We start from the raw sequence: 56,628 nt of genomic DNA on the forward strand, positions 1-56,628 counted from the left end.
CACCTTCCCGTCCCCTGCGGCCAGGTTGACCATGAGCGTGACGTACGGCTCGTCGCGTGTGGCGAGGAGGGCGTCATGGATGCGGCGGGCGGTGCCGGTCTTCCGCCAGGTCGGCCGGACGCCGATCTCCTTCAGGGCCACGGCCGGACGCTCGGTGTACTTCTCCGCCGGCGTCGGGCTGGTGCGCTGCCAGTAGCGGTCGCCGTGCTCGATGGTGTTGCCGTAGGCGTAGCCGACCGGATGCCCGTCTGCGTACGCGAGGACGGCTGTGAACCCAGGCTCGGTGCCGTGCCGGTCCAGGCGTTCGCCGAACGCGGTGACCGCATAGTTCAGCAGGTGCAGGTGCAGGTGCAGGTGCAGGTGCAGGTGCAGGTGCAGGTGCAGGAGCGGGGCGCGGGCGTCGGCGTACACGTCGAGGAGGTCGCCGCGGGCTGTGTCGAGGGTGGTGAAGGTGCGCAGTTCGATGGCGGGCGCCGTGGTCATGCGGCCATCCTCCAGGTGGCGGTGTGCTCGGTCCAGGTCTGCACGCTGGAGCAGCCCGGAGCGGTGGCGCGCAGTGCGGCCCCGAACTCCTGCAGCATGCGCGTGACCCGGGCGTGCTGGGTGGCTGCTTCGGCGGGGACCTTCATCGCGGTGGCCGTGGCGGCGTCGGGGGCGCCCTGGGCGAGCTGGGCGTGTGCGAGCCGGGTCGTGGTGATGGCCCGGGAGCGGATCATGTGGGGCCGGAGGGCGGACAGGCAGCGGTGGGCGTGGTACTCGGCGGTCGAGTGAGTGGTGTGCATCGTGAAGTCGCAGGTCGCGGGTCTGGTGTGAATGACGAGGGGGGTACTCGCGCCGGTCGGCGGCCGATGACCATGGTGTAGATCATCGGACAGGTCGGGTTCCGGCGGGATGCCGGGTTCGGCTGCGCCCGTGACCGACCCCCGCCTACGATCCGTCAGCAGGTCGGCACGCCACGAGACCGTGGGAGGCTGCGGAGATGCAGGAGCGGCAGTGGATCACCGCTCGCCGCAGCGAACTGGACGCCCTCGCCGAGCAGTTGACCAAGCAGTTGCAGGAAGTCCAGGTCGAGCGGGACGAACTGGCGATTGCGGAGCGGGTGTTGAACCGCCTGGCCGAGCAGGCCCAGGCCGACGCCGAGGCTGTCGCTCCGGTAGCGGCGCAGGTGGCCGGGCGGGCGGTCCTGCTCATCCCGCACCGCAGCGACGCGGCCGATGAGGGCGCGCTGCCCGGCGACTACCGCAAGATCCTGGCGACGCACACCAGGTCGACTGACGTGCAGTCTTCACGATGCAGCGAGCTCAGTCGTCGAGGACGACGGGGCGGCGCGACAGCAGCCGCGGCCCGTGCGTGCGCTAGGCGGCGGACACGACGATGGCTCCGGTCGCCTGTGACGTCGAACGCCATCACCGAGACGGTGACGCCGTCCAGTCGGGCCACCTGCCCCGGCTGACCGTTGACCGTGCCACGAGCGTCACGCCGGGCGCCGCACCGGGCCGGTCGGCGAAGAACCGTGCGACTTGCTCGGCGCCTTGGATCGGGTGGAGCGCGACCGTGACGAGTCCGCCGCCGTCGCCGGTCGCCGTGGCGTCGAGGGCCAGCAGGCCGATGAGGGCGTCAATGTCCTTGGCCTCCCACGCCTGCTTGAAAGCTCTGACGATGTCGGCGCGCCAGGCCGCCGAGGCCGCGTCGGGCTGCGACGCGCGAATGCGTCGGCGGGCTGAAGAGCCAAGCCGCCGGGGTCTGGCCGACGATCTCGGCCACTTCGGCGAAGGGGGCCAGGGGACACTGTCCCCTCCGCAGCCACGTACAGACCCGAACCCTCTTGGCCACCCTTCCGTCGACAGCGGCGTTTGCGGGCCGCTCGGATGGCGCTCTTGCCTCACTGGCTGCGGTGATCGCTCCTGCGTACGTCGCGGGGTGAGCAGCCGAATCGCACACGATACGCGTGGCTGAACGCGCTGGGTGAGGTGAAACCGACGGACATCGCGATGGCGGCGATCGTTTGGCCGGCGAGGTTCGGGTTGGAGAGTTTGGCGTGCGCTAGATCCAGCCGTTGGTTGCGAATCAGCTCGGTGGGTGTGGTCCCCTCACGTGCGAGCACAGCCTGGATGTAGCGAGGCGACCAGCCGATGGCCGCGGCCATCGCGGTGACGGAGAGTCGATGATCGGTCACGTGCTCGCGGACGTATCGTCTGACAGCATCGGCGACCGAGGCTGCGGCTGTGTGCTCGGGCAGTCGCTCCTCGCCGTCTACTGTGAGGCAGAGGAGGTCGACGGCCCGGTCGCAGGCAGCGTCAAACTCGGCGCCGGACAAGTGGGCACGCTCACGGAGCAGGCTGACCACGAGCTCTCGGCTGACCCGGGACAGTCCCTTGTCCCCGACGATTTTCTGTCTGCGGACGGCAGCCGGACCGAGGCGCTGCTCGACGAGTCCTGCGGGCACAAGAAGCGTGAGCGCGACCGCGCCCGTCGCGTGCGCGACATTGAACGGCAGGTCCATCGGAACGAGGGCCATGTCGCCCGGCTTGAGCCACGAAGCCTCGTCGTCCTGCCCGACCTTCATCTGACCACGCAGTGGCACGAGGAGCTCGTAGTGGCCGCGAGGATCGCGGCGGATGCCACGCGCACTGCGCTTGACGACCTCGACGTCTCCGGTCCAGGCGATGAGCTGATACGTCGGAGTGCGCTGGCGAACAAGCCGTCCGCGGTAAGGGCGGTCGTCGAACTCGAAGTCAAAGTGGCCGTGAACCTGACAGCACCAGTCGCGCCAGGCGTCCTGGGCCGCGGCACCGGCTGTGGCTTGACCACCGGTGGTCAAGCCGTCCAGTTCGTACGTAGCACTCACTTCGACCTTCTTCCACGCGGCCGGCTGGGCGCAGTCTATGGGCCGGGTTACGGCCGTCCAAGGAGCTGTCGGTCTCCCTTCCCAGGTGGGCCGCCGGTTCCTGCCTCGGCGATAGACGCGTTGACGACATAACTGTGCGCATGGAACGGCGACAAGCCCGGCTCCGACCGGCTTCACTGCGAGTCACGTCAATGGAGACAAACGCACCAGGAGGCGGTCATGGTCGACTCTGTCGCGACTGTTCGCGGCCCGATCGCAACGGATCAGCTGGGAACCACGCTGATGCACGAGCATGTCTTTGTGCTCACTCCCGACATCATGGCCAATTACGGGCACGGCTGGTGGAACGAGGACGAGCGGCTGGCCGATGCGGTGGAGAAGCTGCGTGAGCTGAAGGCCGCCGGCGTCGACACCATCGTCGACCCGACAGTCGTGGGCCTCGGCCGCTACATCCCGCGCATTCAGCAGGTCAACGCCGAGGTCGACATCAACATCGTGGTGGCGACTGGCCTCTACACGTTCGATGAGATCCCGCACTACTTTCATTACCGTGGCCCCGGAGCGCTCTTCGACGGGCCGGAGCCGATGACCGAACTGTTCGTCAAGGACATCACCGAAGGCATCGCAGACACCGGCGTCCGGGCCTCCTTCCTCAAGGGCGTTGTCGAGGAGCGCGGGCTCACCCACGACCAGGAACGCGTGCAGGCGGCGATCTGCGAGGCCCATGTCCGGACCGGCGCACCGATTACCGTGCACACCAACGCCGGTCACCAAACCGGACGGCTCGCGATCGAGTTCTACCGGCAGCGCGGTGTGGACCTGACGAAGGTCGTCATCGGCCATGCAGGCGACAGCAACGACCTGGACTACCTGAAGTGGATCATGGACACGGGTGCAACCATCGGCTGCGACCGGTTTGGTCTGGACATGTTCAATTCAACCGCCGACCGGGTCGCCACCATAGCGGCGCTGTGCGAGCAGGGGTACGCCGACCGCATCGTGCTGGCGCATGACGCTGCCTGCTATATGGACTTTTTCTCCGGCGAGGACTACCAGGCGTTGGTGAAGTCCGCGGTCCCGAACTGGAACTTCCTGCACATCTCCAAGGACGTCCTGCCCGCTTTGCGTGAGGCCGACGTCAGCGACAAGCAGATCGACGCGATGTTGATCGACAACCCGCGTCGCTACTTCACGGCCGGTGTGTGACTCATGGCTTACACCAAGCACGGTCCATTCGACACAAGCGGAATCACACGCGGCCCGGACGGCATCGCCCGGTACGACGACCTGCCGGTGTCACTCATCGAAGCGGTCCACGCCTCGGTCCAGGCGCATCCCGATGTGGAAGCGATCGTGGAGGTCGACGGCGTTCGCTTGACCTACACCGAGTTGTGGGCGCGCGCGAGCGAGGTGGCCGGCGGCCTCCGGCTGCACGGCATCGCACCTGGCGACCGCACCGCCGTCCTTCTGCCCGCCGGAGCCGACTGGGTGTGCGCGTTTCTGGGCAGTGTGCTCGCCGGCGCGATCGTCGTTCCGGTCAACACCAGGCTCGCGGAGCCCGAGGTCGACTACGTCCTCAGGGATTCCGGAGCCAAGTATGTCTTCCAGCCAGGTGAGCCGCTGCCCAGCGGACCACCGGCCGTACATGGGGACGCCCGACGCGGTGACCCGGTAGCGATCTTCTACACCAGCGGCACAACCGGCTTCCCGAAGGGGGCCGTCACCACCAACGAGAACTTCCTGTCCAACGTTGAGACCACCATCCGGGTGCTGAAACTGGACAGGAACAAAGGGCCAGCGCTACGCAGCCTGATCTCCGTGCCGCTGTTTCACGTGACGGGTTGCAACACGCAATTGCTCGTCCAACTCGCCGTCGGTGGCACAGCGGTGATTATGCCGGCCTTCGACGTCAGGCGCTTCCTGACGACGATCGCCGAGGAGCGCATCAACATCGTGATCTCGGTCCCGGCGATCTACGGCCTCGCTATCGCGCACCCGGACTTCACGTCGCTGGACACCAGCAGGGTCACCGTCGTGGCCTACGGAGGTGCTCCCACCTCTCCAACCCTGGTCGCGCGAATCAAGCACGCTTTCCCATCGGCCCGGGTCGGCAACGGCTTCGGCTTGACCGAGGTCGCCTCGATCGCGACCTTCCTGCCACACGAATGGTCGACCGACCACGCCGACTCGGTTGGCTTCGCGGCACCCGTCGTGGACCTCAAGCTCGCCGACGCGGACACCCGGAGCGGCGTGGGCGAACTCCTGGTGCGGGGGCCGAACCGCGTGCCCAGCTATTGGAACAAACCGGAGGCCACGGCGGCGACCTTCGTCGAGGGCTGGCTGCACACCGGTGACCTTGCTCGCATCGACGCCGACGGCCTCGTCCACATCGTCGACCGGGCCAAGGACATGATCAACCGCGGTGGTGAGAACGTGTACTGCGTCGAAGTCGAGAACGCTCTGGCCGGGGCGCCCGGGGTCGCCGAGGCAGCGGTCGTCGGCGTTCCCGACGAGATCATGGGTGAGAAGGTCGGGGTGGTCGTCGTCCCGACGTCCGCCGGGTCGTTCGATGCCGGGGCGATGCTGGCGCACCTGGTGGATCGGCTCGCCGACTTCAAAATCCCGCAGTACGTCGCCGTCCGCGACGCCCCGCTTCCCCGTAACCCAGGGGGAAAGGTGCTCAAGGGCGCCCTGCGTGAGGAAACCGAGTGGGGAACCCTCGTACGGGGGCGTTAGTAGCTGTTGTCTTTCCGATCTTGAGGGATGCGCTTCGAACGGGAGTCCCGATTGAGCTCGGTGCATCGTGAAGACTGCACGTCAGTCGACCTGGTGTCCGTAGGCGTCGGGAGGCTCGGGCAGGTCCGGGGCGGTAGTCCACCGACAAGGTCGTCCGTCAGCGGGCGACTTCCCGGTTCGTCAGCACGAGCAGGGCTCGCACCAGCGCGGTCGCCCACTTCGGGTCGGTGCGGACCTTGGTGAGGACACGCCAGTTCTTGAGATGGGCGAAGCCGTGCTCGACCGGGGCCCGCACCGCGGCCAGTGCCTTGTTGGACAGCTTCTGGCCTCGTGTCAGGGGCCGGTTTCGGGCGGCCTTGTAGCCGGTGATCACCGCCGGGTCGGCGTCCGGACCGGCATCGTCGAGTCCGACGAACCCCAGGTCGGCGATGGCGCCGAGACCGGCCGCCCGCAGGTGAGCGGTGAGTTTGTCGTGGCGGCAGGCGGTGATCTCCGAGGCGCGTCCGGGCCGCACCGCGGAGACCCATACCAGTCGGCCGCGGTCGTCGGTGAGAGCGATCACAAGCAGGCCGTGGCATTTGTGCTTGCCCGAATAGTTCTTCCGGTTCTCGGTCCCGGTGCGCCGCCGGGTGCGTATCAGGGAGCCGTCCAGCAGCACCACCCCGCCACCCTTTCGGGCGATCTTCCTCAGCGCGCGGTCCAGACGCGGGGCGCGGGCAGCCAGCAGACCGACGACTTCCCGCACCCAGCGGGTGACGGTGGTGCGGTGCACCCCGTTACCGCCGGCCAGATCGCCGGGGCGCTGGTCACAGCGCAGGACCGCCAGCACGATCCCCGCGATCCTTCCCGCGGGCAGGGCCCGCCACCGCGAGCCGATCTTCTTCAGGTGGCCGCGTATCAGGTCGGCGAGATAGTTCAAGGTCGCGCTCGACAGCGGCAGGCGGGCGGTGTAGACAAGTCTGTCAGGGCCCTCGGCAAGACCGTTGTTTTTCTTCACACCAAACTCAACTGCCGCCCGGGGCCCGCCAGTTACGGCCCGCCCGCGCATTCACGGACGTGCAGTGAACCGCCCGTCGCCCCGCTTGTGCAGCCAGCCGCGGTCGGCGAGCTTGGTCACCTTCGCGCGCAGCGGCTCCAGCTTGCCGCGCACCGAGGTGTTCAGGCCCAGCCGCTCTCCGACCACCCTGACCTGCACCGGGCCGTCGGCCTCCCGCACGATCGCCAGGATCTTGCGGTAGTCGCCGGGCAGCGCGCCCTCATCGGCCGCGTCGCTGCGGTGCGGGATGAGCAGGACCGCCCGCCCGGCCACCTGCGCCGCTACCGGAGCGACAGCCTCGGCGTCGGCCTGGGCCTGCTCGGCCAGGCGGTTCAACACCCGCCCCGCAATCGCCAGTTCGTCCCGCTCGACCTGGACTTCCTGCAACTGCTTGGTCAACTGCTCGGCGAGGGCGTCCAGTTCGCTGCGGCGAGCGGTGATCCACTGCCGCTCCTGCATCTCCGCAGCCTCCCACGGTCTCGTGGCGTGCCGACCTGCTGACGGATCGTAGGCGGGGGTCGGTCACGGGCGCAGCCGAAACCCGGCATCCCGCCGGAACCCGACCTGTCCGATGATCTACACCATGGTCATCGGCCGCCGACCGGCGCGAGTACCCCCCTCGTCATTCACACCAGACCCGCGACCTGCGACTTCACGATGCACACCACTCATTGAGGACCGCATAGGGCACGCGGCGTACGTACGGGCCGTGGCGGACGCCAAGCGGGCGGGGCGTACGCCGCCGGGGCGCTACCGCGTGCGCTGGTACGACCCCGACGGCAAGCCGAAGATGAAGACCTTCGCCCGCAAGGTCGACGCCGACGCGGAGCGGACGAAGATGGAGTCCCGTCTCAACGACGGCTCCTACCGCGATCCCGCAGCCGCCCGCGTGAAGTTCGCAGAGGTGGCCGAGTCCTGGCTGGCCGCGCAACTCCATCTCAAGCGTTCAACCCGGGGTCGCTATCGAGGTGTTCTCGACGTCCATGTGATCCCCAGGTGGGGCACCACTCCGCTGGACCGCATCCAGTTCGAGGACATCGCCGAGTGGCTCGCCGACCTGTTGTCCGGCGAGGCGTCCGGTGGCAGGAAGCTCAGCCCCCGGTCGGTCCGCAAGGCGTACGTCGTCCTCAGCCGCGTTCTCGGATACGCGGTCAAGGCCCGCCGTCCGGCGGCCACCCCAGCTGTCGGCGTTCCCCTGCCGAAGGCGGCGCCGGCTGACCATGTGTACCTCGACGACATGCAGGTCGACGCGCTGGCCAACGCGTCAGGGGCCTACCGCGTGTTCATCCTGCTGCTGGCCTACACCGGCCTGCGCTGGGGTGAGGCGTCCGCGTTGAAAGTGGGCCGCGTCGACATGGACGTCTGCCGAGCGCACATCGTCGAGGCGTACGCCGAGGACAACGGCAAGCTCTACCTCGATACCCCCAAGAACCACGAGCGCCTGTCGGGACCGATCCCGCGGTTCCTGGCAGCGGAGTTGAAGCCCCACGTCCAGGGGCGGGGAGATGAGGAATTGCTCTTCACGGCCCCGCAGGGCGGACCGCTGCGGGCACGCAACTTCCGTCAGCGGTTCTTCGCGCAGGCGGTCGCGAGGGCCGGGCTGGGGCACCTCAAGGTCACCCCGCACAAGCTGAGGCACACGGCGGCTTCGCTTGCCATCGCCAGCGGCGCGGACGTCAACGTCGTACAGACGATGCTGGGCCACAAGTCCGCGACGCTGACACTGGACACGTACGGGCACCTCTTCCCCGACCGCCTGGACGAGGTCTCGAAGAGGATGCACAAGCGCCGCGCCAAGCAACTGGCCAAGGCGAAGGCCAAGCTGGAGAAGGCCGAGAGGAAGGCCCCCGAGGCCGCCGAGACGGTGGCCGCTCTGGCTGACGATGCCGCGTGATGTGTGCCTGATCCGTGCCGGGAGCCGTAATCGAAGGGGCCGCCCCACCGCTTCATGCGGTGGGGCGGCCCCTTGCGTCTCCCTCGGACCAGCTTCACCCGCGCGGGCGGCGGCCTTCCTGCCAGGCCCGGTCCATCGCAGCAGCAGCCGCATCCCCGGCCAGCCGTTCGATCTCCTCGGGCACCTCCCGCTCGTCGAGCACGAAGAGCCGGCCACCGACGAGCTGGGTGGTTGCCTTCCAGCCGAGACGGTGCCCCGCCTCCCGAGCGGCACGCCGGACGTCCTTGAGCTCGCCCATCTCCGCAAGATCGTCGTCGCCCAGGATCAGCTGTCCGTAGTAGCCCCGGTACTCGGGCTTGAGGGCGGCCCGCATCAGCGACTCAAGGCGGTCGACCAACTTCTCGAACCGGCGCCGGGCCAGCTCATCCTTGACGGGCATCCTGCACAGCTCCCCACCGTCCGCGCGCATGGCACGTGTGCCATATGTGTGCTGCAAGCGCAGGAGCCCTCCCGTCCGCTGGACGGAAGGGCTCCTGACCTGGTGTTTTGCTGTGCCCCCGGCAGGATTCGAACCTGCGACACCCGCTTTAGGAGCGAGGTTGGGAGATCATGGGCGTGACCTGCGGATTCCCTACCTTGGACGTGGTACGGCCGCGCTACCCGCTTCGAACCCCGATTCCCCGTGAGTCCCCGCTCGTTCTGGCACGAGAGTGGCACGGCCGACTGTGCCATGCCGTCTGCCGATGTGAACGCGGCGGGGCGAATGAACAGTCGGATCTCAGGAGTCGAGCGGTGGATTTACGTGATAGGTGATAAAGCGTTCATCGTCGTAAGTTCCCCGTCTTTGGAAATTCCCGTCGTGTTCAACAGAAATCCTCACCCAGCGCTTCTCGCCGACGTGGGTGGCTCCGACTTCCCATACTAGTTCCGCAGGAACTCCGGTCGCCGTGGCTATTTCAATTCCATCGATGTTTCCAAATTCGAGTCGCCACGTTAGTTCCCGTCCGCGTGGATCAATTCCTATGCATTGAAATGCGATCCTGTCGCCCACGTTGAGCCTGGTTGGGCACACATGCAAGTCCGCACTGTAGGACGTGCCCCAGGAATATCCGAAGCTGTCTGTGATGGATTCGATTGAGGAGTAATATCTGTGAGGTCCGTCGTTTCGCGAAAGGAACAGTGAAACTTGGTTGCGCAATTGCCCAGATGCCCCGCTAAGCAACTCCCGTTCAAAGGGAAGCAGTTCACGACTATGGGCTACAGGATTGCGAAAATCCTCCAATATCCCAAGGAACACTTTGGTTCGAGCAAGGTCACCAAATACGGGCTTGAAGCTGTCCCAGTTCTTCTCAATGAGCCGGGTCAATGAATAAAGCTCGGTGTATGTCAGTAGATCATCGCTCACGATCGCTCCGTCGCGACGCTTGCGATCCTCCTCTTGCTTTTCTCTCAACCGCTCAAGATCCGGGGCTCCGCGCTGGGTAGTCCAGTCCGGGCCTAGGACTCTGCGGATGAGTTCACGGAGTGCAGTCTCCACCGTTTGAACGGCGAGTGTTGGTTCTGTAGGGGACACGTAGCACCTCTGATCTCTAGGCACCATGTATCGTACCGAGGCCTGGCGAGGCTCATCCGCAATTTTCGTGTTGGAGGTTGACGGTTTCTCAATGACTGAGTCGTGAGTCTCGCGGTCGCCTCTTAACCCACCACCCGCCCCAGCTCCCATCCCGTCTGCCGTCGACCCACACACCGTGGAGCGGGCGTGGTTCAGGGCGTCAAGGTGGAGCGCGCCACTGTACGAACGACCTTGACGCCCTGGGCCGCGTCTGCTCGGCTCTGCCTGGGTCGATGGCGGACGGGATGGGAGCTCCCCGCGCACGCCACTACGGACCCGCAGCCGCGAACGGCGCCCCCTCCATCCCGGTGCCGGCCGATCCCCCGCCGGAGGCATTGCCTGGACCGTGGCCCGCTCTATGCGGTGATCGACTCATGGCCACGGGCCCTATCCACATGTGGGCGCGCGTCGGCGCAGCGCGGGCGGAGCGGGCCGAAGGCAGGAGCGGCGCCCGGAGCGGAGCCGGGAAGCGCGCCCGGCGGAGCGGAGCGCAGCCGGGGCTTGAACCAGTAGAGAAAGTTGTAACTCAGTCGGTCCGGTGGGGCGGTCGGGGCTTGAAGTCGTATGCGCAGGCTGGCAGTTCCGTGCCTTGGCGGTGTGCGAGGGGCAGGAAGATCACTGGTCGGATCGTCCAGGTGATGCGGGTGGTGAAGAAGGTGACCGACACTGTGCAGGGTTCACAGCGTAGGAGGGCTCGTCGTGTCTCTATGCGGCCGTCGTACAGCCACTGCCATGCCTGTTCGGATGCTTCCGGGTCGAATGCCGGCGAGATGGTGCGGAGCGCGACGGCAACCCATCGGTCGGCCTGGGGGGCCGTGTAGGCGTCGAAGGATGCTCGGAGTACCGACTCAACCTCGTCGGTGAGGTCTTCGGTCCAGCACTCGCACCAGTAGCCCCGGCGGGCTTCGTCTTTCAGCACAGGTGGTCTCCCGGTCGGGTGCCGGTGAACAGTTCCGCGGTGACCGTGTAGCCGCCGTTGCTGCCGTGGATGACGACTCGGTGGGCGAGTGCGGTGATCATGCCCAGGCCCCGGCCGTGTTCGGCCTCGCCGTCCTGGTGCTCGGCCTTCGGTGCTGTCCCGGTTCCTCCGCCGTCCGTCACCGACAGGGCGATCACTTGCCGGGTCACCGCGAGGGCCAGGTGGAAGCTGCCGGATTCCATGCCGCTGGCGGTGTGGAGGATCGCGTTCGCGCTCAGTTCGCTCACGATCAGCTCGGCGTCGTCGGCCAGGGGAGATCCGCGCAGGATGTCGCGGGTCCAGCGGCGGGCCCGGCTGACCTCTTCCGGAAATCCTGGGCAAGTGAGTCCCCAGACCCGGGCGGTGCTCGTATACTCGTGCATACAAGTTCCTTCGTACTGGTAGGCCGCCATGTGCAGCGGGTTCGGGCTAGATGAGTTTCACGCCGTCGTGGGCGCGGATGGCCGGCGGGGATGTCGCGTCCAATGCGTCCAGGACGCGGATCGCGTATGCCTCGTCGGCAAGCTCGGCGACTTCTTCACGGGTGGCCCAGCGCAGTGCGCGGGTCTCATCTCCGGTGGTCGGGGTGCCGTCGGCCGCCTCGCAGCGGAAGACCAGCGAGACGATCAACCCGGTCATGTTCTTGTAGACGCCGGTCAGGGTCGCGGGAAGCGTGATCTTGATGCCGGTCTCTTCGAGTACTTCGCGCTGGAGGGCTTCGGGGAGGGTTTCCTCGCGTTCGAGGACTCCGCCCGGGGGTTCCCACTTGCCGTTGTCACGGCGTTTGATCAAGAGGGCCCGGCCCTGGTCGTCGACGATGACTCCGGCGACGCTCACGGAGTGCGGACGGTCGGTGCTCACGTTCCTTGGCCCTCTCGGCTGGCTAGGCTCTCCACCGTAGCAACAACAATCGCCCACTCGTCTAGATATCTAAAGGAGTACACGTGCCGTCTCTTCCTTCCGGCTTCCTCGGTGATCTCGATCCCACGAGTGATCGTGCGGTCTTTCGGCAGATCGCCGACCAGTTGCGCGAGGCCATCGACCGTGGGCGGTTCAAGGAGGGTGAAAAACTGCCCTCGGAAGCTGAGCTTGTTGACCACTACGGGGTATCCCGGATGACGGTCCGCAACTCCTTCTCCGTCCTCCAGGGCGAAGGGCTCGTGCACGCCGAGCACGGCAAGGGCGTCTTCGTCCGGCCCCGGCCGCCCGTGCGGCGCCTCGCCTCCGACCGGTTCGCCCGGCGCCACCGGGAGCAGGGCAAGGCCGCCTTCATCGTCGAAGCCAACGCCGCCGGCAGTCACCCCCAGGTCGACAGCCTTGAGGTCAAGGAAGAGAAGGCCAGCCCGGACGTATCGACACGGCTTGGGTCCGTGCGGCGGGTGCTGGCTCGTCGGCGCCGGTATCTGCTCGACGGGCGGCCGGTCGAGTTCGCCACCTCCTATCTGCCGCTCGACATCGCGCGCGGTACGCCGATCGCTGAGCCGAACCCCGGGCCCGGCGGGATCTACGCCCGGCTCGAAGAGCTGGGGCACCGCCTCGACCACTTCGAGGAGGAGATTCGCGCCCGGATGCCCTCACCGGCTGAGGTGAAGACGCTCCGGCTGGCCTCCGGTGTGCCGGTGATCCACCTGATCCGGACCGCCTTCGACGCCGAAGGGCGGGCCGTGGAGGTCTGCGACACCGTCATGGCGGCGGATGCGTACGTGCTGTCGTATCAGCTTCCGGCGACGTGATGAGGTGAATTGTGGTGGTGCGCGGGGGACGCTTCTCCGACTCGTACACCCCAACAGGCATACTCGTATAGACGAGTGGGCAAGTGGTGTGGCAGGGTGGTCCGCATGAGCCCAGAGATCGGGTTCGCAGACCGCATCATATATAGACGAGTAGATGGGTGAACTGCCTTGCGCACCATTCGTGTTGAGACCTCGGCCGCCACGATCCTGCTGACCGAGGCCCCTGAGCCCAAGGTCCGGGACCGGCAGACGGGCGAGATCGCCAAGGACGCCGTCAGCGGGGAAGCACTGATGACGATCGGCGTCGTCTACATCGAGGACGGGGAATCGTCGCTGGTCAAGGTCACCGTGCCGGAAGGCGGTGTGGCCGAAGGGCTGACCCTGGGGGCGCCGGTCTCGCTGCCGGGACTGGTCGCCCGGCCGTGGGAGAGCGTGTTCAACGGACAGCAGCGCCACGGCATCGCCTTCCGCGCCGCCGCCGTGACTCCGGCCGCCTTCCCCGCCGCCATGGGGGCCACCGCCTGATGTCCGACCTGGTGACACTTCTGGAGGTGGGTGGTCCTGTCGCCGCACTCGGCGGCGGGGCCGCCTACACCCGGGCCAAGCACCCCCGCGTGTACTGGCCCACGGTCGGCCTGCCGATATCCACCGCCCGGCTCCTCGGCTCCTACGGCTCGGTCATGGAGGCGTGCGGGCTGACCGTGGCGCCGTCCCGGCTGCGGGTCCTCGCCGTCAAGGCCACCACACGGCGGGAGGTCCGGCCGGTACCGCCTCGGCGGGGCATCATCCGGCCCACCTCGACCGGGCTGCGGCTTCGTCTCCGGCTCGCTCCCGGACAGGAACCCGCCGACGTCGCCGCCTCGGCCGAACGGCTGCGGCATGCCTGGGGCGTTCACGCCGTGTACGTCTCGACCGTCAAGCCGGGCGTGGTCGAACTGCGGCTCGTCGGCTTCGATGTGCTGCGGAACGTGCGGATGCCTCGCAAGGCCGCCGCCGAACTCCTCAAGGTGCCCGTGGCACTGCGGGAGGACGCCACCCCGTTTGTACGCGACTACCGCACCATTCCGCACCAACTCACCCTAGGCGCCACGCTGTCGGGGAAGTCCATGTACCTGCGCCACCTCATCACCGGACTCGCCCGGCAACCCGTCGCGCTCGTCGGCATCGACTGCAAGCGCGGTGTTGAGCTGGCGCCGTTCGCCTCCCGGCTCTCCGCCCTCGCCACCGACCCCGACGAAGCCGCCGAGCTGCTGCCCGTACTCATCAAGGAAATGGAGGACCGATACGACCTGATCAAGTCCAGGCAGGGCATCGCCCCCGGCACCCCCGACGAGGAGATCACCTCCGACATCTGGGGCCTGCCCGACAGCGAACGCCCGGTGCCGATCGTGCTGTTCGTCGACGAGGTGGCCGAACTCTTCCTCGTCGCCACGAAGAAGGACGAGGAACGCCGGGACGAGATGGTCACCCAGCTCATCCGCCTCGCCCAGCTCGGCCGCGCCGCCGGCATCTACCTGGAGGTCTGCGGACAGCGCTTCGGCGCCGAACTGGGCAAGGGCGCCACCATGCTCCGGGCCCAGCTGACCGGCCGGGTCTGCCACCGCGTCAACGACGAAGCCTCCGCCAAGATGGCCCTCGGCGACATCGCCCCAGAAGCGGTCTCCGCCGCCTGCGCCATCGCTCCCGAACTGCCCGGCCTGGCCGTCGCCGGCGACACCTCCGGCGGCTGGTCCCGCATCCGCACCCCGTACCTGTCCCTCGGCGCCGCCGCCGAGATCTGCCGGGAATCGGCCCACCTGGTGCCCGACCTGCCTGCGCTCAAGCCGTTCCGGCCCGACACCCCCGTACAGCCTGTCGAGTCCTCGGCCCCGGCGGTGCAGCCGCACCCGGTGACCGACTGACCTTCGCCCACCCCTCACCCGGTCGGCGTGACCGCCTCGCGCCAACTCCTTACCCCTGCCATGCCTGAATCCGGAAGGAGCCGCATCATGCGTGCCCAACTGGCCCGTGTCGACGCGGTGCTCGTCCAGGCGCTCATCGCCGCCGCGCTGTCCTTCGCCCACCTGCACGACATCGCCTCGGCCGCCGGTCAGGACGGGTGGAAAGCGTGGGCCTACCCGGTCTCGGTCGACCTGTTGCTCGTCGCCGCCTGGCGCCGACTGCGCTCGGGTGAGGCGAAAGCGGCCGGGTGGTGCTGGTTCGTCATCGCCCTCGCCGCCTCCCTCGGCGCGAACGTCGCCACCGCCGGCCTCCTCGACCTCAACGACGTCCCGGCCTGGCTACGCATCCTCGTCGCGGGCTGGCCCGCTGTCGCCTTCCTCGGCGGAACCCTCCTCGCCCACACCACCCCCGCGCCAACCGACGAAGACCACAAGGGCCCCGAGGGCACGGACGACACCGTGAACCAGGAGCACGCGTCCGAACCTGCTCCTGTGGAGCTGCCGCCGACACCACCGGCCATCGAGCCACCGCCGCCCGAGCGGCCTGCCGTACCCGTCCCGGCCGCCCTCGTCGAACACGCCCGCAAAGTCGCCGCCGAACACCACACCCGCACCGGAGCCCCGATCGACACCCCGACGCTCCGCGCTCGCCTCGGCGTCCCCGCGCCCATGGCCGAAGCCATCGCAGCCCACCTCTGAGAGGAGATCCCGTGTCAGCCAACCGCCGCTTCCGCAACGTCACCCGCATCGGCCCCGTCCAGGTCGCCACGTCCTACGACGGCCGGGGCCGTGAGAAGCACACCGCCGCCTGTACGGCTCCGCGCTGCGGCTTCTCCGCCGACTACGACAGCCGCGCCGCCGCCGAGCTGGCCGCCCGCACCCACCGCTGCCCCGTCCACTGATCCTCCGAAGGGACCCCGCACACCGTGACCGTCAGCCTGCCGCTCGTCGTCGTCCTCGGCCTCTTCGCCTGGGGCGCGGTCAAGTTCCTCGGCGTCCGCACCTGGGTCGTCGTACTGATCGCCCTCTTCGGCTTCTACCTCTCGCAGACCTTCCTCGCCCCGGCCATCGAATCCGGCACGCGCTCCGGCGTGGACGTCATAAACGGCTCACATGCCTAGACGAGTAGATGAGGAGAGTCCGACCGTGTTCCTGCCCAAGTACCCCGACAGCCCCACCCCGCCGCCCGCACACACCCACGCTCCGGCTGATCCGGCGCCCGTCCGGCGCTCACTCCCGGCGGTCTCTATCAGCCCCGGAGTCGTGGCGGCCGTGGTCGTCGGCGGTGTCGTCCTCACCGCGCTCCTGGCCGCCGTCGCTGTCTCGGCCGTCTCCGTCGCCATCGCGGCCGTGGTCCTGCGCTCCCTGATCCGCGAACAGAACCGGCGCTGAACGCGCACGACACCCGGGGCGGCGCACACGACCAAGCATCCGCCGCCCCGGGGCCATCACTCCTGACCGAGCCAGTCAGAAGGAGAATCGCCATCTTCACCCGCACCACACCGCCCCCGCTCCCGGAACTCGCGAAGCTCGCCGAGCACGGCACCCTGCCCGGTATCCTCCGTCAGCTCTCCGGACTCGGCGGCTGCACCAACCCGATCCGCCTCGACGGCCACCGCACCGAGCACGACGTCGACACCACGACCGGCGAGATCGGCCGCGTCCTCCAGCACCTCGACTCCACCGACCTCCCGGCCGGCCAACTCCTCGTCCGCTGCAACAACCGCCGCACCACCCGGTGCGCGGCCTGCTCCGAGGTCTACCGCCGCGACACCTTCCACCTGATCACCTCCGGCCTGCGCGGCGGCAAGGGCGTCCCCGAACACGTCGCCACCCACCCGCGCGTCTTCGCCACCTTCACCGCCCCGAGCTTCGGCCCGGTCCACAACCGCCCTTCCAGCGGGCGGCCCTGCCGCTGCGGAAACCGCCACGACCAGGACGACGCCGTACTCGGTACCTCGCTCGACCCGGACACGTACGACTACGAAGCGGCCGTTCTCTGGAACGCGCACGCCGGTCCGCTCTGGCGACGCTTTTCCACCTACCTGCGCCGGGAAGTCGCCAAGCGCGCGGGCCTGTCACAACGCCGCTTCCGCGACCACGCCCGCGTGTCCTTCGCCAAGGTCGCCGAGTACCAGAAGCGCGGCGCCGTCCACTTCCACGCCGTCATCCGCATCGACGGCCCCACCGGCGGCGACACCCCACCCCCGGCCTGGGCCACCGCCGAACTCCTCACCGACGCCATCGAGACAGCGGCGGCCAAGGTCCGAGTCGACGGCCCGGTCATCGACGGACGCACCCACACCTTCACCTTCGGCCGCCAACTCGACGTACGCACCATCCGCTCCGCCGACTTCAACGACGGCCAGGAGCTGACCGAGCGCGCGGTCGCCGCGTACATCGCCAAGTACGCCACCAAGGGTGCCGAAACCGCCACGGGAGCTCTCGACCGGCCGCTGAAGTTCGCCGCCGAACTCGCCCAGCTCGACATCAGCGACCACGCCCGCCGCCTCATCCGAACCGCCTGGTTCCTCGGCGCACGCAAGGATCTCGAACACCTCCGCCTCCGCGCCTGGGCTCACATGCTCGGCTTCCGCGGCCACTTCTCCACCAAGTCGCGCCGCTACTCCACCACCCTCGGCGCCCTCCGTGACGCCCGCGCCGAGTGGCGCCGCGCACAAGCCGCAACGGCCAACGGACCGGCTCCGGATACGACGTACGTCCTTGCCCACTGGGTCTTTGCAGGAACCGGGCTCTCCGACACCGAAGCCTGGCTCGCCGAATCCCTCACGCCCGCACCTGGAACGGAAGGAGAACCCACCCGTGGCTGACCGCTACCTCACTGTGGCGCAGGTGGCCGAACTCCTCGGCACGACGGAACGCTTCCCGCGCCGACTGATCGCCGAGCGACGCATTGCGTTCGTCAAGGTCGGTCGACACGTCCGCATCCCAGAGAGCGCGGTGAATGCCTTCGTCGACGCCAATACGGTGCAGCCGATCGGCCACCGGCGCGGCTCTCTCCGGAGGGTCGCCTGATGGCTAACAAGAAGGGGAGGCGTAGAAGCTTCGGGTCGGTCCGGCAGCTTCCGTCCGGGCGCTGGCAGGTCCGCTACCGCAACCCGGAGACGGGCCAGTTGCGCCCGGCCGAGAAGACCTACCCGACCAAGACCGATGCTCAGGCCGCCCTCACGCACGTCGAGTCCGACATCACGCGTGGGCAGTGGTCGGACCCGGACGCCGGGGCGGTGAACTTCGAGGGGTACGCAACCGCGTGGCTGCGAGACCGGAAACTCGCCGACCGCACCCGCGAGCGGAACGAGTCAGTGGTGCGGCTGCACATCCTGCCCACCTTCGGGGCCGGGTCGGTGGCCGACGTGACGACGACTCGGGTGCGCAGCTGGCGCAGCAGGCTGCTCGCGGCCGGCATCGGCGAGCCAACGGTCGTCAAGGCATATCAACTGCTGCGGGCCCTGATGAACACGGCCGTGGACGACGAACTGATCCGGCGCAACCCGTGCCGCATCAAGGGCGCCGACAGCTACGAGGTGCCCGAGCGGCCGGTCCTCACGGTCGCGGAGGTCTTCGCCGTCGCCGATTCCATCGCGCCGCGCTACCGGCTGCTCGTACTCTTGGCGGCCTTCACCACTCTGCGGTTCGGGGAGCTGGCGGCCCTGCGGCGCCGGGACATCGACCTGGAGGGGCTGACCGTCACCGTGCGCCGGGCGCAGGCCGAGTTGCAGGACGGCCGGCTCTTCGACAAGGCACCAAAGTCCGCGGCCGGGGTGCGCTCCGTTTCCTTCCCGGCCGAACTGCTCGACGCAGTCACTGAGCACCTGGAGTGCTTCGCCGCTCCCGGCCGCGACGGACACGTCTTCGTCGGGCCCCAGGGTGGGCAACTGCGGCGGAGCAATTTCCGGGACGACTGGGTCAGGGCGCGGAAGGCCGCAGGCGTCACGGCCGAGCTGCACTTCCACGACCTTCGGCACACGGGCAACACGCTGGCCTCCACGGCCGGGGCCAGTACGCGGGAGCTGATGACGAGGATGGGACACAGCAGCTCCCGGGCCGCGCTGATCTACCAGCACATGACCAGCGACCGGGACCGGGCCATCGCCGACCGGCTCGGGACCATGATCCGAGAGGGTGGGGGAGGGGCTTCCGGTCCAGGGGATGGGTAACGGTCTTGCTGCCATGGCCGATGCTGCCGATGCTTGGCAGATGCCAGGGCAGCGCAAAAGAAGACGTCACCAGCAGGACGAGATGCGGCGGGCTGCTGCTCGTTTCGCGCCTGAAGCGGGCCGCTGGGAGGTGCTTTTCGAAACCCAGGACGAGTCGGATTGGCACGCTCATATCCGCCGTCTCCGAGCGTCGGACGCTCAGATCGACTGGACGGCGGTGCGGGTGGACAGGCTCTGTGGGCGCCTGACACAACCGACCACCTTTCGGCTGAGCCTCTTCGTGCCGAAGGCCGTCCCCTATCCACACCAGGACTCCGCCGTGTAGTGGCACGCGTGTGGCACGACCCCGAACAAGACGAAGGGCCAGCCTGGGAGGAAACCCTCCTGAGCTGGCCCTTTTCCTGTGCCCCCGGCAGGATTCGAACCTGCGACACCCGCTTTAGGAGAGCGGTGCTCTATCCCCTGAGCTACGAAGGCGGAGGCCAGGCGTCAGTACCTGTGCCGTGGTCAGTGTAGCGGGTGGTGGATCAGGGGCGGGACGGGCCGTGTCGAAGGTCTGAGGGGGCGGTCAGAGGTGTGGCGCACGCCCCTGACCTACGCCACGCCCTCCGGCAGGAGGGCGGCGGACGTGCCGTCGAGCTGCAGCCCGGCCGGTGGCGGTCGGTTTTCCGGTGTGGTCGGTTGGGTTCAAGTGGCCCTCGACGGGGGGGTGCCCCTATCTGTTTCGTCAACCCCGGTGGGGTCGGCTTGTAGGGGGTGATCCTGGTTTTCGGGAACGTCCCGCGAAGCGGGATGTTCCCGGCGGATCGGGTGGCTGATGGGCAGCCCGGTGGCCGGCAGGGCGGGAGTGGCCGTGCCGGTGCGCGGGCGTGATGGGGCCTGGAGGGCAGGGGCGGTGGAGTCGTCAGGCGGCAAGGTCGACGTTGCCCGGGGTGCGTGTTTCGTAGAGGGCCCCGGTGCGGATCATCGCGTGGATGACGTTCACGCGCTGGCGGGCCAGGCGGAGGATCGCCTGGGTGTGGGTCTTGCCGCGTGCGCGTTGACGGTCGTAGTAGATCCGGGAGGACGGGTCGGCTTTGCAGCCGATCGCGGCGAACGCGGCCTGGAACAGGGCGCGTTTGAGGAGCCGGTTGCCGCGTTGGGGTGCGTGCTCGCCGCGGATGGAGGTGCCCGAGGACTTCGTGGCGGGCGCGAGCCCGGCGTAGGAGGCGAGGTGCCCGGCGGTGGGGAAGCCGGTGCCGTCACCGATCGCGACGATCACGGCCGCTGTGGTCCTGACGCCCAGGCCGGGCAGGGAGGTCAGGAGGTGGAAAAGAGGGAGGGCCTCCAGCAGGGCGGCGATCTCCTGCTCGGCCTGGCGGCGCTGGCTGTGGGCGGCGGCGAGCTGGGCGGCGAGTCCCGGCACGATCAGCGCGGATGCCTCGGTGCCCGGAACGACCAGGGTCTGCTCGGCGAGTGCGTCGAAGATCTCTGCGGTCAGGTGGTGGGCCTTGCGCGAACCGTGTGCCTTGAGCAGGGCCTCGCAGCGGGCCCGGCCCAGTTTCCTCAGTCTCGCCGGGGAGCCGTGTCGCTGAAGGAGGGCCTGGATGTAGGGGTAGGCCAGGCGGGGGCCGAGGACACGTTCGAGGGAGGGGTGGATCTGGGAGAGCAGGCCGCGCAGCCGGTTGGTGGTGCGGTTGACCTCGCCGGCCAGGTCGTTGTCGTAGCCGGTGAGCATGGTCAGCTCGGCCAGCACCTCGTCGTCGCGGTCCACCGCCCGCAGGGTGTGCGGCATGGTGCGGGCGGTCTCAGCGATCACGTAAGCGTCGCGGGCGTCGGTCTTGGCCTCGCCCGGGTGCAGATCGGCGGCCCGCCGCATCGACAAGCCGGGCAGGTAGGCCACCCGGCAGCCCGCCGCGCGGGCCACCGTCAGCGGCAGCGCACCGATGTTGGCGACCTGGTCCACGATCACCAGGACAGTGCCGAACTTCGCCACCAGCCTGGTGAACAGCTCCAGCAGTTTCGGCTCGGTGTTGGGCAGCCGCTTGTCGTGCACGGTTCTGCCGTCCCCCGTCCGGCCGTGGGCATGGTGGAACTCCTTGCCCAGGTCCAGGCCGAGGAAGAGATCTATCGCGGTCGTGTCGACCATGTGCGCGTGCCCCTCGCCACTCGTCTCCTCAGACTCCCGGCCGTCCCTGCGGCACCACACGCCGGCAACCACGTTACGCAGACATGCCGCCCGTGAAGCGGCCCGGCATTGCGCCGGACCAGGCGGTCGTCAGGCCCCTCATCAGCGGTCAAGCGGTGCCCCGAAGCCCGGCGGCAACACCCCCCAGGTCATCCGCACGACAGGGGGCACACAGCCATACCGGGCCCGGGGGCCAGGCGCCCCATTGCGGGCCACGAAAAAGGTAACGGGGCTTTTGGGGCGATGGTGGTGGGTAATTCCGTTTCTCCCGGGTGCCTCGTGGGCCTAGCGTGACCGCCGTCGTGCCGCATGATGTTCGACATTTCGAACATCGGGGAGGGTGGATGAGGGTGAACGGATGTGGTGCCGTTGTCTGCGGTGATCGAGGCGCGCGGACTGTCCAAGGTGTTCCGGACGACCGTACGGCGGCCGGGACTCGCGGGGCACTCAGGTCGCTCGTCAGTCCGCAGCGCGTCGCCAAGGTCGCGGTGCGGGACGTCGGGTTCAGTGTGGGCAAGGGGGAGTTGCTCGCGTTGCTCGGTCCCAACGGGGCCGGGAAGTCCACCACGATCAAGATGCTCACCGGGATCCTGACGCCCACGTCCGGCGAGGCGCTGGTCGCCGGGGTCGTGCCGCACCGGGACCGGGAGCGCCCCGCCCCGGATGACCGCCACCGCCGTACGGCTGCTCGTCCAGGTCTGCCTGGGGCGAGTTCCTGATGGGCGTCTCCGCCGGGGCGATCTGGCAGGTCTCGATCATCGTCTTCGCCTCGGTGCTGCTCACCCGGTTCCCCGGCCTCGGCGGCTGGTCCAGCTCCGACGTGCTGCTCATCGCCAGCATGCGCATGGTCGCGCACGGGCTGTACGTGCTGTTCCTCGGCCGGGTCCAGTACATGAACATCCTGGTCCAGGAGGGCGTCGTCGAGCCCTGTCCGATCCGGCCGATGCCGGTCTACCGGCAGATCCAGCTGGCCTTCTTCCCGGTCAACGCCATCGGTGACCTGGTCGTCGCGGTCGGCCTGTTCGTCGCCGCGCTCCAGCGCAGTCGCCTCGACTGGACGGCGGGCCGGATCGCGTACGTGGTGGCGGGGGTGCTCGGCGGCATGCTGGTCGAGGCCGCGCTCTTCACGGCCCTGGCCGCCGCCGCGCTCCACTTCCCGGCCACCTCGTACTGGAGCCGGTGGCTGGAGGAGCTGATGGGGGCCTTCGGCAGCTATCCCCTGAGTATCCTGCCGAAGGCAGCCTCCGCCGCGTTCACGTTCGTCGTGCCGCTCGCCTTCATCGCCTACTTCCCGGCCGGCGTGCTGACCGGCCACGGCGACTCGATGGGTGTACCGGAAGCGCTCGCGGCGGCCTCATCGTTCGTCGGCCTCACGGCCTTCGTCCTGTCACGTCTGCTGTGGAACCGGAGCCTGCGTCGGTACACGGGCGTCAACGGCCGAGCGGGCAGACCGAGAGCGGGTGGGAGACGCGGCCCCCGGGGGGCACCCCGCAGCTGGACACATGACCTCGCGCAGCCACAGGCGGCTCTTCGCGGCGCGGCGCCCGCCCACCGGCTGCCGGGGGTCAGACCTCGGCGACCCGTCGGAACATCCCCGCCACCCGCAGATCCGACTCGATGCGCTCCACCGTCGCCCGCAGCTCCGGCAGCACGTCCGCCACGCACTCCTCGACGGTCCGCCGGCTGCTGTGCATCGCGACGTTGACCGCGGCGACGACCCGTCCGTCCCGGTCTCGGACGGGCGCGGCGACGGAGCGCAGCCCCTCCTCCAGCTCACCGTCGACCAGGGCGTAGCCGGCGGCCCGTACGCGTTCCAGGACGGCCAGCAGCTCCCGCCGGTCGGTGACGGTGTGGGGGGTCAGTCGGATGAGGCGCTCCGGGAGGGAGATCTCCGGGAGCAGGTCGGCGAGCATGACGCGTCCCAGGGAGGTCGCGTAGGCCGGCAGACGTGTCCCGAGGGTGATGTTGACGCTCATGATCCGGCTGGTGGCGACCCGCGCGGTGTACTGCACCTCCTCCCCGCCCCCGGTGAGGATCGCGAGGGACGCCGAGTCGTGGACCCGCGCGGAGAGTTCGGCCAGGTGGGGCGCGGCGATCCGGGGAGGGGGAGCATCGACAGGGGCGGGAAGCCCAGGCCCAGCACCCGGGGAGTGAGGCTGAAGAAGCGGTCGTGCGAGGTGACATACCCGAGGTGTTCGAGGGTGATCAGCGCGCGGCGGGCCGTCGCCCGGGGGAGCCCGGTGGTCCGGGCGACCTCGGTGAGGGTGAGTTCGGCCCGGCCCTCGCCGAAGGAGGTGATCACGGTGAGCCCCCGGGCGAGCGACTCGACGAACTCCCGGCCCAGTTCCTGCTTGGAGGCACCCGTCCAGGCGGCGAGGCCGGAGGGGCCTGTGGAGGCGTCCGCCCCGGTGGCGAGGCCGGGGTGACCCGTGGAGGTGCCCGCCCCGGTGGTGGCCTCCCGCGGCTTTCGCAGCTCCCGTTCCATCTCCGCGACGGTCGCCCGCAGCCGTGGCAGCAGTGCCGAGCGCAGCGACCGCGTGGTGTGGCGGCTGGTGTGGCTGACGACGCTCGCCACACACGCGACCCGTCCGGTACGGGGATCCCGTACGGGTACGGACACCGCCACCAGCCCCGGCTCGATCCGCTGGTCGTCCAGTGCCCACCCCTGGGCGCCCGCGCGCGACGTACGGGACTCGAAGTCGTCGTACGCGCCGGCGCGCGGTGGTACGGCGGGGAAGCCGCGCCCCTCGGGGTCGGCCGCGCGCCGGGCCTGCCAGCGGGCCCGGTCCGCCGGCCCCCACTCGGTGGCGAAGAGCGGGCCGGGTGCGGTGCGTTCGGCGGGGAGGAGGTCGCCGATGCGGAAGCTGAGGGACATCGCACGGCGGCGGGTGGCCTGGTGGATGAAGCGGATGCCGTCCCGGTCGCCGACCGCCAGGGAGACCGACTCGTCCAGCTCGTCGGCGAGGGCGTCCGCGTGGGCGTCGAGGAGACGGGGGAGGCGGAGCGCGGCGAGGTAGGCGTTGCCCAGCTCCATCAGGCGGGGGCGAGGACCGCGTCCCGGCCGTCCAGCCGTACGTAGCCCATGCGGGCCAGCGTCGCCGTGATCCGGTCGACCGTGGAACGCGCGAGCCCCGTGGCCTTCTCCAGCCCGCTCAGGCTCAGCGTCCCGTCCGCCTCGGTGAGCCGGCGCAGCACGGTGATCCCCCGCATGAGGGGGGCGACGGCCTCGGTGGGGGCGGGAGCGGGGGCGGAGGCTGCGCTCGTGACGTTCGGGAGCATGGGGTCACGGTAATGCCGCGCCGCTGGGCCGGGTTCCTTGGAGCCCGGGGCGCCCGTGCGTCGGCGGGTGCGGGTGCGGGTGCGGGTGCGGGTGCCGGTGCGGCTGCGGGTGGTTCGTGGTGGCTCGCGCGGTTCCCCGCACCCCTGAGGGACAGGGGCGCACCCGGGCTTCTCAGCGGCACGGGAACACGCGACCAGCCCCCCACCCGCCAGCACCCACCCACCCGCCCCCTCACCGCAGCAACCCACCCCTGTCCCCGCTGTCCCTCGGGTCACCGCCGACTCACCACCACCCGATGCTCCCCCCGGCATCCGTCCCCGTCACCGTGATCTCGACCCCCGCTCGCCCATCCTTGAAGGACTCACCGGGGACGAACGGCGCGTCGGAGAGCTCCGCGTGGACGTTGGGGCTGCGGGTGCACCCCCCGCTGTCGCGGCGGGAGTCGTAGACCTCGATCGGCCCGTGCCCGGTGTCGACGGTCGCGTCGACCTTGTAGACGAGGACGCCGGGCCGGCACACGACGGCGTCGTTGCCGGCCCGGGTACGCAGCTCGACGGCGTACGCGGTCCGGGAGTCGAGGGGGACGACGACCAGCTTGGCGCCGCCGGGGGTGGCGAGCGGGGTCAGCGTGTACTCGGCCGTGCCGGCGGTCGCCGCACAGCCGACCTGCGTCGCGTCGAGCCAGCCGAGTTTCCACTTGTGCCAGCCGAGAAGGTCGTTGTCGACGCCCCAGTCCTCGCTCATGATGTCCCAGTGCCCGACCGCGCCGCCGCCCTCGTGGGTGTAGAGGTCCGGCAGGCCGAAGACGTGGCCGTTCTCGTGGGGGAGGACGCGGTAGCCGGTCTCCGCGTACGAGCCCGAGCCGTCGTCCTGGCGGCTGTAGACGAAGGAGGCGTTGGCGAGCGGGACGCCGTCCGCGACCGGCGCCTCCCGGTTCCCGGCGAAGGTCACCGAGAGGACGGTGTCGAGGGCGGAGGGGCCCGCGTTCGGGGTGACGAGGACGTTGACGAGGTCGTATGACCGGAAGTCCACCAGCGGGTCGGCGACCCGCACCAGGTCCTGGACCAGCCGGCGGTAGCCGGGGTCGAAGGGGGCGCCGCGCTCTATGCCGTACGAGCGGAAGGGCCTCGGCATCCGCAGCCACTCCGTGAGCGGGGCCTCGGGGCGGTAGTCGATACGGCCGTAACTGCTGGTCCTGAACCATTTCTGGGTCTGGGGGCGAACTCCGCGAAGCGGTCCATCGCGCTGCCCTCGCCGGGCGCGTCGGAGAAGTCGATCATGAGGTTGAGGGCGCGGACCGTGCCGGTGGAGCGGGAGTAGCGGGGCGGGGTCGGGATGCCCTCGGACATCTGGGTGCCGAGCGGGCCGCGGATCCTGCAGGGGTCGAGCGCCGAACCGCGGGCCAGGGTGGTGGTCCCCGCGGCCGTCGTCGTCTTTTTCGCCACGACGTGCCCGGTGCCGGCGGAGGTGCTGACCGCGAACGTGAGAACGGTGACCGAGGCGAGCGCGACGACGCGGCGCGGCCGTATCCGGCGCGGCCCCTTCGGGCCGGGTGGCTGGGACGTGCGTATCCGGCGCGCCCCCTTCGGGCCGGGTGGCTGGGATGTGCGTATCCGTCGCGTCCCCTCCGCGTGGGGCGGCTGGGAGAAACGTTTCCGGCGCTGAGGTATCCCGTTTCTGCGGAACGGCTGCTGCATACACGCGCCCTTCGCTCCACGGCAGCCGACCGGTGACGAGGCTGCGCCCTTTCGATCACCCTGTGTCGGGGGGTGCGCGGGCGCGCGCTGGAAGGGCCGAACGTGGGTGTCACATCCCGCGGGGAGTGACTCAGGTCACAGAAGATTCTTCGGAGGCGGGAAATAACCGGGGACCGTTTCCCCGTTTGGTCAGGTGTCCGAGCGAAACGGGGATTTCATCCCCGGATAGCCATCGGGCGCCCCCACATCTCATGATCCGGACGAGGAGCACGCCGTGGAGACCGCCACCCCCGTGCGCCGCAAGGCGCCCCGCCCCCGGGCCGACGCCCTGCGTAACCGGGAGCGGATCGTCACCGCCGCCCGGGAGATGTTCGTGGAGTTCGGCCCCGAGGTGCCGCTCGACGAGATCGCCCGCCGGGCCGGTGTCGGTAACGCCACGCTGTACCGCAACTTCCCGGACCGCGACGCGCTCGTGCGTGAGGTCGTGTGCTCGGTCATGGACCGTACGGTTCTCGCGGCCGAGGCCGCGCTCACGGAGACCGGCGACGCGTTCGAGGCGCTCTCGCGCTTCGTGCACACCTCCGCCGACGAGCGGGTGAGCGCGCTCTGCCCGATGATCCAGAGCACGTTCGACAGGTACCACCCGGACCTGGAGGCGGCGCGCGAGCGGCTGGAGGAGCAGGTCGAACGCATCATGCGGCGGGCCCGGGAGGCCGGCCGGCTCCGCGCCGACGTGGGCGTCGGTGACCTGATGATCGCGGTCAGCCAGCTCAGCAGGCCCCCGGCCGGGGCCCTGTGCGCGGGCGTCGACCCCTTCGTCCACCGCCACCTGCAACTGTTCCTGGACGGCCTGCGCGCCCCGGCCGCCTCCGAACTGCCCGGCACCCCCGTGACCGTGGCGGAACTACGGAGGACCTGCCCTTCCTGACCTGCCTCGACTCGCCCCGACCTTGACCTGCCCCGACCTTGACCTGATCTGGCCTGCGTCGAATGACCGACCTCACGGCTGTCGTCTGACGACGAGCCGCTGTCTCCGGACGCCCGTTCCGTCGCCCGATACCGATACCGATTCTTCCGTCACGAAGTCCCGAAGTGGGTTCCTCCATGTCCGAAACAGTCCGCAGCGTCCCCGAGCCGGTGGGCGGTCCGCACACGGACCCGCACCACGAGGTGGGCAACGACCCGCACCACGATGCGCACGGCGACGCGCACGCCAGCCGCTGGAAAGCGCTCGTCTTCATCGCCCTGGCCCAGCTGATGGTCGTGCTCGACGCGACCATCGTGAACATCGCCCTCCCGTCCGCCCAGCAGGACCTGGGAATATCGGACGGCAACCGCCAGTGGGTCATCACGGCGTACGCCCTGGCCTTCGGCGGTCTGCTCCTCTTCGGCGGCCGGATCTCCGACCTGTGGGGCCGCAAGCGCACCTTCGTCACCGGTCTGATCGGCTTCGCCGGCGCCTCCGCACTGGGCGGCGCGGCCACCGGTGAGGCGATGATGCTGGGCGCCCGCGCGCTCCAGGGCGCCTTCGGCGCACTCCTCGCGCCCGCCGCGCTCTCCCTGCTCGCCGTGATGTTCACGGACGCCAAGGAGCGCGCCAAGGCGTTCGGCATCTACGGCGCGATCGCCGGTGGCGGCGGCGCCGTGGGCCTGATCCTCGGCGGTGTCCTGACCGAGTACCTGGACTGGCGCTGGACGTTCTTCGTCAACATCCCGTTCGCGGTGATCGCGGCGGCCGGCGCGTACTTCGTCATCCGTGAGCCGGCGGGCGGCCGTAACCGCTCCCCGCTCGACATCCCGGGCGTGATCCTTTCCACCCTGGGTCTGGTCTCCCTGGTCTACGGCTTCACCCGCGCCGAGTCCGACGGCTGGGGCGACTCCATGACCGTCACCCTCTTCCTCGCCTCGGCGGCGCTCCTCGCGGCCTTCGTGTTCGTCGAGTCGAGGGTCAAGGCCCCGCTGCTGCCGCTGCGCGTGATCATCGAGCGCAACCGCGGCGGTGTCTATCTCTCCCTCGGCCTCGCGATCATCGCGATGTTCGGCCTGTTCCTCTTCCTGACCTACTACCTGCAGATCGTGAAGGGGTACTCGCCGGTCGTGACCGGCTTCGCCTTCCTGCCCATGATCGCGGGCATGATCATCGGCTCCACCCAGATCGGCACCCGCCTCATGACCCGGGTCCCGCCGCGCCTGCTGATGGCGCCGGGCTTCCTGGTCGCCGGCCTCGGCATGCTGCTGCTCACCCAGATGGAGACCGACTCCTCCTACGCGGGCCTGCTGCTGCCGGCACAGCTGCTGCTCGGCCTGGGCATGGGTACGGCGTTCATGCCGGCCATGTCACTGGCCACGTACGGGGTCGAGCCGCGGGACGCGGGCGTGGCCTCCGCGATGGTCAACACCTCCCAGCAGGTCGGCGGCGCCATCGGCACGGCCCTGCTGAACACCGTCGCCGCCTCCGCGACCACGTCCTACATCGAGGACCGCATCGCCACCGCCCCCTCCCGGTCCGCCGCCCGGCTCGTCGAACTCCAGGGCATGGTCCACGGCTACACCAGCGCCATCTGGTTCGCCGTGGGCATCCTCGTCGCCTCCGCCGTCATCGCCTTCACGTTCGTCACCACGGGCAAGCCGGACATGACGGCCGGCGCGGGCCAGAGTGAGGACACGACGGACGAGGTGAAGGTCCCGGTGATCGCCCACTGAGGTGGGGGAAGGAGAAGGCGTGCGGCCCCCTTCTCCTTCCCCGCGCCCGCCGGGCGTCCTACCGGAGCCACGGCAGGTCCGCCCCCGCCTCCTTCGGCTGAAGCCCCTCCGCGATGATCCCCATGATCTCGCCGAGGGTCTTCTGCTGTGCGGGGGACAACCGGTCGAACAGCGCCTGCCGCACCGCGGCCACATGCCCCGGCGCGCTCTGGGAGAGCATCTCCAGCCCCCCGTCCGTCAGCACCGCGAACTGGCCCCGCTTGTCCACTGGGCAGTCCTCGCGCCGCGCCCACCCGCTCTTCTCCAGCCTGGCGACGGCGTGCGACAGCCGAGACCGTGTGATCTTCGTGCGCTTCGCCAGCTCGGTCATCCGCAGGCGCCGCTGCGGCGCCGCGGAGAGCACCACGAGCAGGTGGTAGTAGAGATGCGGCATGCCCGCGTCGCGCTGCAGCTGGCGGTCGAGATGGTCCTCAAGCAGGGTCGTGGCGTGCACGTATGCGAGCCAGGTGCGCTGCTCATCGTCGGTGAGCCAGCGGGGTTCTTCGTCAGCGGATGCGGTCTTCATACTCCCACTGTACGAGGCCCCTTCTTGAAGTTTGAACTATAGAGATGTAAGGTGAAACAAGAAATATTGAGACTTCAACTACTGGGGAGTCGGTGGGAGTCTCAAGCGCCGGAGGCGCATGCAAGATCACCAGGAGACAGAAGCGACCACTTGTGCCCGCCGAGGCGTATGTGGCGTGTGGTCGCGTGTGCTGAGGGAGTCACCCCTATGTCCGCCACCACCGAGCGCATGCCCGCCCTGTATCTGAGCCACGGGGCCCCGCCGCTCGCCGACGACCCGGTCTGGCCCGGCGAGCTGGCCGCCTGGTCCGCGAGCCTGCCCCGCCCCAAGGCGATCCTCGTGATCTCCGCCCACTGGGAGGAGGCCCCGCTCGCCCTCGGCGCGGTCGACCCGGTCCCCCTGGTCTACGACTTCTGGGGCTTCCCGGACCACTACTACACGGTGCGGTACCCGGCCCCCGGCGCCCCCGAGCTGGCGGTCTCGGTCCGCAAGCTCCTCCAGGCCCCCGGCGTCCCGGTACAGGACATCCCCGACCGAGGCCTCGACCACGGCGCGTACGTCCCCCTCGTCGAGATGTTCCCGGCCGCCGACATCCCGGTCCTCCAGATCTCCATGCCGACGCTCGACCCGCTGAAGCTGATGGACATCGGCCGCAAGCTCGCGCCCCTCCGCGACGAGGGTGTCCTCATCGCCGGCTCCGGCTTCTTCACCCACAACCTCGCCGCCCTCCGCCAGGCCGGCATCCCCACCTGGTCCACCGAGTTCGACGAATGGGGCCGCCGCGCCCTCGAAGCCCGCGACTGGGACGCCCTGCTGGACTTCCTCCGCAAGTCCCCGGCCGGGCAGCTGGCCCACCCCCGCACCGAGCACTTCGCCCCCCTCTTCGTCACGATGGGCGCGGCCGAGGCCGCCGGCGAACTCGACGCGCAGAGGTCGGTGATCGACGGGTTCTGGATGGGGTTGGCGAAGCGTTCGGTGCAGTTCGGGTAGGTGCTTCCACACCGGGTGACGTGACGGAACGGGGCGGGGCGGGCAACGAACGGACGCCCCACCCCCGGGAACGCGAGGTCACGCGGTCGCCGCTCTGGAAGGCGGTCCCCGAGGGCGGGAACGCCTCGCTCTTCCCGGGCGGGCACGCGACATCGCCGCCACACTCGCCGACCCGCACCACCAGGAAGAACCCCGCCCGACCGGCGGCCCCTGGTGGGACCCCGCCTTCACGATCCGGTTCGAGGAACGCTAGAGCTCCTTCTCGTACCAGGCCACATCCCAGTACCGCCCGAACTTCCGTCCCACCTCCCGATGCGTCCCCACGTACCGGAACCCGAACCGCTCGTGCAGCCGGGTCGACGCCTCGTTCGGCTGGGCGATGCCGGCGTAGGCGCGGTGGAGGTCCTCCTCGGTGAGGGCTTCGAAGAGGGCCTTGTACAGGAGGGTGCCGACGCCCCGGCCGCCCGCCTCCGGGGCAAGGTACACCGACACCTCCACGGAGGTGTCGTAGGCCGGTTTCGCGCGAAACGCGCTGCTCGTGGCGTAGCCGAGAATGCGCTGTGAATCTTCGCGGACGGCAACCATCAGGCGGTGCGGGCCGTCTTCGGGGTGGGAGAGAAGCCAAGGGCGACGCTCTTCCGGAGTGAAGACGGCGGTATCGAACGTGACGGGCGTCTCACGGACGTAGTGGTTGTAGATGTCGGTGAGGGCGGCGAGGTCGGCCTCGACTCCCGGCCTGACCTGCACCTCTGTTGGCTCCGCCGACATCCCGCCCCCTTCTGTGGCGGCACAGGGTACTGCAAGATCAGAAAAATAGCGGGACGGGTTGGGAATTCTGTCCTGATTCCAGTCGTTGTTTCCTTCGGAAGCAGGGCACTCGGGAGAGTGTCCGAGCGGCCGCATCAGGACCCTCGTAGGACCCGATACGACCCTGCCACCCACCATCGCAAGGGAGCACGCATGGCAACCCGTGCCGTCGCCGCTCGTCGTTCGTCCGCCTCCGGCCGGACCGACGCGGCTCGCAGCGTTCGCGCCTCGGGCGGCGAGATCGCCGACCGCGACCTGGTCGGCATGTACCTCGACGAGATCGCGCGTACACCGCTGCTCGACGCCGCAAAGGAAGTCGAGCTGTCCCAGATCATCGAGGCGGGTGTGTTCGCACAGCAGATCCTCGACGGTGAGGAGGAGGCCAGGGCGGACGCCACCCGTGAGGAGCTGGAGGCCCTGGTCGCCGACAGCGAGCGGGCCAAGGACATCTTCATACGGTCGAACCTGCGGCTCGTCGTCGCCGTGGCCCGGCGGTATCCCCGCAGCGGTCTTCCCCTGCTCGACCTCATCCAGGAGGGCAACGCCGGCCTGGTCCGCGCGGTCGAGAAGTTCGACTACCGCAAGGGCTTCAAGTTCTCGACGTACGCCACCTGGTGGATCCGTCAGGCCATCACCCGTTCGATAGCCGACCAGTCGCGCACCATCCGGCTGCCCGTCCACCTCGTCGAGGAGCTGGGCCGGATCCGTCGCGTCCAGCGTGAGTTCAACCGCGAGCACGGGCGTGACCCCGAGCCGCGGGAGATCGCGGACGAGCTGGGCTCCAACCCCGAGCGCGTCAGCGACGTCCTCGACTGGGCCCGCGACCCGGTCTCGTTGAACATGTCGGTGGACGACGACGGAGACACCCAGTTCGGCGACCTGTTGGAGGACACCTCCGCCGTCTCGCCCGAGCAGTCCGTGCTCACGCTGCTGCGCAGCGAGGAGCTGGACGGCCTCATCGGGCGCCTCGACCAGCGCACGGCCTCCATCATCAAGATGCGGTACGGCATCGAGGACGGCCGCGAGCGCACCCTCACCGAGGTCGGCAAGGAGCACGGGCTCACTCGCGAGCGGATTCGCCAGATCGAGAAGCACGCCCTGCTCGAACTGAAGAAGCTCGCCCGCGACACGGGCTTCGACGCAGCCGCCTGATCCGCCCCCTCGCCCGCCTGATCCGGCCCACCGCCCCGTGGGCCGGGCGCGGCGCCCTCGTCGGAGGCCCCGCTGGGGGTCGGCCCCGCGTAGACCGGGTGGACCGGGGGCGGGTGGGCCCGGCCGAGGACCGAGCTGGCGCAGGCGAAGGACCGAGCTGGCGCAGGCCGAGGACGAGCTGGTGCGGACCAAGGGCCCCTGTCGGCCCGTTCTCCGCGCCCGCCGCACGGTCCGGCCCGGCGCACCGCCGTACGTCGGCCACACCTTGGCTGTAGGACGCCGCTTCAACCCCCCGATCCCGGGGCACAAGACTTCCGGGCCCCAAGACTTCACCGGGCCCGGAGCCGCCAGGCCCGGGACCCGGAGGACGTCGACCGCAGTCATCCGAAGCCAAAGTCCCGACGCTCTCCCCCAGCGCCGGGACTCTCCCAGAGCCGGGCTTCGGCGCCTCCCCCCGGCGCCGAAGCCCGGCCCCTTTCCCGTCGGGACGCGCGAGGCGCAAGCAAGTCTGGGACGGGCGGGGCGGGCGGGGCGGGCAGGCACACGAACGGGTCCGGCGCAGGCAGACGAAAGGGCCACCCCGGACCTGAACCCCGGGGTGACCCGAAGGGCAGATTCTGCCACAGAGGCAAACTCTGCCGCAGGGGGGCGGGGGTGCCGTCCTCGCACGTCAGGGGCCCGGAAACGCGCGGCTGCCCCGACCGCCCCGGCGGCTGCTGGGCCCGCCACCGCTGCGGCCGGCCTCGGCCGTACAGCCGTCTTCGCACGGCTGTACGGCAGTGGGGCCTGCTCACCTGTCGGCGGCACCCGCCGCCCGAGTCAGCCGCGTTCCCAACTCCCGAACGTACTGGACCAGTTCCGGCGGCTCGTGCACCGTGAAGTCGCAGTCGACCACGGCGAGCCGTACCGCCAGCCACTCCACGGCGTCGCCGGCGGAGGCCCGCAGCCGACAGGTGTGCTCGTCGACGGGTTCGGGCGTGCCGAACCAGCGGGGAAGCCGCGCCGCGATGAACTCCGCGGGCGCGGCGAAGGTGACGTCGAACTCGTACGTCTCCTGCCGCCGGTACATCGACTGCTTCAGATACTCCTCCGCGCTCCCCGTCGGCAGTTCGCGCGGTGTGAACCGGGCGCCCGTGGCGAACGGTTCCTCAACCCGGTCGACCCGGAAGGTGCGCCAGTCGGCGCGGTCGAGGTCGTACGCGACGAGGTACCAGCGCCGGCCGGTCGAGACGAGCCGGTACGGCTCACAGTGGCGGCGCGAGTCCGTGCCGTCGCCGGAGCGGTAGGCGAAGCGGAGATGTTCCCGGCCCGCCACCGCCGAGGCCATCACGGTCAGCGTCTCCGGTGTGACCGTAGCCCCGTCGCCGCTGGTCAGGGGGGTGGTGGCGGCCTGCAGTGTGGACACCCGGTGGCGCAGCCGCGACGGCAGCACCTGTTCGAGCTTGGCGAGCGCCCGTACGGAGGCCTCGTCCACCCCCTCCACCGCGTGCCCGGCCCCGGCCCGCAGGCCCACCGCGATCGCCACGGCCTCCTCGTCGTCCAGCACCAGTGGCGGCATGGCCTTCCCGGCGACCAGCCGATAGCCGCCGTCCGCCCCCTTCGTCGCCTGCACGGGATATCCCAGCTCCCGCAGCCGGTCGATGTCCCGCCGGACCGTACGACGCGACACCCCGAGCCGGCCCGCCAGCTCACCGCCGGGCCACTCGCGGGGTGTCTGGAGGAGGGAGAGGAGCTGGAGGAGCCGGGCGGGGGTGTCGGTGGTCATGAGAGTCCCTTTCCGGCCCACGGTTTCAGCGTGATGGTCCCGGTTCTGGTCCTGGTCGCGGTCGTGGTCATGGATGCGAGGATGCCGCAGAAGTAGGACATGATCTGACCTGTTCCGCCTGGGTTCACCACATGACCTCGACCACGAGCGCCCTGAAGGGGCGCGCGGACCTGCGCGACCAGCCACGGACCACAGGCAGCGACCCCACGACAGACACCCTTGCCCGCCGTAAGCCCGAATGCGTCCGAGTCGCGCCCGAAACTGTTTACTTTTCGGAAACCCGGGCGTAGCCTGCGGGGCGAAACCACAGAGTCGGGCATCGGTCGGAGGTGAACGGACATGTACGCACCGGAGCGGCAGCAGGAGATCCTCCGGCTCGCCCGTGACGGCGGCCGGGTGGACGTGGTGTCGCTGGCGGAGGAGTTCCGGGTCACGGCGGAGACGATCCGACGGGACCTGAAGACCCTGGACCGGGCAGGCCTCGTCCAGCGGGTGCACGGCGGCGCCATCCCCGCCGGACGGCTGGACTTCGAGCCCGACCTCGCCGAGCGCGAGGGCACGGCGGCCGACGAGAAGGACCGCATCGCGCAGGCCGCCCTCGGCGAACTGCCGAGCGACGGCACGGTCATCCTCGACGCCGGTACGACGGTCGCCCGCCTCGCCGCCGCCATCCCGCTGGAGACCACGCTCACCGCGGTCACACACAGCCTGCCGATCGCGGCCCGCCTCGCCGACCACCCGGGCATCCAGCTCCACCTGGTCGGCGGCCGAGTCCGCCACCGTACGCGCGCCGCGGTGGACGCCTGGGCACTCCGGGCCTACGGCGAGATCCGCGCCGACGTCCTCTTCGTGGCGGCGAACGGCTTCTCCACCGGCCACGGCCTGACCACCCCCGACCTCGCCGAGGCCGCCGTGAAGCGGGCGGCGGTGACCGCCGCCCGGCGCGTCGTCCTGCTCGCCGACTCCTCCAAGCACGACGAGGAGCACTTCGCCCGCTTCGGCGACCTGAGCGACGTGGACCTGCTGATCACCGACAGCGGGCTGAACCCCCAGGACGCCCTCGCCATCGAACGCGGCGGCACCGAAGTACTGCGCGTGCCGGGCGACGCCCGGACCGACGGCCGGAAGGTCCTTTCATGATCCTCACCGTCACCCCGAACCCGTCCCTCGACCGTACGTACGAGGTCCCCTCCCTCGACCGCGGCGAGGTCGTCCGGGCCACCGGCGAACGCGTGGACCCGGGCGGCAAGGGCGTCAACGTCTCGCGGGCGGTCGCCGCCGCCGGGCAGCGCACCGTGGCCGTACTGCCACTGGGCGGCGCACCCGGCGCGCTGGTCGCGGACCTGCTCGACGCGCAGGGCATCGAGGTCGCGCGGGTGGCGGTGGCCGGGGCGACCCGGTCCAACATCGCCCTCGCGGAGGCCGACGGCGTCCTGACGAAGATCAACGCGCCGGGCCCGGAGCTCTCCGCCGCCGAGGAGGAACTCCTCCTGGAGACCGTCCGCGCCCAGTCCGCCGGCGCCTCCTGGATCGTCTGCTGCGGCAGCCTCCCACGTGGCCTCGCCCCGTCCTGGTACGCCGAACTCGTCGCCCGCGCCCACGCGGCCGGCGCCCGCATCGCCCTGGACACCTCCGGTCCGGCCCTGCTCGCCGCGCTCCGCGAACGTCCGGACGTCGTCAAGCCGAACGCAGAGGAGCTGGCCGAGGCCGTGGGCCGCTCCCTCGCCACCGTCGGCGACGCCGTCAAGGCCGCGGAGGAGCTTCGCGGCATGGGCGCCGGCACGGTCCTCGCCAGCCTCGGCGCCGACGGGCAGATCCTCGTCGACGCGTCGGGCGCCTGGTTCGGCAGCGCCCGCGTCGACGCCGTACGCAGCAACGTCGGCGCCGGTGACTCCTCCCTCGCCGGCTTCCTCATAGCGGGCGGCAACGGCCCGGAGGCCCTCGCCTCCGCCGTTGCCCACGGTGCGGCTGCCGTGCAGCTCCCGGGCAGCGTGATGCCGACGCCGTCCGACCTGGACCCGGCCGCGGTGACGGTGACGGCGGAGATGCCGGTGGACCGGGTGCTGAGGGAGCCGGTGTCATGAGCGGGCGATCAGGAACGAACGTTCGTCCTGACGGTCGGCCCGAGCCTCGGCCCGTGGACTCCGCGCTTCCGCGAACGAACGCGCGTTCTGCGGGCTGGCCCGAGCCTCGGCCCGTCGGCTGCGGCGTCCCGCGAGCGACCCTCCGTTCCGCGTTACCCGCGGCTCCCTTTCCCTCCCCCTCCCCTTCCTGGTCGGCCCCAGCGGCCCGTGCCCCCCACACTTCCGTCCCCACCCCCGCCCACCAGTATTCCCGGGCGATACGCGTGCGAAGGAGCCCGCGATGAGCGAGATGATCACCGCGGACCTGGTCGACCTCGACCTGTCCGCCGATACGAAGGAAGCGGCGGCGCGTGCCCTCGCCGAGCGCATGGTCGCCAAGGGCCGGGTCACCGACCTGGACGGCTTCCTCGCCGACGTGGCCGCCCGCGAGGCGCAGATGCCGACCGGGCTGGACGGCGGTATCGGCATCCCGCACTGCCGCAGCGAGCACGTCACCGAGCCGACCCTCGCCTTCGGGCGCAGCGCGGCCGGGATCGACTTCGGCGCGGCCGACGGTCCCGCCGACCTGATCTTCCTGATCGCCGCCCCGGCGGGCGCGGACGACGCCCACCTCACGATCCTGTCCTCCCTCGCCCGCCAGCTGATGAACACCGAGTTCACGGACGCGCTCCGCGCGGTCGACGACGCGGCCAGTGCCGCCGCGCTCGTCCGGGGCGACGAGGACGCACAGCCCACCGAGGGCAGCGAGGACTCCGCGGCGGCGTCGGCCGGAACGGCCTCCGCCGACGCCGCCGCGGGCAGCGCGGACACGACCGCGACCCCGGCGGCGAGCGCTCCGGCAGAGGCCGGCCGCCCCTTCCGTATCGTCGCCGTCACCTCCTGCCCCACCGGCATCGCGCACACCTACATGGCCGCCGAGTCGCTGGAGAACGCGGGCCGGGACGCCGGTGACGTCGAGATCGTCGTCGAGACGCAGGGCTCGGCCGGCTTCAACCGGCTCGACCCGGCCGTCATCGCCGCCGCCGACGGCGTGATCTTCGCGCACGACGTGCCCGTACGGGAGAAGGACCGCTTCGCCGGGAAGCCCACCGTCGACGTCGGTGTGAAGGCGGGCATCAACCGCCCCGCCGCACTGATCGCCGAGGTCCGCGGCAAGGCCGAGCGCGGCGAGGTCACGGTCGCCGCCCGCCCCGGCACCCCCGTCGACCGGGCCGGCGAGCCCGGCGAGGGCTACGGCACCAAGCTGCGCAAGTGGCTGATGTCCGGCGTCAGTTACATGGTCCCGTTCGTCGCGGCGGGTGGTCTGCTGATTGCCCTCGGCTTCGCGATCGGCGGCTGGGAGATCAACCAGGCCAAGCCCGTCACCGAGCAATTCGACTGGCTCCAGGTCGACAGCTGGGCGGCCCTGCTGTTCCAGATCGGCGTCGTCGCCTTCGGCTTCCTCATCCCCGTCCTCGCCGGTTACATCGCGTACGGCATGGCGGACCGGCCCGGTCTCGTCCCGGGCTTCGTCGGCGGCATGATCGCCGCCAACATCAACGCCGGTTTCCTCGGTGGTCTGGCCGCCGGTCTGATCGCGGGCGCGGTCGTCCTCGGTATCCAGCGGATCAAGATCCCGCCGGTGCTGCGCGGCATCATGCCGGTGGTCGTGATCCCGCTGATCTCGTCGATGATCGTCGGCTTCCTGATGCTGGTGGTGATCGGCAAGCCCATCGCCGAGGCGCAGAAGGGCATGACGGACTGGCTCAGCGGTCTCTCCGGCAGCAACGCGATCCTGCTCGGCGTCCTCCTCGGTCTGATGATGTGCTTCGACCTCGGCGGCCCGGTCAACAAGGTCGCGTACGCCTTCGCCACCGCCGGCATCGCCGTGCAGAACCCCAGCGACTCCGCGATGATGATCATGGCGGCGGTCATGGCGGCCGGTATGGTCCCGCCGCTGGGCATGGCCCTCGCCACCACGATCCGCAAGAAGCTGTTCACCAACGCCGAGCGCGAGAACGGCAAGGCGGCCTGGGTGCTCGGTGCCTCCTTCATCTCCGAGGGCGCGATCCCGTTCGCGGCGGCCGACCCGCTGCGGGTCATCCCGGCCTCCATGGCGGGCGGCGCGGTCACCGGTGCGCTGGCCATGGCCTTCGGCTCGACCCTGCGCGCACCGCACGGCGGCATCTGGGTCACCCCGCTGATCGGCCAGCCGCTGCTGTACGTGCTGGCCATCGCGATCGGTACGGCGGTCACGGCCGGCCTGGTCATCCTTCTGAAGGGCCTGCGCGGCACCCAGCCGGGCACGGCACCCGAGTCCGCTCCCGCCGCCAAGGCGGAGACCAAGGAGCCGGTCGCGGCCTGAACTCGTGACCGTACGCCGACCGTGGCCCCTCTCGTGAGCGGGGCCACGGCCGCACGCGTTCGTCAGGGATTCCGGCCCACACGTTTGCGGTGAGCGGGACCGGAAGGCCGCGCGCCCCTTTGGGTGTCTTTGCAACCTCTGTTACTTGTACGCCGTACCTGCGAGATACATCACGGTCCGGTCTCAAAGTCCCCACCGGTGGTGTCTACTGGAGGGCATGCCTGAGCACGTGCCGATCCTCCAGCTGGTGGGCGTGGCTGCCCTCGCCCTCGCGGCGGTCATCTGGGTCGCCGTGCTCGTCCGCGTACTGCGCCGGGACCGCGAGGCCCACCGGGGCCGCTTGGCCGAGCTGGCCCGGCGCCGGGGGCAGCGCCTGCGGGCCCTGCCCCAGCAGCGGCGCAAGGGCCCGCACGTCGAGCATGTGGAGCTGACCCCGGCGGAACAGGACGCTTTCGCCTTCCTGGCCCGCCGGTTCAGCGACGACCGCCAGGCCTGAACCCTTTCCCTGTCGGTCTCCACGCATTCCCACGGGACTATCCGAGCGTCCCCGCGCGCCGCTCCATCGCGTCCCGGGCCGCGTCCTCCGTCGCGTACACCTCGCACATGTGGCGTCCGTCCGGGGTGGCCGTGTGCTCGACCTCCCAGAGGGAGATCTCCTGTCCGTCGGTGAGCAGGAACGCGTGCTCGTAGAGCGAGCAACTCGGGCCGGGCCGGGCGGGGCGGTGCGGGCGGCCGAAGGCCTGGGTGATCTCGTGCGCGAACGCGGTCCGCAGCAGCAGGGTGGCGAGCTCGTCCCCGGGAGGGTCCGGGTTCTCCGCGCGCCGCAGCAGCCGCCGGGCGTGGTCCGCCGAGTCGTCCGGAACGTACTCGTGGCGCGGCTCGGGGAACGCCGCCAGTTCCACCATGGCGGGCAGCTCCAGGTCGGGGGCGTCCGGCGGCAGCGGCAGGCGCGCGGTGGCGGCCCGCAGCTCCTCGTCGTCCGCGTAGACCTCGTGCTGGGTGTCGCTGCCCGGCACCGTGTTGTGCACCAGCTCCCACAGGGTGACGGCGGAGCCGTCCGCGAGCAGCCAGGTGTGCCGGTACGTCGCCCGGTGCAGCCCCGAACTGTAGTGCGCGGAGTGCAGCGAGCTGTCGTGCGCGAGGGCGCAGTCGAGCTGTCGTATGGTCTCGTCGGGCAGCTCGAAGGAGTTCAGGGTGCGGCCGAGGAGTCGCGCGAGGTGCTCCTCAGGAGACTCGGGCGACTCGGGTGGCTCGTACGCTGCCGTCTCGTACGGAACGCTCAAGGTTTCTCCCGGCGTTGCTGCATGTCACCTTGTGGGTGCATACCGTAGCCCTTCGGTCGGACATCATGTCCGGGAACCGAGAAAACGTACGTCCATAAAACGCCGGAGCCGCGCGATTGGTTCCCGCGCGGCGCGACGAGCTCCCGGAAGCGCTGGGTCAGATGGTGTCTGCCCCGGGTCAGCCGGCGCTGCCCGCCGTCCAGGCGCTCCACGCCATGTTCCAGCCGTTGAGGCCGTTGTCCGGCGAGACCGCCTTGTCGGGGGAGTTCTTGACGATCACCACGTCACCGGTCAGCGAGCTGTCGAAGAACCACTTGGCGACCGTGTCACCGTTCGCCCCCTGGGCGTCCGCGAGGCCGACACAGCCGTGACTGGTGCCCTGCCGCCCGAAGGGCGGGTTGGACCTGTCGTACCAGTAGTTGCCGTGGATGAACGTGCCCGACGTCGTCAGCCGCATCGCGTTCGGCACGTCCGCTATGTCGTACTCACCGCCGAAGCCCACCGTCGACCCGTTCATCCGTGTCTGCCGGAACTTCTCCGAGATCACCATCTGGCCGTTGTACGTCGGGGTCTCGGTGCTGCCCGCCGAGATCGGGACGGTCTTGAGCGTCTTCCCGTCGCGGGCGACCGTCATGGTCTGCGTGTTCACGTCGACAGTGGAGACCTGCGAGCGTCCGACCGTGAAGGTGACGGTCTTGTCCTGCACGCCGTGGACGCCGTTCGCGCCCTCCACACCGTCCAGGTCTATCTTCATCGTGACCTTGGACCCGGCCTTCCAGTACTCCTCGGGCCGGAAGTCGAGCCGCTGCGCCCCGAACCAGTGCCCCACCGCCTTCTGCCCGCTGCTCGACGTCACCGTGATGTGCGACTGCACGGCCTTCCGGTCCGTGATCGCCTTGTCGAAGGTGAACGACACCGGCATCCCGACGCCGACCGTGGTGCCGTCGTCCGGTGTGTACGTACCGATGAAGCTGTTCGCCGTGGACACGGTCGTGAAGACGGAGTTGGCGGCCGAGGTCTTCCCCTCCGGGTTCTTCGCGGTCGCGGAGATCTGGTAATTCGTCCCGCGCTCCAACTGATCCTTCGGCTTCCAGGACCGCCCGTCCGCCGCGATGTCGCCCGCGACGACCGCGCCGCCCTCCGCCGCGGTCATCCTCACCCCGGTCAGCTTGCCGCCGCTGACCTTCACGCCGGTCGCGTTGATGGACGCGCCCGTCGAACCGTCCTGCGCCGAGATCGTGATGCGCGCTGCCGCGTCCTCGGCCGAAGTCCCCTTGCCGCCACTCTTGTTGTCGGCCTTGGCGTCTCCACCGCAGCCGGTGAGGGTCAGCGCGCCGGCCACCAGTACGGCACAGGCCCCCGTCGCACGCCGCACAGCAAACTTCCGCCTCGTCACGATATGCTCCAGCTTCTTCGCTTCTGCGTGATCTACGTGATCCGCTCCGGTACGTGGAGAAAGAGCGAACGAGGGCCGAGTGGGTTCCCCCAACCGCCGCCCGCCGGCATCACGTGACAGAACCGGGACAATCGTCTCCCCGACAACTCCCGCTGGGCCTACCGGCGTTCCAGGTCCCCCCGGGCCTGCTCGTACAACTCCCCGTACGACGGCCACACTCCGCCCGGCCCGTCCACCGACTCGGCCGCCCGCACTGCCCGCACGATCGCCCGCGTCACCAAGTCCGCGCCCTCCGCGAGGAGTTCGTTCAAAGCGAGAGGGCCGGCCTCGGGCGGCAGCGGCCGGGCGCCCGTCGCCAGGGTGAACACCGTGTCCCCGTCGTTGAGCAGATGCACGGGACGTACGGCGCGGGCGATGCCGTCGTGCGCCGTGCCGGCCAGCTTCTGGGCCTGGGCGCGGGTCAGGTCGGCGTCGGTGGCGACGACGGCAAGTGTGGTGTTCAGCGGGGAGGAGAGTTCCGCGCGGCGGCCTCGACGAGCCGCCGGCCCGCCTCCTCGTGGACCTCCGGCGCCGGACACGTCGTACGCCCCCGCAGCGACTCCCCGTACAACACCCCCGTCTCCGCGTCCATCGCCGAGCCCGCCGCGTTGGCCACCACCAGCGCGGCCACCGTGATCCCCGAGTCCAGCACGGTGCTCGCGGTGCCGACGCCCCCCTTGAGCTGCCCCACCGCCGCTCCCGTCCCGGCGCCCACGCAGCCCTCCGCCACCGGGGCACCGAGCCCGCTCGCGGCGGCGGCCTCCACCGCGGCCCGGCCGGTGGCCGCGTCCGGTCTGGCCCTGAAGTCCCCGCCCCGGCCCAGGTCGAAGACGCAGGCGGCCGGCACGACCGGCACCACGTGCGCGGGGTCTGGGCCGACCCGCACACCGCGCCCGCGCTCCTCCAGCCAGGCCATCACGCCCGACGCGGAGTCCAGGCCGTACGCGCTGCCGCCGGTCAGTACCACCGCCTCGACCTTCTGCACCAGGTTCCGAGGGTCGAGCGCGTCGGTCTCCTTGGTGCCGGGCCCGCCCCCGCGCACATCCACGGCCGCCACGGCGCCGCCTTCCGGAGCCAGCACGACCGTGGTACCGGTGAGCCAGCCTCCGCCGGTCCGGGTGGCGTGGCCGACCCGGAGGCCGGGGACATCGGTCAGCGCGTCAACCGCCATGGGCTTCTCGGTCTCCGCGGCCTCGGTCTCGGCTGTGGCGGAGCCCGGGGCGGGGTCCGGCCCCGGGGGAGACGATGGCGTGGCACTGGACGTCATGGGGCCAGCACACCAGAAAACCCGGTGAAATTCTCCCTCGGATGTTCACAAGTGCACGCGTGGGCCGGGGAGGTGCGCCCAGGGGGCAGGACCCGACGCTGTACCTGTCCGGGGCCGTACTCTGGAGGCATGAGCACCGCTCCCACCCCCGAACCGCGTGACCTCAAGGCCGCACTGGTCTTCGACGACCCGCTGAGCCGGCCGTCGTCCGACGACACGGACCACGGGTGGGGCGAGCGGCCCGCCGACGGCGGCGACAGCGCGGCCGATCTCAAGCGCTTCCTCGACGAGAAGCCGCCCCACCACCTCTGACAGTGCCCGCCGACGGCCTTGAGCCGCCGACACCGTCGGAGCAAGGCCCTGAGCCGCTGACACCGCAGACCTGAGGCCTCGTGCGCGGCTATTCGCGGTCGTGGCCCGAGCCGCGCTGCGCCACCAGGGCGTCGCGGATCTCCTTCAGTACCTCCAGCTCGGTCACCTCGATGACCTCGCGGGTGCCTTCCTTCGCCTTCCGGCGGGCTTCCTGACGGGCCAGGTACTTGGCCATGGGGAGGACCATCAGGAAGTAGACGATTGCCGCGGTGATGACGAAGCTGAGGGTGGCACTCAGCACCGTGCCCCACATGATCGGGATGCCGCTGGTGACCGTGCCGTCCGGCGCCACTCGGCAGGGATCCTTCAGGCACGAGCTGTACCTGTCGAGGTCCTTGGTGCCGAACGCCCCGACCAGCGGGTTGATGACCCCCTTCACCACCGAGTTGACGATGTTCGTGAAGGCCGCGCCGATGACCACGGCGACGGCCAGGTCGACGACGTTCCCCGCATCAGGAAGGCCTTGAAGCCCTCCCAGACGCTCGGCTCCCTCTTCTGGCTCACCACGAGGCCTCTCTGCGCTGGTTGTGGAACAAACGACTCCGCAACCTACGTCAGGGCGCGTCCCGGGTGGCCAACCGGGTCCCTTCAACGAGGGACTTGACGGGCGGGGGCCGGCGTTCGTCGGGCCGAGGGTCACCACAGCGTCACCGCCAGGCGAGAGGTGGCACCCGCGCCGGCCAGGCGGGCCGCCGTGCGGCGGGGCACGGTCAGGACGACCAGGGCCCCGCTCTCGGTGGCGCTCGCGGTCGGCACCTCGGACACGCGGGCGCCCCGTGCGACGACGCGTGCGGCGCCACCGCCCGTCGCGGACTCCTCGGCCGCGATCACGTCGACGCGGTCGCCGGGGCGCAGCAGTCGTACCGTCGCGCCGTCGGCGATGCGTACCGGTGCGGTCACCGTCTCGGCGGTGGTGGGGCGCTCGGGGACGGGGTCGGCCACGGGGTGACCCCCGACGCGTTCGGCTTCCCTGGCACCCGCCCCCGTCGCCAGCAGGGCGGCGGCGGTCACCGCCAGACCCGCGGCCATGGCCCGGCTTCGGCAGCGGGCGAGGCGGCGCAGGCGCTGTGCGCCGCCGCGTACCCGTAGGGGGGCGAAGTGCGGGACCTCGCAGGTGGGAGGGGTGTCGCTGCCGGGTGGGCCGGCGGCCCAGGCGGGAAGGCGTACGGATGTGGACGTGCGCGCGGGCGCGGACGTGGATGAGGGACGGGACATGGGGCCACCACCTGCTGTGTGAGATCGGCTTGCGGTCCCACGATGAGGCCTCGCGGCGGCGCGCGTTGAAGCCGGTGGACTACCCACCGGTTGTGGAGAACTCCGCCACCCGAACGAGGCGTTCCGCCCCACCCCCGCACCGGGCGGGCCGGTGCGGTCACCCCATTACGGCAGCTCGAACCCCGGATCCATCCCGCCCAGCGCCTTCGTGCACAGACAGTCGCGGGTGTTGCCCGGCGGGAGGGCGGCGACCGTGTCGAAGAGGACGCCTCGGAGGCGGTCGACGTTGGCGGCGAAGACCTGCAGGACTTCCTCGTGGGAGACGCCCTCGCCGGTCTCGGCGCCGGCGTCGAGGTCGGTGACGAGGGTCAGGGAGGTGTAGCAGAGCTCCAGTTCGCGGGCGAGTACGGCCTCGGGATGGCCGGTCATGCCGACGACGGACCAGCCCTGGGCCTGATGCCACAACGACTCGGCGCGGGTGGAGAAGCGGGGGCCCTCGACCACGACGAGTGTGCCGCCGTCCACCGGTTCCCAGTCGCGCCCGCGCGCCGCTTCGAGGGCGGCCTTGCGGCCGACGGGGCAGTAGGGGTCGGCGAGCGAGACATGGACGACGTTCGGGATGGTGCCGCCGGGCAGCGGGAGGCCGTCGAAGTAGGTCTGGGTGCGGGACTTCGTGCGGTCCACCATCTGGTCCGGCACGAGCAGCGTGCCCGGCCCGTACTCCGGTCGCAGGCCGCCCACCGCGCACGGGCCGAGCACCTGGCGCGCCCCGACGGAACGCAGAGCCCACAGATTGGCCCGGTAGTTGATGCGATGCGGCGGCAGGTGGTGGCCACGGCCATGGCGGGGGAGGAAGGCGACCCGGCGGCCGGCGACCTCGCCGAGGAAGAGGGAGTCGCTGGGCGGTCCGTAGGGGGTGTCGACCTCTATCTCGGTCACGTCGTCGAGGAAGGAGTAGAAGCCCGAGCCCCCGATGACCCCGATCTCCGCCATGCCCGCCCCGCCCGTCGCGTTCTCCGTGTTCGCCATGCCCGCACCCTAACCGGGCCCGGAAACGCCGAAGACCCCGCCGTCGTCGTACGAGGCCGGGGTCCCGGACGGAGGTGCTACGCGGCCGAGGTGCTGCTGGTGGAGGAGGAGCCCGAGGACGACGACTTCGAGTCGGAGGACGACGACGAAGACGAGCCCGAAGACGACGACGTGGCGGACTTCGTGTCCGACGTGGCGGACTTCGTGTCCGACGACGAGGACGCCGGGCTGCTGCTCGACGACGAGCCGCGGCTGTCGTTCCGGTAGAAACCGGAGCCCTTGAAGACGATGCCGACCGCCGAGAACACCTTCTTGAGGCGGCCGTTGCAGCTGGGGCACTCGGTCAGGGCGTCGTCGGTGAACTTCTGCACCGCTTCGAGGCCCTCACCGCATTCGGTGCACTGGTACTGGTACGTCGGCACTGGTCTTCCTCCTGGCACTCTCACTCGATGAGTGCTAACGACGGTCCATAGTGACCTATTCACCGGGGATCAGTCCACTGTCACCGGCACTCGGTGACCGACGACACGCGCGACGGTGCGGCTCCGGGGCCTCGTCGCCAGCCGCGTGCGCAGCGCCAACAGGGTCGCGAGGGCCAGTGCCGTACCGGCCGTCGGCACCAGGAACCCGGCGCCGGTCCACAGCCGGTCCTCCAGCTGTCCGGCGGCCGTGACGGCGGCGGCCTGGCCGAGGGCGACCGCGCCGGTCAGCCAGGTGAAGGCCTCCGTGCGGGCACCGGCGGGAACCAGCGAGTCGACCAACGTGTACCCGGTGATCAGGGCCGGGGCGACGCACATGCCCACCAGGAGGCCGAGCGCGGCGAGGACGAGCACGGAGTGGGCGGTCCACAGAACGGAGGCCACGACCGCGAGGGCGGTGTATCCGATGATCAGGCGGCGCTGCGGTGCGGCCTTCCACACGATCGCGCCGCAGACGATGCCGGACAGCATGTTGCCGGCGGCGAAGACGCCGTACAGGACGCCGTTCAGGCCGGGCTCGCCGATCGACTCGGAGAAGGCGGCCAGGGAGACCTGCATGCCGCCGAAGACCGAGCCGATGCCCAGGAACGTGACGATCAGGACGCGCACGCCGGGGACCGACAGGGCGGAGACGCGCTCCACGCGCGCGTGCGCCCTGGAGACGACCTTGGGCTGGGTGCCGCGCTGGGCGGCGAACAGCAGACCGCCGACCAGGGTGAGCGCGGCCTCGGTGAGCAGGCCGGCCGCCGGGTGCACGGCCGTGCACAGCGCGGTCGCCAGCAGCGGGCCGAGCACGAAGGTCAGCTCGTCGGTGACGGACTCGAAGGCCGTCGCGGTGCTCGTCAGGGGCGAGTCCTGGAGCTTGACGCCCCAGCGGGCCCGCACCATGGGGCCGACCTGAGGCACGGAGGCGCCGGTCGGCACGGCGGCGGCGAAGAGCGCCCACAAGGGGGCGCCGATCAGCGCCATCGCCGTCAGGGAGAGGCCCGCCACCGCGTGGACCAGGACGCCGGGGATCAGGACGGTGCGCTGGCCGTGACGGTCGGCGAGACGGCCGCTGTAGGGGGCGAACAGCGCCATGGAGACACCCGTCACGGCGGCCACGGCTCCGGCCGCCCCGTAGGAGCCGGTGGTGTGCTGGACCAGCAGCACGATGGAGAGAGTCAGCATCGCGAACGGCTGACGGGCCGCGAAGCCCGGCAGGAGGAACGTCCACGCGCCACGGGTGCGCAGCAGCTGCCCGTAGCCCGGGCGGGACGTTTTCGAGGTGTTCGAGGTGACCGTGGACGCCACGGCCGTGCCTTTCCGCCGCCTGGTAGCGCGATCCCCGGCTCACGGGGATCGGGCGCCGAGAGCTGTCCTCTTGCGCTACTGCGGTAGATGCCGGGGCCCGGAGACAGGGGCGTGCCGACCGCCATACGGTCGCGCCAGCTCTGCGTCAGACAGAGTTGGTCCGATCAAAATGCGCCTTCATCGTACAGGGAGGAACAGGCGGGTCACCTGTGAAAACGAGCACCATGACCGCCCGTACCCCTGATTCCGGAGAGTGGGAACGGTGTGAAACGTGTTCTCAACGGCCGGACCGGCCAGGCCGGCCGTTCCCGTTCCCGGTCCCCAGCCATCCGGCCAGCTTGCCGCCCTGGCCGACGGCTCTGAGGCGGCGTTCCGCGCTGTCGAGGACGGGATCGGTGGCGACCACGAGGAGTTCGTCGCCGCGGCGCAGCACCGTGGTCGGCATGGGTACGAAGGACGTGCCGTCGCGGACGACGAGGGTGACGGCGGAGCCCGCGGGGAGCCGCAGCTCGTTGACCTCTACGCCGTGCATGCGGGACTTCTCCGGGATGGCGACGGACAGCAGGTGGCCGCGCAGCCGCTCCAGGGGGGCCGATTCGATGCCGAGGTCGGAGGCCTCGTCGCCCGAGCCGCCCAGGCGCAGTGTGCGGGCGACCCACGGCAGGGTCGGTCCCTGGACGAGGGTGTAGACCACGACCAGCACGAAGACGATGTTGAAGATCCGACGGCTGCCCTCGATCCCGCTCACCATGGGGATCGTCGCGAGGATGATGGGCACGGCGCCGCGCAGCCCGGCCCACGACAGCAGCGTCTGCTCCCGCCACGGCACCCGGAACGGCGTCAGCGCGACGATCACGCTCAGCGGCCGGGCCACCATGGTCAGCACCAGCCCGATGACGAGTGCCGGCCAGATGTCGCCGCCCATCTCGTGCGGCGTGACCAGTAGCCCGAGCAGGACGAACATGCCGATCTGGGCGATCCAGCCGACCCCCTCGGCGAAGCCGCGCGTGGCCGGCCAGTGCGGCAGCCTGGAGTTGCCGAGGATCACGGAGGCCAGGTAGACGGCGAGGAAGCCGCTGCCGTGGGCCATGGCGCCGGCCGCGTACGCGGCGACGGCGATGGCCATGACGGCGATCGGGTAGAGGCCGGAGGCGGGCAGTGCCACGTGCCGCAGGCACCAGGAGCCCAGCCAGCCCACCGCGAGGCCGATGGCGGCGCCGATCGCCAGCTCCAGGGCTATGACGCCCACCAGGACGTACCAGTGCTCGACCGGTCCGGCCGTGGAGAGCGAGATGACGAGGATGACCACCGGGGCGTCGTTGAAGCCGGACTCGGCTTCCAGGATGCCCGTCAGGCGCGCGGGCAGGGGGATCCTGCGCAGCACGGAGAAGACGGCCGCCGCGTCCGTGGAGGACACCACCGCGCCGATGATGAGGGCCTGCCGCCACTCCAGTCCGATCAGGTAGTGCGCGCCCGCGGCCGTGATGCCCACGCTCACCGCGACTCCGACCAGCGCCAGTGAGGCGGCGGCCGGCAGGGCCGGCTTGATCTCCTTCCACTTCGTGCCGAGGCCGCCGTCCGCCAGGATCACGACGAGGGCCGCGTAGCCGATGACCTGGGTCAGTTCGGCGTTGTCGAAGTGGATGCCGATGCCGTCCTGGCCCATCGCGATGCCGATGCCCAGGTAGGCGAGCAGGCTGGGGAGCCCGCTGCGCGACGAGATCCGGACCGCGGCGACCGCGACGAGCAGGACGAGCGAGCAGACGAGCAGGAGCTGGTTGAGGTCGTGGACAGTCAGAGGGCCGTACCTTTCTCGCCGAACCGCACGTGGTTCCGAGTGCGGGATGCCGAGCACCGGGTGCGGGCACACGCGCGTATGGGCATGCGAGGCCGATCACGGAAACCGTGCTGTTCCGGACACTTTCAGTGCAAGTACTTCGTTACCTTACCTAACTCTTGACGATTCCTTGACGCTTCCAAAGAGCATGATCGAACATTCGTCCGTGCCGGTTCCCGACTCCGCGTCAAGTCGCGCCGGGCCCTGCGCCTATGGTTGCTCCAGCGTTCAGTACAAAGCACAGCCCGACCTGCCGCTCGTGTTAGGACAGCAAGGACAGCGATGCCCACCGACACCACCGCCTCCTCCGGCCAGCAGTCCGGCAAGTCCGGCAGGAAGAAGGGGCGCAAAGTCCGCCTCCTCCTGATCGTCCTGGTCCTGGCCATCATCGGTGGCGCCGGCTACGGGGCGTTCTGGTCCGTCTCCACCGTGCGGGCCTCCTTCCCGCAGACCAAGGGCTCGACAACCCTGGACGGTCTGTCCGGGCCGGTCGACGTCAAGCGCGACGGCTACGGCATCCCGCAGATCTACGCCTCCTCCGACGAGGACCTGTTCATGGCGCAGGGCTACGTCCAGGCGCAGGACCGGTTCTACGAGATGGACGTGCGCCGCCACATGACGGCCGGCCGCCTGTCGGAGATGTTCGGCGAGGGCCAGGTCGACAACGACGAGTTCCTGCGCACCCTCGGCTGGCACCGGATCGCCGAGGAGGAGTACAAGTCCGTCCTGTCGGCCGAGACGAAGAAGTATCTCGACGCGTACGCCAACGGGGTCAACGCCTACCTCGCCGGCAAGGACGGTGAGGAGATCTCCCTGGAGTACGCGGCCCTCGGCTTCGCGAACGACTACAAGCCCGAGGAGTGGACCCCGGTCGACTCGATCGCCTGGCTGAAGGCGATGGCGTGGGACCTGCGCGGCAACATGCAGGACGAGATCGACCGCGCCCTGATGACCAGCCGCCTCGGCCCCAAGCAGATCGCCGACCTGTACCCGCGGTACCCGTACGGCCGCAACAAGGCCATCGTGCGGGAGGGCGAGTACGACGAGCTGACCGAGACCTGGACGGACGGATCGCAGTCGGCGCCGGGCACCGGCGGCTCCACGCAGGGCACCGCCGGTTCCACGCAGGGCGCCGGCGGCACGGGGACGGGCGTGGGCACCGCCGCCGGGGCCTCCCCGGATTCCGGGGCACTCCAGGCGCAGCTGGGCGGCCTCTACGAGGTCCTGGAGGACCTGCCCGAGGCCGTCGGCGTGAACGGCAACGGCATCGGCTCCAACTCCTGGGTCGTCTCCGGCGGCCACACCATCACCGGAAAGCCGCTGCTGGCGAACGACCCGCACCTGTCGGCCACGCTGCCGTCCGTGTGGTACCAGATGGGCCTGCACTGCAAGTCGGCCACCGAGAAGTGTCAGTACGACGTCGCCGGCTACACCTTCGCGGGCATGCCCGGCGTGATAATCGGCCACAACGCGGACATCTCCTGGGGCATGACCAACTCCGGCGTCGACGTCACCGACCTCTACCTGGAGAAGCTCACCGGCGACGGCTACGAGTACGGCCGCAAGGTGCTGCCCTTCGACACCCGCGAGGAGACCATCGAGGTCGCCGGCGGCACGTCCAAGAAGATCGTCGTCCGCACGACCAACAACGGCCCCCTCCTCTCCGACCGCAGCAACGAACTCGTCCAGGTCGGCAAGAAGGCGACCGTCGACCAGGACGCCCCCGACCGCGGCGACGGCTACGGCATCGCCCTGCGCTGGACCGCGCTCGACCCCGGCACCTCCATGGACGCCGTCTTCGCGATGAACAAGGCCAAGGGCTGGGACGACTTCCGCGAGGCCGCCGCCCTGTTCGACGTCCCCTCGCAGAACCTGATCTACGCCGACACCGACGGCAACATCGGCTACCAGCTGCCCGGCAAGATCCCCACCCGCGGCGAGGGCGACGGCTCGGTGCCCGTGCCGGGCTGGGACACCGAGTACCGCTGGACCGGCTACATCGACCAGGACGAACTGCCGTACGAGTACAACCCGGACCGCGGCTACATCGTCACCGCGAACCAGGCCGTCGTCGACAAGGACTACCCGTACACGCTCACCACGGACTGGGGATACGGCACGCGCGCGCAGCGCATCACCAGCCTCATCGAGTCGAAGATCAAGGGCGGCGGCAAGGTCTCCACCGACGACATGCGCCAGATGCAGATGGACAACAGCAGTGAGATCGCCAAGCTGCTGGTGCCGCTGCTGCTGAAGATCGACGTGAACGACCAGCACGTCCGCCAGGCGCAGAAGCTCCTGGAGGGCTGGGACTACACCCAGGACGCCGGCTCGGCCGCGGCCGCGTACTTCAACTCGGTCTGGCGCAACATCCTCCAGCTCGCCTTCGGTAACAAGCTGCCCAAGGAACTGCGCGTCAAGGGCCAGTGCCTGTCGGTCGAGCCGGTCGACACCACGGGTCCCGCCGACGAGGACCGACGCGTCCGCGAGTGCGGCAAGCGTGACGCGGACCAGGCGCAGCCGGACGGAGGCGACCGCTGGTTCGAGGTGGTCCGCCGGATCATCGACGACGAGGACAACGACTGGTGGTCCGCGCCGGAGACCCGCACCCAGGATGCCGCCGACACCCGTGACGAGCTGTTCAAGCGGGCCATGCGGGACGCCCGTTGGGAGCTCACCGCCAAGCTCGGCAAGGACGTCGACACCTGGAGTTGGGGCCGGCTGCACCGGCTGTTCCTGAAGAACCAGACCCTCGGCACCGAGGGCCCCGGTTTCCTCCGGCACATGCTCAACCGCGGCCCCTGGAAGCTCGGCGGCGGCGAGGCCACGGTCAACGCCACCGGCTGGAACGCGGCGGGCGGCTACGAGGTCGTCTGGGTGCCCTCGATGCGCATGGTGGTGAACCTCGGGGACCTCGACAAGTCCAAGTGGATCAACCTCAGCGGCGCCTCCGGGCACGCGTACAACGCCCACTACACCGACCAGACCGCCAAGTGGGTCAAGGGCGAGCTGCTGACCTGGTCCTTCTCGGAGCGGGCGGTCGAGGGCAGTACCAGCGAGACGCTGTTGCTGAAACCATGACCCCCGTCTGAATCGACCCCCGCCTGAGGGGGAAAGCGGCCTCCACACACGCGTGGAGGCCGCTTTCGCGTCCGGGTCACCAAAACCGTCGTACTCCCGAAGGGGTCACCACCGCGTGCACCGGGCGGTCGTGCGGTTCCTCCGGTACGCGGTCCACGACCTCCGTGTCGTACAGCAGCACCACCAGCGCCGGATCGGCGCCCGCGCGCTCCAGGCGGGCCAGGACCCGGTCGTACGAGCCGCCGCCCCTGCCGAGGCGCATCCCGCGCGCGTCGACGGCGAGGCCCGGCAGCAGAACGACGTCGGCGGTGGTCACGGCCTCCGGGCCGAGTCGGTCGCCGACGGGTTCGAGCAGGGCCATACGGCCGCCGCCGTGCTCCACGCGGGCGAGGGAGGCCCCTCCCTCGTAGGCGCCCCAGTCGAGGTCGTTGTCGGGCAGCAGGACCGGGAGCAGGACGCGCGCGCCCCGCGCGCGCAGCGCGTCAAGGAGCGCGAGCGTGCCGGGCTCGCTCCCCACGGAAACGTACGCCGCGACCGTGCGCGCGTGCGCCAGCTCGGGCAGATCGAGGGCCCGGTCGGCCAGGGCGGCCGTCGTTCTCCGGACGTCATCCTGCGTCAACCCCTTCCTCACCAGGAGGAACGCTCGACGCAACGTTCGCTTGGCAGACTCCGGTCCAGGTCCCATCGGTCTCACAGGTCGCTCCAGTAGTATTCGTAATCTGCTCATATGAGAGCGAATTAATCGGAACCACAGATTCCGAACAAAGGCACCGGATATGGTTCTGCCCATGAGTGAGGCGAACCCCAGGATCACCAAGGCTGTCATCCCCGCGGCGGGTCTAGGGACCCGGTTCCTGCCGGCGACCAAAGCGACCCCCAAGGAGATGCTGCCGGTCGTGGACAAGCCGGCGATCCAGTACGTGGTCGAAGAGGCCGTCTCGGCAGGGCTCGACGACGTCCTGATGATCACCGGCCGCAACAAGCGCCCCCTTGAGGACCACTTCGACCGCAACTACGAGCTGGAGTCCGCCCTCCAGAAGAAGGGCGACGCCGGCCGGCTCGCCAAGGTCCAGGAGTCCAGCGACCTCGCGACCATCCACTACGTCCGCCAGGGCGACCCCAGGGGCCTCGGCCATGCCGTCCTGTGCGCCGCCCCCCATGTGGGCGACGAACCCTTCGCGGTCCTCCTCGGCGACGACCTGATCGACCCGCGCGACCCCCTCCTGAAGCGCATGATCGAGATCCAGGAGGAGCGCGGCGGCAGTGTCGTCGCGCTCATGGAGGTGGCTCCCGAACAGGTCCACCTCTACGGCTGCGCGGCCGTGGAGCCCGCCGACGACGCCGACGTGGTGAAGGTCACCAACCTGGTCGAGAAGCCGGACCCGGCCGACGCCCCGTCGAACTACGCGGTCATCGGCCGCTACGTCCTCGACCCGGGCGTCTTCGGCATCCTGCGCCGGACGGAGCCGGGCCGCGGCGGCGAGATCCAGATCACCGACGCCCTCCAGCAGTTCGCCGCGGACGAGAAGGTCGGCGGCCCCGTGCACGGCGTCGTTTTCAAGGGCCGCCGGTATGACACCGGCGACCGCGGCGACTACCTGCGTGCCATTGTCAGACTCGCGTGCGAACGTGAAGACCTGGGCCCGGACTTCCGGACCTGGCTTCGCAGTTACGTAGCCGAGGAGATGTAGTCACGTTGAGCACCGCCGCGACCCGTACCACCGGCCGGGACCACCTCTGGTCGGTGACCGAGCATTTGGAGGACATCCTCGCCACCGTCCGCCCCCTGGAACCCATCGAGCTGCAGCTTCTCGACGCCCAGGGCTGCGTCCTGGTCGAGGACGTCACGGTGCCGGTCTCGCTGCCGCCCTTCGACAACAGCTCGATGGACGGGTACGCGGTGCGGGTCGCGGACGTCGCGGGCGCGAGCGAGGAGTTCCCGGCCGTGCTCACGGTGATCGGTGACGTCGCCGCGGGCCAGGCCGAGCAGCCCCGGGTGGGACCCGGCGAGGCCGCCCGCGTCATGACCGGCGCCCCGCTGCCGCCCGGCGCCGAGACGGTCGTCCCGGTGGAATGGACCGACGGCGGACTCGGCGAGGGCCCCGTCTCCGGGATGCGCGCCGGCAGCGCGAACCCCGAGGGCGCCACCGGCCAGGTCGCCGTCCACCGCGCCGCCGGGGCCCGCGCGCACGTGCGCGCGAAGGGCGGCGACGTGAAAGCCGGTGAACGCGCCCTGGCCGCGGGCACGATCCTCGGCCCGCCGCAGCTCGGGCTGCTGGCCGCCATCGGCCGCGCCTCGGTACACGTGCGTCCGCGCCCGCGCGTGGTCGTGCTCTCCACCGGCAGCGAACTGATCCCGCCGGGCGAGTCGTTGGCCACGGGCCAGATCTACGACTCCAACAGCTTCGCCCTGACCGCCGCCGCCCGGGACGCGGGCGCGATCGCCTACCGCGTGGGCGCCGTCGCCGACGACGCCGAGACCCTCCGCTCCACCATCGAGGACCAGCTCGTCCGCGCCGACCTCGTGGTCACCACCGGCGGCGTCAGCGTGGGCGCGTACGACGTCGTCAAGGAGGCCCTGGAGTCCGTCGGCGACGAGGACGAGGAGGGCGCCGGCATCGACTTCCGTAAGCTCGCCATGCAGCCCGGCAAGCCCCAGGGCTTCGGCACCATCGGCCCCGACCACACCCCGCTGCTGGCCCTCCCGGGCAACCCGGTCTCGTCGTACGTCTCCTTCGAGCTGTTCGTCCGGCCCGCCATCCGCACCCTGATGGGCCTGAGTGACGTCCACCGGCCGACGACCACCGCGACCCTCCGGACGTCCAAGGCGCTGACCTCGCCCGCCGGGCGCCGGCAGTACCTGCGCGGGACGTACGCCGACGGCGTGGTCACCCCCGTGGGCGGCGCAGGATCGCACCTCGTCGCGGCCCTCGCGCACGCCGACGCGCTGATCGTGATCCCCGAGGAGACCGAGTCGGTCGAGCCGGGCGCGGAGGTCGAGGTGGTCCTGCTCGGCTGAACCGTCGAGGGTGGCGTACCGTGTCGCGCACAACAGGCCGCGCGCCGCACCGCGACGGGCCCCGACCGGGAGCGCCACACCACCATGAGTACGCCGCAGGACCGACTGACCCACATCGACGAGGCGGGTGCCGCCCGCATGGTCGACGTCTCCGGGAAGGACGTGACCGCGCGCACCGCCCGCGCCAGCGGCCGGGTCCTGGTCTCACCCAAGGTGGTCGAACTGCTGCGCGGCGAGGGGGTGCCCAAGGGCGACGCCCTCGCCACCGCGCGCATCGCCGGGATCATGGGTGCCAAACGCACGCCCGACCTCATCCCGCTCTGCCATCCGCTGTCGGTGTCGGGCGTCAAGCTCGACCTGTCGGTCGCGGACGACGCCGTCGAGATCCTCGCCACCGTGAAGACCACCGACCGTACGGGTGTCGAGATGGAGGCCCTCACCGCGGTCTCCGTCGCCGCCCTCACCGTGGTCGACATGGTGAAGGCGGTCGACAAGGGCGCGGTCATCACGGACGTACGCGTCGAGGAGAAGACGGGCGGCAAGTCGGGCGGCTGGAGCCGGGCATGACAGCACCGGCCGGCGGTTCCCGCACCGCTCCGTACCGCGCCCTGGTCGTGACCGCCTCCAACCGGGCCGCCGCCGGGATCTACGAGGACAAGGGCGGACCGCTGATCGCCGAGGGACTCAGGGCGTTCGGCTTCGCCGTCGACGGCCCCCAGGTGGTGCCCGACGGCGACCCCGTGGAGGCCGCGCTGCGGGCGGGCGTCGAAGCCGGGTACGACGTGATCGTGACGACCGGCGGGACGGGCATCTCGCCCACCGACCGCACCCCTGAAGCGACCCGCGCGGTCCTCGATCACGAGGTGCCGGGCATCCCGGAGGCGATCAGGGCGTACGGCCGGGACAAGGTGCCGACGGCGGCGCTCTCCCGGGGGCGCGCCGGAGTCGCGGGCCGGACCCTGATCGTCAATCTGCCGGGTTCCACCGGCGGCGTACGGGACGGTCTGGCCGTACTGGAGCCCCTGCTCATCCACGCCGTCGACCAGATCCGCGGCGGGGACCACTCCAGACCCAGCCACGGGGGTGCGAGCTGAACAGCCCATCCTGGCCGGTAGTGCTGGTGGACGATGATGTCGTCCTCCGGCCCATAAGGATGCGCGACCAGCGGGCCTGGCGTGAGGTCAACCGGCGCAACCGGGAGTGGCTGCGGCCCTGGGAGGCGACCATTCCGCCGCCCACGCCGAGCGGGCCCATCACGCACCGGCCGACGTACCGTCAGATGGTCCGCCATCTGCGGGCGGAGGGGAACGCGGGCCGGATGCTGCCGTTCGTGATCGAGTACCAGGGGCGGCTGGTCGGGCAGTTGACGGTCGCCGGGATCACGTGGGGTTCGATGTGTTCCGGTCATGTCGGCTACTGGGTCGACGAGTCGGTCGCCGGGCGGGGCGTGATGCCGACGGCGGTGGCGCTCGTCGTGGACCACTGCTTCCGGACGGTCGGGCTGCACCGTGTCGAGGTCTGCATTCGCCCCGAGAATCGGCCCAGCCGACGGGTCGTGGAGAAACTCGGATTCCGTGAGGAAGGGATTCGTCCACGATATCTTCACATCGACGGCGCCTGGCGCGACCATCTCGTCTTCGCGCTCACCGCCGAAGAGGTGCCCGAGGGACTGCTCGGCCGTTGGCGACGGGAACGGGCGCGGAACGCGAGCGACGCGCGGAGCGCGGGCAACGCACCAAACACCGGTTCCGACGCGGGCAAGCCAGGACAGGGCCCATAAATGAAATGCTTGTTCGAATAAAATCCTCGAACGGTGATCGCCCTGTGAT

At 70.2% G+C, this 56,628-nt stretch carries 50 protein-coding genes, 1 tRNA gene and 7 pseudogenes (1 of these 58 cut by a window edge); 31 read left to right on the plus strand and 27 right to left on the minus strand.

Translation table 11 applies throughout. From position 1 onward, the window contains the following. Both WBG99_RS20700 and WBG99_RS20705 read right to left on the minus strand, forming a co-directional pair. On the minus strand, positions 1-483 hold the 5' portion of the coding sequence (locus tag WBG99_RS20700) for a GNAT family N-acetyltransferase (protein ID WP_338897718.1). 99 nt of this gene lie to the left of the window's left edge; only the first 483 of its 582 coding nucleotides appear in the window; its start codon is at positions 481-483; the stop codon falls past the left edge of the window. Further along, positions 480-764 (minus strand): annotated as a pseudogene (locus WBG99_RS20705) (hypothetical protein); the annotation flags it as partial. The gene WBG99_RS20700 and the pseudogene WBG99_RS20705, both read right to left, overlap by 4 nt. A 215-nt stretch (positions 765-979) precedes the next feature. Between WBG99_RS20705 and WBG99_RS20710 the strand changes: the two are divergent. Beyond that, a complete protein-coding gene (locus WBG99_RS20710) occupies positions 980-1,453 on the plus strand; it encodes a hypothetical protein (RefSeq protein ID WP_338897719.1) in 474 nt (157 codons plus the stop codon). A gap of 429 nt (positions 1,454-1,882) precedes the next feature. Here the strand turns inward: WBG99_RS20710 and WBG99_RS20715 are convergent, their stop codons facing one another. Further along, positions 1,883-2,821 carry a helix-turn-helix domain-containing protein gene (locus tag WBG99_RS20715; protein WP_338897720.1) on the minus strand — a complete coding sequence of 313 codons (939 nt, stop codon included), beginning with the start codon at positions 2,819-2,821 and terminating at the stop codon, positions 1,883-1,885. 246 nt (positions 2,822-3,067) lie between these two features. Here WBG99_RS20715 and WBG99_RS20720 point away from each other — a divergent pair, with 246 nt between their 5' ends. Next, positions 3,068-4,054: a phosphotriesterase-related protein gene (locus tag WBG99_RS20720; RefSeq protein ID WP_338897721.1), complete on the plus strand. Its 987-nt coding sequence runs from the start codon at positions 3,068-3,070 to the stop codon at positions 4,052-4,054. A gap of 3 nt (positions 4,055-4,057) precedes the next feature. Beyond that, on the plus strand, positions 4,058-5,584 hold the full coding sequence (locus WBG99_RS20725) for an AMP-binding protein (RefSeq protein WP_338897722.1): 1,527 nt from the start codon (positions 4,058-4,060) through the stop codon (positions 5,582-5,584). Positions 5,585-5,741: 157 nt separating this feature from the next. On the opposite strand, the gene WBG99_RS20730 is transcribed toward WBG99_RS20725, so the two are convergent. Both WBG99_RS20730 and WBG99_RS20735 read right to left on the minus strand, forming a co-directional pair. Beyond that, entirely contained in the window at positions 5,742-6,581 is an 840-nt protein-coding gene (locus WBG99_RS20730; protein WP_338897723.1) for a transposase family protein, read from the minus strand. 51 nt (positions 6,582-6,632) lie between these two features. Beyond that, the gene (locus tag WBG99_RS20735; RefSeq protein WP_338897724.1) at positions 6,633-7,079 is read right to left on the minus strand and encodes a hypothetical protein; all 447 of its coding nucleotides are present in this window, start codon (positions 7,077-7,079) and stop codon (positions 6,633-6,635) included. A 250-nt stretch (positions 7,080-7,329) separates the two neighbouring features. On the opposite strand from WBG99_RS20735, the gene WBG99_RS20740 reads away from it, so the two are divergent. Beyond that, on the plus strand, positions 7,330-8,514 hold the full coding sequence (locus WBG99_RS20740) for a tyrosine-type recombinase/integrase (protein WP_338897725.1): 1,185 nt from the start codon (positions 7,330-7,332) through the stop codon (positions 8,512-8,514). A gap of 94 nt (positions 8,515-8,608) precedes the next feature. On the opposite strand, the gene WBG99_RS20745 is transcribed toward WBG99_RS20740, so the two are convergent. The 5 genes from WBG99_RS20745 to WBG99_RS20765 form a co-directional block, all read right to left on the minus strand. Beyond that, positions 8,609-8,953: a hypothetical protein gene (locus tag WBG99_RS20745; RefSeq protein WP_338897726.1), complete on the minus strand. Its 345-nt coding sequence runs from the start codon at positions 8,951-8,953 to the stop codon at positions 8,609-8,611. A 339-nt stretch (positions 8,954-9,292) separates the two neighbouring features. Beyond that, positions 9,293-10,051 (minus strand): hypothetical protein, encoded by a 759-nt coding sequence (locus tag WBG99_RS20750; protein WP_338897727.1) that lies wholly within the window; start codon positions 10,049-10,051, stop codon positions 9,293-9,295. Positions 10,052-10,652: 601 nt separating this feature from the next. After that, positions 10,653-11,045 carry a hypothetical protein gene (locus WBG99_RS20755; RefSeq protein WP_338897728.1) on the minus strand — a complete coding sequence of 131 codons (393 nt, stop codon included), beginning with the start codon at positions 11,043-11,045 and terminating at the stop codon, positions 10,653-10,655. Continuing rightward, a complete protein-coding gene (locus WBG99_RS20760; protein WP_338897729.1) occupies positions 11,039-11,467 on the minus strand; it encodes an ATP-binding protein in 429 nt (142 codons plus the stop codon). The genes WBG99_RS20755 and WBG99_RS20760 overlap by 7 nt, the downstream gene beginning before the upstream one ends. A gap of 46 nt (positions 11,468-11,513) precedes the next feature. Then, entirely contained in the window at positions 11,514-11,921 is a 408-nt protein-coding gene (locus tag WBG99_RS20765; RefSeq protein WP_338900416.1) for an NUDIX hydrolase, read from the minus strand. A gap of 107 nt (positions 11,922-12,028) precedes the next feature. On the opposite strand from WBG99_RS20765, the gene WBG99_RS20770 reads away from it, so the two are divergent. The 10 genes from WBG99_RS20770 to WBG99_RS20815 all read left to right on the plus strand — a co-directional run bounded on the left by WBG99_RS20770 (position 12,029) and on the right by WBG99_RS20815 (position 18,935). After that, positions 12,029-12,817 (plus strand): GntR family transcriptional regulator, encoded by a 789-nt coding sequence (locus WBG99_RS20770; RefSeq protein WP_338897730.1) that lies wholly within the window; start codon positions 12,029-12,031, stop codon positions 12,815-12,817. 168 nt (positions 12,818-12,985) lie between these two features. Beyond that, positions 12,986-13,342 (plus strand): hypothetical protein, encoded by a 357-nt coding sequence (locus tag WBG99_RS20775; protein ID WP_239755759.1) that lies wholly within the window; start codon positions 12,986-12,988, stop codon positions 13,340-13,342. Beyond that, the gene (locus WBG99_RS20780; RefSeq protein WP_338897731.1) at positions 13,342-14,718 is read left to right on the plus strand and encodes an FtsK/SpoIIIE domain-containing protein; all 1,377 of its coding nucleotides are present in this window, start codon (positions 13,342-13,344) and stop codon (positions 14,716-14,718) included. The genes WBG99_RS20775 and WBG99_RS20780 overlap by 1 nt, the downstream gene beginning before the upstream one ends. A gap of 87 nt (positions 14,719-14,805) precedes the next feature. Next, entirely contained in the window at positions 14,806-15,456 is a 651-nt protein-coding gene (locus tag WBG99_RS20785) for a DUF2637 domain-containing protein (protein ID WP_338897732.1), read from the plus strand. Positions 15,457-15,467: 11 nt separating this feature from the next. Continuing rightward, positions 15,468-15,659 (plus strand): mobile element transfer protein, encoded by a 192-nt coding sequence (locus tag WBG99_RS20790; RefSeq protein ID WP_338897733.1) that lies wholly within the window; start codon positions 15,468-15,470, stop codon positions 15,657-15,659. Between the two features lie 24 nt (positions 15,660-15,683). After that, complete coding sequence (locus WBG99_RS20795) at positions 15,684-15,878, plus strand: hypothetical protein (protein ID WP_046709296.1); 195 nt, start codon at positions 15,684-15,686, stop codon at positions 15,876-15,878. A 25-nt stretch (positions 15,879-15,903) separates the two neighbouring features. Further along, positions 15,904-16,149 (plus strand): SpdD protein, encoded by a 246-nt coding sequence (locus tag WBG99_RS20800; RefSeq protein ID WP_338897734.1) that lies wholly within the window; start codon positions 15,904-15,906, stop codon positions 16,147-16,149. Positions 16,150-16,304: 155 nt separating this feature from the next. Next, entirely contained in the window at positions 16,305-17,588 is a 1,284-nt protein-coding gene (locus WBG99_RS20805; RefSeq protein ID WP_338900417.1) for a replication initiator, read from the plus strand. Next, positions 17,581-17,793 carry a helix-turn-helix domain-containing protein gene (locus WBG99_RS20810; protein ID WP_338897735.1) on the plus strand — a complete coding sequence of 71 codons (213 nt, stop codon included), beginning with the start codon at positions 17,581-17,583 and terminating at the stop codon, positions 17,791-17,793. The genes WBG99_RS20805 and WBG99_RS20810 overlap by 8 nt, the downstream gene beginning before the upstream one ends. Next, entirely contained in the window at positions 17,793-18,935 is a 1,143-nt protein-coding gene (locus WBG99_RS20815; protein WP_338897736.1) for a tyrosine-type recombinase/integrase, read from the plus strand. Before WBG99_RS20810 ends, WBG99_RS20815 begins: the two co-directional genes overlap by 1 nt. Positions 18,936-19,339: 404 nt before the next feature. On the opposite strand, the gene WBG99_RS20820 is transcribed toward WBG99_RS20815, so the two are convergent. Both WBG99_RS20820 and WBG99_RS20825 read right to left on the minus strand, forming a co-directional pair. Beyond that, positions 19,340-19,412, minus strand: a tRNA-Arg gene (locus WBG99_RS20820). Between the two features lie 427 nt (positions 19,413-19,839). Beyond that, positions 19,840-21,063: an IS110 family transposase gene (locus WBG99_RS20825; RefSeq protein WP_338897737.1), complete on the minus strand. Its 1,224-nt coding sequence runs from the start codon at positions 21,061-21,063 to the stop codon at positions 19,840-19,842. 408 nt (positions 21,064-21,471) lie between these two features. Here WBG99_RS20825 and WBG99_RS20830 point away from each other — a divergent pair. Together WBG99_RS20830 and WBG99_RS20835 are read left to right on the plus strand one after the other, a co-directional pair. Next, positions 21,472-21,755, plus strand: a pseudogene (locus tag WBG99_RS20830) (ATP-binding cassette domain-containing protein); the annotation flags it as partial. Positions 21,756-21,817: 62 nt separating this feature from the next. Next, positions 21,818-22,540: pseudogene (locus tag WBG99_RS20835) on the plus strand (ABC-2 family transporter protein); the annotation flags it as partial. A gap of 127 nt (positions 22,541-22,667) precedes the next feature. On the opposite strand, the pseudogene WBG99_RS20840 reads toward WBG99_RS20835, so the two are convergent. After that, a pseudogene (locus WBG99_RS20840) lies at positions 22,668-24,381 on the minus strand (IclR family transcriptional regulator C-terminal domain-containing protein). Positions 24,382-24,653: 272 nt separating this feature from the next. Beyond that, positions 24,654-26,079 (minus strand): annotated as a pseudogene (locus WBG99_RS20845) (M6 family metalloprotease domain-containing protein). 274 nt (positions 26,080-26,353) lie between these two features. On the opposite strand from WBG99_RS20845, the gene WBG99_RS20850 reads away from it, so the two are divergent. Beyond that, complete coding sequence (locus WBG99_RS20850) at positions 26,354-27,007, plus strand: TetR/AcrR family transcriptional regulator (protein ID WP_338897738.1); 654 nt, start codon at positions 26,354-26,356, stop codon at positions 27,005-27,007. Positions 27,008-27,183: 176 nt separating this feature from the next. Beyond that, a complete protein-coding gene (locus WBG99_RS20855) occupies positions 27,184-28,782 on the plus strand; it encodes an MFS transporter (RefSeq protein WP_338897739.1) in 1,599 nt (532 codons plus the stop codon). Between the two features lie 58 nt (positions 28,783-28,840). Here the strand turns inward: WBG99_RS20855 and WBG99_RS20860 are convergent, their stop codons facing one another. After that, positions 28,841-29,347, minus strand: coding sequence for a MarR family transcriptional regulator (locus WBG99_RS20860; protein ID WP_338897740.1), 507 nt, complete (start codon positions 29,345-29,347; stop codon positions 28,841-28,843). Between the two features lie 207 nt (positions 29,348-29,554). Between WBG99_RS20860 and WBG99_RS20865 the strand changes: the two genes are divergently transcribed. Continuing rightward, positions 29,555-30,337, plus strand: coding sequence for a class III extradiol ring-cleavage dioxygenase (locus WBG99_RS20865; RefSeq protein WP_338897741.1), 783 nt, complete (start codon positions 29,555-29,557; stop codon positions 30,335-30,337). Between the two features lie 249 nt (positions 30,338-30,586). Here the strand turns inward: WBG99_RS20865 and WBG99_RS20870 are convergent, their stop codons facing one another. Further along, positions 30,587-31,105 (minus strand): N-acetyltransferase family protein, encoded by a 519-nt coding sequence (locus WBG99_RS20870; protein ID WP_338897742.1) that lies wholly within the window; start codon positions 31,103-31,105, stop codon positions 30,587-30,589. 192 nt (positions 31,106-31,297) lie between these two features. Here WBG99_RS20870 and WBG99_RS20875 point away from each other — a divergent pair, with 192 nt between their 5' ends. Next, positions 31,298-32,296 carry a sigma-70 family RNA polymerase sigma factor gene (locus WBG99_RS20875; protein ID WP_338897743.1) on the plus strand — a complete coding sequence of 333 codons (999 nt, stop codon included), beginning with the start codon at positions 31,298-31,300 and terminating at the stop codon, positions 32,294-32,296. Positions 32,297-33,086: 790 nt separating this feature from the next. On the opposite strand, the gene WBG99_RS20880 is transcribed toward WBG99_RS20875, so the two are convergent. Then, positions 33,087-34,061 (minus strand): YafY family protein, encoded by a 975-nt coding sequence (locus tag WBG99_RS20880; protein ID WP_338897744.1) that lies wholly within the window; start codon positions 34,059-34,061, stop codon positions 33,087-33,089. A gap of 339 nt (positions 34,062-34,400) precedes the next feature. On the opposite strand from WBG99_RS20880, the gene WBG99_RS20885 reads away from it, so the two are divergent. The 4 genes from WBG99_RS20885 to WBG99_RS20900 all read left to right on the plus strand — a co-directional run bounded on the left by WBG99_RS20885 (position 34,401) and on the right by WBG99_RS20900 (position 38,985). Continuing rightward, a complete protein-coding gene (locus WBG99_RS20885; protein WP_338897745.1) occupies positions 34,401-35,201 on the plus strand; it encodes a DeoR/GlpR family DNA-binding transcription regulator in 801 nt (266 codons plus the stop codon). Further along, positions 35,198-36,145 carry a 1-phosphofructokinase gene (gene pfkB / locus WBG99_RS20890; RefSeq protein WP_338897746.1) on the plus strand — a complete coding sequence of 316 codons (948 nt, stop codon included), beginning with the start codon at positions 35,198-35,200 and terminating at the stop codon, positions 36,143-36,145. The genes WBG99_RS20885 and pfkB overlap by 4 nt, the downstream gene beginning before the upstream one ends. A gap of 280 nt (positions 36,146-36,425) precedes the next feature. Next, positions 36,426-38,489, plus strand: coding sequence for a fructose-specific PTS transporter subunit EIIC (locus tag WBG99_RS20895; protein ID WP_338897747.1), 2,064 nt, complete (start codon positions 36,426-36,428; stop codon positions 38,487-38,489). 217 nt (positions 38,490-38,706) lie between these two features. Continuing rightward, positions 38,707-38,985 (plus strand): hypothetical protein, encoded by a 279-nt coding sequence (locus WBG99_RS20900; RefSeq protein WP_338897748.1) that lies wholly within the window; start codon positions 38,707-38,709, stop codon positions 38,983-38,985. A 37-nt stretch (positions 38,986-39,022) separates the two neighbouring features. On the opposite strand, the gene WBG99_RS20905 is transcribed toward WBG99_RS20900, so the two are convergent. From WBG99_RS20905 to WBG99_RS20915, 3 genes and pseudogenes are all read right to left on the minus strand, one after another. Continuing rightward, a complete protein-coding gene (locus tag WBG99_RS20905; RefSeq protein WP_338897749.1) occupies positions 39,023-39,772 on the minus strand; it encodes a DUF6227 family protein in 750 nt (249 codons plus the stop codon). 178 nt (positions 39,773-39,950) lie between these two features. Beyond that, positions 39,951-41,168 (minus strand): Ig-like domain-containing protein, encoded by a 1,218-nt coding sequence (locus WBG99_RS20910; RefSeq protein ID WP_338897750.1) that lies wholly within the window; start codon positions 41,166-41,168, stop codon positions 39,951-39,953. A 158-nt stretch (positions 41,169-41,326) separates the two neighbouring features. Further along, a pseudogene (locus tag WBG99_RS20915) lies at positions 41,327-42,378 on the minus strand (P1 family peptidase). A 225-nt stretch (positions 42,379-42,603) separates the two neighbouring features. Here WBG99_RS20915 and WBG99_RS20920 point away from each other — a divergent pair. Beyond that, entirely contained in the window at positions 42,604-42,786 is a 183-nt protein-coding gene (locus WBG99_RS20920; RefSeq protein ID WP_338897751.1) for a hypothetical protein, read from the plus strand. 88 nt (positions 42,787-42,874) lie between these two features. Here WBG99_RS20920 and mscL read toward each other — a convergent pair. From mscL to WBG99_RS20950, 6 genes and pseudogenes are all read right to left on the minus strand, one after another. Next, positions 42,875-43,350 (minus strand): annotated as a pseudogene (gene mscL, locus WBG99_RS20925) (large conductance mechanosensitive channel protein MscL). Positions 43,351-43,482: 132 nt separating this feature from the next. Further along, positions 43,483-44,061, minus strand: a complete 579-nt coding sequence (locus tag WBG99_RS20930) for a hypothetical protein (RefSeq protein WP_338897752.1) — start codon at positions 44,059-44,061, stop codon at positions 43,483-43,485. 165 nt (positions 44,062-44,226) lie between these two features. Beyond that, positions 44,227-45,090: an S-methyl-5'-thioadenosine phosphorylase gene (locus tag WBG99_RS20935; protein ID WP_338897753.1), complete on the minus strand. Its 864-nt coding sequence runs from the start codon at positions 45,088-45,090 to the stop codon at positions 44,227-44,229. Between the two features lie 77 nt (positions 45,091-45,167). Next, entirely contained in the window at positions 45,168-45,512 is a 345-nt protein-coding gene (locus WBG99_RS20940) for an FmdB family zinc ribbon protein (protein WP_338897754.1), read from the minus strand. A 69-nt stretch (positions 45,513-45,581) separates the two neighbouring features. Beyond that, positions 45,582-46,862: an MFS transporter gene (locus tag WBG99_RS20945; protein ID WP_338897755.1), complete on the minus strand. Its 1,281-nt coding sequence runs from the start codon at positions 46,860-46,862 to the stop codon at positions 45,582-45,584. Positions 46,863-47,139: 277 nt separating this feature from the next. Further along, positions 47,140-48,717, minus strand: a complete 1,578-nt coding sequence (locus WBG99_RS20950) for a potassium/proton antiporter (RefSeq protein ID WP_338900418.1) — start codon at positions 48,715-48,717, stop codon at positions 47,140-47,142. Between the two features lie 264 nt (positions 48,718-48,981). On the opposite strand from WBG99_RS20950, the gene WBG99_RS20955 reads away from it, so the two are divergent. Beyond that, positions 48,982-51,780: a penicillin acylase family protein gene (locus WBG99_RS20955; RefSeq protein ID WP_338897756.1), complete on the plus strand. Its 2,799-nt coding sequence runs from the start codon at positions 48,982-48,984 to the stop codon at positions 51,778-51,780. Between the two features lie 76 nt (positions 51,781-51,856). Here the strand turns inward: WBG99_RS20955 and WBG99_RS20960 are convergent, their stop codons facing one another. Beyond that, entirely contained in the window at positions 51,857-52,465 is a 609-nt protein-coding gene (locus WBG99_RS20960) for a 5-formyltetrahydrofolate cyclo-ligase (RefSeq protein ID WP_338897757.1), read from the minus strand. A 103-nt stretch (positions 52,466-52,568) separates the two neighbouring features. Here WBG99_RS20960 and galU point away from each other — a divergent pair, with 103 nt between their 5' ends. The 5 genes from galU (at position 52,569) to WBG99_RS20985 (ending at position 56,579) form a co-directional block, all read left to right on the plus strand. Next, entirely contained in the window at positions 52,569-53,471 is a 903-nt protein-coding gene (gene galU / locus WBG99_RS20965) for a UTP--glucose-1-phosphate uridylyltransferase GalU (RefSeq protein ID WP_338897758.1), read from the plus strand. A 5-nt stretch (positions 53,472-53,476) separates the two neighbouring features. After that, positions 53,477-54,799, plus strand: a complete 1,323-nt coding sequence (gene glp, locus WBG99_RS20970) for a gephyrin-like molybdotransferase Glp (protein ID WP_338897759.1) — start codon at positions 53,477-53,479, stop codon at positions 54,797-54,799. Between the two features lie 84 nt (positions 54,800-54,883). Further along, the gene (moaC, locus tag WBG99_RS20975) at positions 54,884-55,366 is read left to right on the plus strand and encodes a cyclic pyranopterin monophosphate synthase MoaC (protein WP_338897760.1); all 483 of its coding nucleotides are present in this window, start codon (positions 54,884-54,886) and stop codon (positions 55,364-55,366) included. Beyond that, entirely contained in the window at positions 55,363-55,893 is a 531-nt protein-coding gene (locus tag WBG99_RS20980; RefSeq protein ID WP_338897761.1) for a MogA/MoaB family molybdenum cofactor biosynthesis protein, read from the plus strand. Before moaC ends, WBG99_RS20980 begins: the two co-directional genes overlap by 4 nt. Before the next feature lie 20 nt (positions 55,894-55,913). Continuing rightward, on the plus strand, positions 55,914-56,579 hold the full coding sequence (locus WBG99_RS20985) for a GNAT family protein (RefSeq protein ID WP_338897762.1): 666 nt from the start codon (positions 55,914-55,916) through the stop codon (positions 56,577-56,579). The last annotated feature ends 49 nt before the right edge of the window (positions 56,580-56,628 follow it).

The sequence above is a fragment of the Streptomyces sp. TG1A-60 genome (assembly GCF_037201975.1).
Classification (GTDB): domain Bacteria; phylum Actinomycetota; class Actinomycetes; order Streptomycetales; family Streptomycetaceae; genus Streptomyces.

Bases quoted from the DNA above. Each gene is read 5' to 3' on its own strand.
- WBG99_RS20710 (WP_338897719.1), top strand. From the start codon at position 980: ATGCAGGAGCGGCAGTGGATCACCGCTCGCCGCAGCGAACTGGACGCC.
- WBG99_RS20720 (WP_338897721.1), top strand. From the start codon at position 3,068: ATGGTCGACTCTGTCGCGACTGTTCGCGGCCCGATCGCAACGGATCAG.
- WBG99_RS20725 (WP_338897722.1), top strand. From the start codon at position 4,058: ATGGCTTACACCAAGCACGGTCCATTCGACACAAGCGGAATCACACGC.
- WBG99_RS20735 (WP_338897724.1), bottom strand. From the start codon at position 7,079: ATGCAGGAGCGGCAGTGGATCACCGCTCGCCGCAGCGAACTGGACGCC.
- WBG99_RS20745 (WP_338897726.1), bottom strand. From the start codon at position 8,953: ATGCCCGTCAAGGATGAGCTGGCCCGGCGCCGGTTCGAGAAGTTGGTC.
- WBG99_RS20760 (WP_338897729.1), bottom strand. From the start codon at position 11,467: ATGCACGAGTATACGAGCACCGCCCGGGTCTGGGGACTCACTTGCCCA.
- WBG99_RS20780 (WP_338897731.1), top strand. From the start codon at position 13,342: ATGTCCGACCTGGTGACACTTCTGGAGGTGGGTGGTCCTGTCGCCGCA.
- WBG99_RS20785 (WP_338897732.1), top strand. From the start codon at position 14,806: ATGCGTGCCCAACTGGCCCGTGTCGACGCGGTGCTCGTCCAGGCGCTC.
- WBG99_RS20815 (WP_338897736.1), top strand. From the start codon at position 17,793: ATGGCTAACAAGAAGGGGAGGCGTAGAAGCTTCGGGTCGGTCCGGCAG.
- WBG99_RS20825 (WP_338897737.1), bottom strand. From the start codon at position 21,063: ATGGTCGACACGACCGCGATAGATCTCTTCCTCGGCCTGGACCTGGGC.
- WBG99_RS20855 (WP_338897739.1), top strand. From the start codon at position 27,184: ATGTCCGAAACAGTCCGCAGCGTCCCCGAGCCGGTGGGCGGTCCGCAC.
- WBG99_RS20860 (WP_338897740.1), bottom strand. From the start codon at position 29,347: ATGAAGACCGCATCCGCTGACGAAGAACCCCGCTGGCTCACCGACGAT.
- WBG99_RS20865 (WP_338897741.1), top strand. From the start codon at position 29,555: ATGTCCGCCACCACCGAGCGCATGCCCGCCCTGTATCTGAGCCACGGG.
- WBG99_RS20870 (WP_338897742.1), bottom strand. From the start codon at position 31,105: ATGTCGGCGGAGCCAACAGAGGTGCAGGTCAGGCCGGGAGTCGAGGCC.
- WBG99_RS20875 (WP_338897743.1), top strand. From the start codon at position 31,298: ATGGCAACCCGTGCCGTCGCCGCTCGTCGTTCGTCCGCCTCCGGCCGG.
- WBG99_RS20880 (WP_338897744.1), bottom strand. From the start codon at position 34,061: ATGACCACCGACACCCCCGCCCGGCTCCTCCAGCTCCTCTCCCTCCTC.
- WBG99_RS20885 (WP_338897745.1), top strand. From the start codon at position 34,401: ATGTACGCACCGGAGCGGCAGCAGGAGATCCTCCGGCTCGCCCGTGAC.
- pfkB (WP_338897746.1), top strand. From the start codon at position 35,198: ATGATCCTCACCGTCACCCCGAACCCGTCCCTCGACCGTACGTACGAG.
- WBG99_RS20895 (WP_338897747.1), top strand. From the start codon at position 36,426: ATGAGCGAGATGATCACCGCGGACCTGGTCGACCTCGACCTGTCCGCC.
- WBG99_RS20900 (WP_338897748.1), top strand. From the start codon at position 38,707: ATGCCTGAGCACGTGCCGATCCTCCAGCTGGTGGGCGTGGCTGCCCTC.
- WBG99_RS20920 (WP_338897751.1), top strand. From the start codon at position 42,604: ATGAGCACCGCTCCCACCCCCGAACCGCGTGACCTCAAGGCCGCACTG.
- WBG99_RS20930 (WP_338897752.1), bottom strand. From the start codon at position 44,061: ATGTCCCGTCCCTCATCCACGTCCGCGCCCGCGCGCACGTCCACATCC.
- WBG99_RS20935 (WP_338897753.1), bottom strand. From the start codon at position 45,090: ATGGCGAACACGGAGAACGCGACGGGCGGGGCGGGCATGGCGGAGATC.
- WBG99_RS20955 (WP_338897756.1), top strand. From the start codon at position 48,982: ATGCCCACCGACACCACCGCCTCCTCCGGCCAGCAGTCCGGCAAGTCC.
- WBG99_RS20960 (WP_338897757.1), bottom strand. From the start codon at position 52,465: ATGGGACCTGGACCGGAGTCTGCCAAGCGAACGTTGCGTCGAGCGTTC.
- galU (WP_338897758.1), top strand. From the start codon at position 52,569: ATGAGTGAGGCGAACCCCAGGATCACCAAGGCTGTCATCCCCGCGGCG.
- moaC (WP_338897760.1), top strand. From the start codon at position 54,884: ATGAGTACGCCGCAGGACCGACTGACCCACATCGACGAGGCGGGTGCC.
- WBG99_RS20980 (WP_338897761.1), top strand. From the start codon at position 55,363: ATGACAGCACCGGCCGGCGGTTCCCGCACCGCTCCGTACCGCGCCCTG.